This is a genomic window from Clostridium aquiflavi (assembly GCF_031344075.1).
Lineage (GTDB): Bacteria > Bacillota > Clostridia > Clostridiales > Clostridiaceae > Clostridium > Clostridium aquiflavi.
Window position 1 is genome coordinate 1 of sequence record NZ_JAVJAN010000023.1, and the last position, 57,671, is coordinate 57,671.

Consider the following 57,671-nt stretch of genomic DNA (forward strand, 5'->3'; position numbering starts at 1 on the left):
GTGGAGGAAGATGGATTCGAACCATCGAAACGTAACGTAACAGATTTACAGTCTGCCCCCTTTGGCCACTCGGGAATTCCTCCAAAATATTCTTTTTTTGTTTTGTTGCGTTGTTGCCAATCAACAATGACTAGTATATATTCAATCCAATTATATTTCAAGTCTTATATATACTCATGTACTTAAATTATATTTATATTACTTTATTTTACTTTATAATACTTCTGTTTAGTATATAACTTTAATTATTTTTTCAAATTTAAATCTAATACTTCTATATCTATAAATTTAGAAAAAATTCCTCTTAACTTTATATAATCCTGTGTTGATAATCTTGTTTGAAAAACTTTAAAAGCTCTCATCAAACCTTCATTTTCATCTTCTAAATTAAATGCTTCTTCAACTTTTCCTATATCACTTGTTGATAATTTATATACTATTCTTGTTAAATTCTTTTTATCATCTTCAGATAATATCGTCATTACAGTGTTTTTATTAACTGTATACATAGATCTTGAATATGACATTACACTTACACTATCATTATTGCTAGTAATTATTGCTTTAGCATCTTTAGGCTGCCAATAAAATATTAAATAAATATTCATTAATAATGCAAAAGTCATAAATATGATAGTTAAAATTCTCTTCATTATTGCTCACCTCTCATTCTAATATTTTCCACTTTGTTTTTTTTTATACTTTAAACCACATTTTTTATTAAATCCCATCATATATATATGTTAAGAGGGGAGGGTATTGCATTTGACTAAACACAAAGTAAATTATAAATCAACAGATGCTTGTTTTGAGATATCTGAAGCAATTAAGGATTATCTTAATAATAAAACAATAATAGTCTGTATCGGTACTGATAAATGTATTGGTGATTGTTTAGGTCCTTTAGTAGGCTCAATTTTAAAAGATAGCTCATTTGAATTACCTGTATACGGTACACTTTCAAGTCCTATACACGCTTTAAACATAGATGATCGACTAGAAGAAATATACGAAAAACATCCTGATTCTCCAATAATAGGAGTAGATGCATGCCTTGGTAATAAAGATGCTATTGGAGAAATTCATACTAGAGATTATGCTATACATCCCGGAAAAGGTGTTGGTAAAGAGTTACCTGAAGTTGGTATAGCTTCAATAATCGGTATAGTTGATACTGTTAATAATTCAGAAGTATTTTCTTCTTACAGCATAAGACTTTCTTTAGTTATGGACATGGCTAAATTAATATCAAAAGCTTTAATCGATGCATATAATCTAAAAAAATAAAATCATCCCAAAACTTAAAAGTTTTGGGATGATTTTATTCTTTTTATTCAATAAGAACTATTTCTTGAGAATTTAATTCATTGTCTAACTTATCTAATTGTCCTAAAACTGCTCCTGTTCCTTCAGCAACGCACTCAATAGCATTTTCAGCTATAGTTACTTCCACACCAGTTCTAAACTCTATGAGCTTATCAAGCCCATATAATAATGCACCGCCACCAGTCATTAATATGCCTTTTTCTATTATATCTGCAGCTAATTCAGGTGGAGTTCTTTCTAAGACTGTCTTAACTACATCAACTATAGATTCAACAGATTCTTCTAATGCTTCTCTAATTTCTTCTGTGCCTATTTCTAACTCATCTGGCAATCCTGTTACTAGGTTTCTTCCCTTCATCTTAGCAGTTAAACTTCTAGAACCTTTAAACGCTGAACCTATACCTATTTTTAAATCTTCAGCCGTTTTTTCTCCAATCATTATTTTGTATTTATTTCTTACATATTTTATGATTGCTTCAGTAAATTTGTCTCCTGCAATCTTAATTGAAGATCTCTCAACTATTCCACCTAATGAAATAACAGCTATATCACAAGTTCCTCCACCTATATCTATAACCATGTTTCCATTAGGCTTTGTTATATCAATGCCTGCACCAATTGCTGCTGCCAATGGTTCTTCAATTAAATGAACTGTTTTCGCTCCAGAATTTCTTGCTGCATCAATAACAGCTCTTTTTTCAACTTCTGTAGCTTGAGAAGGTACACAGACCATAACCTTAGGCGCTGTAATATTTCTCTTTCCGCACGCTTTTCTTATAAATTCTTTTAACATTCTTTCTGTTATATCATAATTTGAAATAACCCCATCTCTCAATGGACGAACAGCAACTATATTTCCAGGCGTACGACCTATCATTCTTCTTGCTTCTTCACCCACAGCCAATAATTTATTATTATTTTTATTTATGGCTACTACAGATGGTTCTTTTAATATTACACCTTTGCCTTTTACATAAACTAGCACAGTAGCTGTACCTAAATCAATTCCAAGGTCTGTCCCAGTTCTCCAAAACCACATTCATCATTCACTCCTAAATCGCATATTCTTACCATTAATAACATTTTTCTACTAATTCTATATTATAAACCTATTATGTTTATCGTTCAATAGCTTTATACTTCATTTTTGTAGCTTTTCCACCTCTAATATGACGTTCAGCTTTATTTAATTCTAATATTGTATGGGTTTCTTCTGCTATTATAGGATTTATTTTAGGCAATCTTTCTGTCATGTCTTTGTGAATAGTACTTTTACTAACCCCAAAAACTTTTGCAGTCTTTCTTATTGTGGCTTTTGAATCTATAATATATTTAGCAACTTCTAACACTCTTTCCTCTATATAATCCTTCAAACTATACAACCTCCTTAAAATAATATTTTAAGAATAACTCAATAATAATTATTGAGTTATTCATTTAGTAAGAATTTTTTCCTTAAACTTTTATTTAAGTTTAATATATTTTTCTGGATTTACTTGTTCTCCATTTGGATTAATTACTTGTAAATTCAAATATTCACCAAATGTTTCTTTATCATATAATTTAGCTGTATCTCCAATTTTAGCGATTACTTGATTGGCTGTAACTTTATCTCCAGCTTTTACAGAAACATTTTTATCAAGATTTCCATACCTTGTCTTTAATCCATTGGCATGTTTAATTTCTACTACTGTACCCTCTTCAACGCCTGCATTTTCTACAACATCAACAATTCCATCTGCAGCTGCTTTAACTTCTGTTCCAATTTTAGAACTTATATTTACACCTCTTATAGTTCTGTATAAATTATCTTCTACTTTTACTGGTGCTGGATAAGTATATCCTCTACTTATTTTTCCCTCTATTGGATTTGATAAGTTAACTGTTGTTGAAGCAACACTTTTAGCAGTTTCCTTAGAAGCAGTTTCTTTATTTACCTTAGGTTCATCTTTTGCAGTATTCTCTACTCTCTCCGCATTTGGAATTTCATTTGTAACGCTTTTATCATTAATATTTAAAGTTAGCTCTTTTTCTGGTTGTTGAACCTTTGCAACTTCATGTTGGTTACTTATTCTTTTATAAGAAACAGTTCCTACAGCAGCCATAACGCAAAGGCATAGAAATAAAGCAATATAAAAGCTCTCCTTTCTTAATAAGTCTCTAAACTTTCCTTTAAAATTTTTGTCCATATTAACACCTCCTTTTTTCATTATTTCCCTTTTGTAGAAATTAATACACTAATACTGTTTTTTTATATATAAATTAAAAAATAAAAAAACAAGCCATATTATTTATTTTTAATAATATAGCTTGTTTTCTTATAATTTAATTTTGAATTTATATATTTCCAATAAATTCAAATTATTTATAAGTTATATTTTTTATTCCAACCCCATCATAATAATGAGTTAATATTTCATTATATTTTTTACCATCTTTAGCCATAGCATTAGCCCCCCACTGACTCATTCCAACTCCATGACCATATCCAGTACAATCTATTTTTATAATATTATCTTTTATTGTCCAATTAAAATTTGTGGAATTTAAATTAAATAATTTTCTAAATTCAGTTCCCTTTATAATTTGATCACCTATCTTTAATTCTTTTACTGCTCCCCCCTCTGTATATGAATCTATATTCATACTAGAACCTATATTATTTTTTAATAAATTTAAATTAGAATAATTTTTATTTATTTTATCTATGAAATCATCTAAATTAACTTCTATAAAGCTTTTGTATTTAGGAGCAATTTCTTCACCTGTACTATCTGTAGATTTTAAATATGGTATATCATTTGAAAATACATCTTTAGCACTTTCTGTTTTTCCTGAACTAATTGCAAAAAATTGTGGATATTCCAACACTTTTCCATCATAAACAAGTACTTGTCCTTCTGTATCTTTAACTGCTTTTTTTATCTTATCCCAATTTTTATTACCATCTTTTTCACTCCACTTTTTCATTCTCTCATTCTTGTCCATATATACTTGACAATGAGTCGTATCACATATTTCACCTTCACTCTCGCTGGCTTCTTTACAAGGATTGTTGAGTTTGTTTATATAATAAGTTCTTGCAGCTACAGCTTGTGCTTTTAATGCATCTTCATCAAAATTAGCTGGCATTTCACTTGCCACTACTCCAATAATATATTCTTCTATATCTATTTCATCAAGCTTGTCTTTATCTTTTCTATATAATTTAACCTTTTTATTTTTAGGCAGCTCTATTTTATATGTTTCTTTCACTACACTGTTATTAATTTCAAATGGTTTAAATATGTTAAAATCAGAATTTAAAAAAACTATTGGGGATAATATTAATATTATAAGTATTATTAATGTTATTAGTATTATTAACTTTATATCTTTATTAAATTTGTTACTCCTCATAACTCTTTCCTCCCATACCCTACATCTAAATATATGCTCAAAATCAAGAATTATGTTAAGCCATTAAATATATAAAATATAATTTTAAAGGGTAAGAATTTACTCTCACCCTTTATTTATACATCTATTCTATAGATTTCAGCACCAAGCTTCCTAAATTTTTCTTCTACATTAACATATCCTCTATCTATATGATATATATCTCCTATTTCTGTTTCTCCTTCTGCAGCTAATCCTGCTAATATCATTGCTGCTCCTGCTCTTAAATCTGTTGCTTTTACTTTAGCTCCAGTTAGCTTAGGTGCACCATCAATTATAGCAGTTCTCCCATCAATTTTTATATTAGCTCCCATTCTTAATAATTCTGTAACATGCATAAATCTATTTTCAAATATAGTTTCAGTTATAATACTTGTTCCTTTAGTTAAACATAATAAACTCATCATTTGAGCTTGCATATCAGTTGGAAAGCCTGGATATGGTAATGTTTTTATATCAACTGGTCTTTTTTCTCCTGTACCATCTACTATAATTGAATCATTCTTTAATCTATTAAATTCAATTCCACATTCTTTTAGTTTTTCTATGACAGGCCTTAAGTGATCTTCATTTACTCCATTAATTTTTATAATACTATTTGTTATTCCTGCTGCTATCATAAATGTTCCTGCTTCAATTCTATCGTATATAGGGGTATAACTTATTCCTTTTAATTCTTTTACTCCATGTATAGTTATCTTTCCTCTTCCTGCACCTTCTATATTAGCTCCCATACTATTTAAAAATCTTGCTAAATCTTCGATTTCAGGTTCTTCTGCTGCATTTTCTATTATCGTTGTTCCATTTGCTAATATTGATGCTGTTAAAATGTTTTCAGTTGCACCTACTGATGGAAAGTCTAAATATATTCTATTTCCCACTAAATTTTTAGCTTTAACTTCAACAAAGCCATGACCAATATTAATATCAGCCCCAAGAGCTTTGAATCCTTTTAGATGTAAATCTATAGGTCTACTTCCAATATTACATCCACCAGGTAGTGATAATTTACAATATCCAAATCTTGATAGCATAGGACCCATTATCAAAAATGATGCTCTCATTTTTCTAATAAGATCAGTATTAGCATCAACAGGATTTAAATTTTTAGTATTAATTTTTAATTTATTATTTATTTTTGAAAAACTAATATTACAATTTAATTGAGATAACAATTGACAAATAACTTCTACATCTTCCAACATAGGTGTGTTGTTTATAGTAATATCTTCTGGACATAATATAGTAGCTGCAATTATAGGTAAAACTGAGTTTTTAGCACAACTTATATCAACTTCACCTTCTAGTTTTTTTACACCTTTAACTATTATTTTTTCCATATTATCCTCCATAATTAATTGTTAAACAACCAAAATAAATTGTATATTTATTTTGGTTGTACTAGTATGTTGTAAATATTATAGGTGTTCCAATAATTATATAAGATTTGTCATTATAGCTAACTAGTGCAAAATTCATCTTTTCACCTAATTTTGAAATCCCAGTTCCTGTATAACCATTGCTAATACTCAACATATTTAAATTCACAAGAGATATTAATTCACTAAAATCATTTAATGATTTATCATTATCTATTCTTCCTTTATAATATAAAAATATTTGCACATCTTCCACGTTGGTTTTTTTTATGTTCTCTACTAATTCCTCTAAATGTTTTGTATCATATTTAGAATTTGTATTTATTAAAGTTACTTCAACATATGTGTAGCTATCTTTTTCCCACAAATTAACACAAGCTTTAATATTTTCATTAGAAACATCAAAACTTCTATCATCAGCTTTAGTATATTTTCCTTTTAATTCATTAATTAAATATTTTTTTAAAAATATTTGTTCTACATTAATATTTTTTTTAGTTTTAAATTGTACTTTTAATCCGTTTTCTTCAAAATAACTTTCATTAACTATGCTATTTTCTAAAGTATAAAAAGATTCACTATTAATGTCCTTAGCTGAAATAGCTGCCATATTAAAAAATAAAAATAATATGAGCAAAAATAAACTATATTTAAACTTCATATTTATACCCCCTATTCATTTTTTAATTATGAACAGCTATTTAATTTTTTATTCCATTTATTTAGTTAAGTTTATAATATCAATATATAAATTTTTCGCTAATTTGTGCCAAATAAAAGCTAAAAAAAAGCTTAAGAGGATATTCCTCTCAAGCTTTTTAATTCATTTTTTTTAAGTTTATTCTCTCAATAGATTTTAATAATGCTAATTCTGCTCTTTCTTTATCGTATTTATTTCCTTCAAGTAATCTTTTTTCAGCTCTTTCTTTTGCTTTTTCTGCTCTATTTAAATCAATATCGTCAGAAAATTCAGCAGAATCACTAAAAATTGTCATTTCATTATTAAACATACTTGCGATTCCTTTAGAAACAAATAGCTTTTTATCTTTTCCTTCAGCATCTGTAAATTCTACAATAGATGATATCGTACTTGTTACCATATTAGCATGATTTGCTAATATCTCTAATCTTCCTATACTATTTCTTAAAAATATTCTTTTTATATTACCATTAAATACGTCTTTATCAGGGGTAACAATCTTTAATAAAAAGGTATCAGCCATACTAATCATCTCCCTATGCTAAACTTTTAGCTTTTTGTACAGCTTCATCAACTGAACCAATGAATAAGAATGCTGATTCTGGTAAATCATCATATTTACCTTCTAAAATTTCTTTAAACCCTCTTATTGTTTCTTTTACAGAAACATATTTTCCAGGCATTCCTGTAAATTGTTCACCTACTGTAAATGGTTGTGATAAAAATCTTTGTACTTTTCTTGCTCTAGAAACTACTGCCTTATCTTCATCAGATAATTCATCTACACCTAATATAGCTATGATATCTTGTAATTCCTTATATCTTTCAAGTATGTTCTTAATTTTTGTAGCCACATTATAATGTTCTTCACCAACAATTCTAGGATCTAATATTCTAGATGAAGATTCTAGTGGATCTACTGCTGGATATATTCCTAATTCAACTATACTTCTTGATAGAACTGTTGTTGCATCTAGATGTGAGAATGTTGTTGCTGGTGCTGGGTCTGTTAAGTCATCAGCAGGAACATAAACTGCTTGAACAGATGTTATAGAACCACTCTTAGTTGATGTAATTCTTTCTTGAAGTGCACCCATTTCAGTTGCTAATGTTGGTTGATAACCAACAGCTGATGGTATTCTTCCAAGTAATGCTGAAACTTCTGATCCAGCTTGAGTAAATCTAAATATGTTATCTATAAATAATAATACATCTTGACCTTTATCTCTAAAATATTCAGCCATAGTTAAACCTGTTAATGCAACTCTCATTCTAGCACCAGGTGGCTCATTCATTTGACCAAATACTAAGGCTGTTTTATTTATAACGCCTGAATCTTTCATTTCATGGTAAAGATCATTACCTTCTCTTGATCTTTCTCCAACTCCAGTAAATACTGATAATCCACCATGTTCTTTAGCTATATTGTTTATTAATTCTTGAATTAATACTGTTTTTCCAACTCCGGCTCCACCAAAAAGACCTATTTTTCCACCTCTTTGATATGGTGCAAGCAAATCTATAACCTTGATACCTGTTTCAAACATTTCTGGTTCAACGGCTTGATCTTTAAAGCTTGGTGCTGGTCTATGAATTTGATAAATCTCTTCAGCATCTACATCTCCTGCATTGTCAATAGGCTTTCCTAATACATTAAAAAGTCTTCCTAATACAGCTTCTCCTACTGGTACAGAAATAGCTTTTTCCGTATCAATTGCATCCATTCCTCTTTTTAATCCTTCAGTTGCTTCCATAGCAATTGTTCTTACTATATCATCACCAACATGTTGCTCAACTTCAGCAATTAGCGTTCTTTCTCCCATATCGATACTAATTGCATTGTATAAATTTGGAAGAGAATCTGAATCAAACTTTATATCAACTACTGGTCCAATTACTTGAACTACTTTTCCAATTTTACCAGGCATAAAAATACCTCCTTACTATTTTTGAGCTTCTGCTCCTCCAACTATTTCTGATATTTCTTGGGTAATAATTTGTTGTCTTATTCTGTTGTATTTTAGATTTAAATTATCTAATATATCATTTGCATTTTGAGTAGCTCCGTCCATTGCTGTCATTCTTGAACTTTGTTCACTACATTTAGCACTTAATAAAATATTTCTAAACTTACCTTTTAAATGAATATTTAATGCATTAATTAAAACTTCTTCATTATTAGGTTCAGTTATAAATTCTTCTGATACACTAGTAATTTTTTCTATTGGTAAAAGTTTTTCTGCTTTTGGTTCTTGTTTTACTGGAGAAACAAAATCTAAGTATGCAACATTAATTTCTGAAACTTCTCCATCTTTATACATTTTAAGAGCATTTTCAAAAACAATTTTAACTTCCTTTACTGTTGGTATATCTGGTATATCAACATAATCGGCTACTGTATCAAGACCTATTCTTTTTATATAACTTAAGCCTTTACTTCCAACAGTAATTACTTTTATGTTTTCTTTTTCATCTCTAATTAAACTATCTAAGTAAGATACTACAGTGTTATTATAACTACCACATAAGCCTGTATCTGATGATACTAAAATGTATAATTTATACTTACTTTTGTTAGATTTAAAATAAATATTATCATCATCTCCTGAAATAGTTGATGCAAGCTTTTCTATAATTTTTTCAGTTTCTTCAAAAAACTTTTTATTTGTTAATAATTCTTTTCTAGTTTTTCTTAACTTAGAAGTGGCAACAAGTCCCATAGCATTAGTTATTTTTCTTGTACTTTCTACTGACTTTATTCTTCGTTTAATTTCTATAAGTCCAGCTGAACCCATACTTTCTACCTCCTAAAGAAGGGCATAGCTTAAAACTAAGCTATGCTTCTTGTAAAAATATCTTTTTAAACTCAACTATCGCTACTTCTAATTTAGCTTTTATTTCATCTGTTAAAACTTTTTCTTCAGCAATTTGTTTTCCTAATTCTCTATAATGAGTATCTACATATTCTAACAATTCTTTTTCAAATTTCTTTATATGTTCTACTTTTATATCAGATAAGAAATCATTAACTGCTGTATATAATATAACAATTTGTTTTTCAACTTCTAAAGGTTTGTATTGATCTTGTTTTAATATTTCTACCAATCTCTTACCTTTTTCAAGTCTCTTTTTAGAATCTTTATCTAAATCTGATCCAAATTGAGCAAATGCTGCTAATTCTCTATATTGTGCAAGTTCTAGTCTTAATGTACCTGTTACTTGCTTCATTGCTTTAATTTGAGCATTACCACCAACTCTTGATACTGATATACCAGCATTAACAGCAGGTCTTTGCCCAGAATTGAATAAATCAGATTCTAAGAATATTTGACCATCTGTAATTGATATAACATTTGTTGGTATATATGCTGTTATGTCTCCAGCTAGAGTTTCTATTATAGGAAGAGCTGTTAGTGATCCTCCACCTTTTTCATCTGATAATTTAGCTGCTCTTTCAAGCAATCTTGAATGAATATAGAAAACATCTCCTGGATAAGCTTCTCTGCCTGGCGGTCTTCTAAGAAGTAATGACATTGTTCTATAAGCTACTGCGTGCTTAGATAAATCATCATAAACTATCAATACATCTTTTCCTTGATTCATGAAGTATTCACCAATACTACATCCTGCATATGGAGCAAGATATTGTAATGGAGCAGAATCTGCTGCTGTTGAACTTACTATTATACTATAATCCATAGCACCCATTTCAGTTAATGTATTAACTATATGTGCAACTGTAGATTGTTTTTGTCCAATAGCTACATAAATACATATTACATCTTTTCCTTTTTGATTTAATATAGTATCTATAACAAGTGCTGTTTTTCCTGTTTGTCTATCGCCTATTATAAGTTCTCTTTGACCTTTACCTATTGGTATCATTGAGTCAATAGCTTTAATTCCTGTTTGTAATGGTTCATTAACAGAACTTCTATCTATGATGCTAGGTGCTTTAACTTCTATAGGTCTAGTTTGATTTGTGTTTATTGGGCCTTTTCCATCAAGTTCTTCACCTAATGAATTAACAACTCTACCTATTAACGCTTCACCTACTGGAACTTCAACTATTTTTCCTGAACCCTTAACAATATCTCCTTCTTTTATACCTTCTTCATTTCCTAAAAGAACACATCCGACATTGTCTTGTTCTAGATTTAAAGCCATTCCATATACATCATTTGGAAATTCTAGTAATTCGCCTTCCATACAGTTATCTAATCCATAAACTCTTGAAACTCCATCTCCGACTTGAATTATAGTACCAGAATCTACTGTTTTTATTTGTTTTTCATATTTTTCTATCTCTTTTTTGATAATAGAAGTTATTTCTTCTGGCTTAATATTCATGGATTCACCTCTATTTCTGTTTAAGCATTAAATCTTTCATTTCTTCTATTTTAGATTTGACAGTATCATCTATTACATCATTACCAACTCTTACATAAACTCCACCTAATAAATTACGATCTACTTCAGTTTCAAATAAAATATTTTTATCATATTTCTTTTGAAAAATATTTCTTAAGTTATCAAGTTCATTTGATAAAAGTGGTATAGCTGTTTTTATAATACCTTTTAATGTATTTTTTCTTTCAAGATCTATCTTTTCCATCTCATTTAATTTTTCTCTAAGATAAAGTATTCTATCTTTTTCAATTAATATAAGAAGAAAAGAAAGTAACTCTTCATCAATCTTGTTTTTAAAAATACTAATAAATGTTTTCTTTTTTTTCTTTGTACTTATTTGAGGATGTTTTATTACTTCATGAAATTCATGATTATTTTCAATAATCTCACAAATTTCTCTTAAATCTTGTAAGTATTCATCCACTTTTCCTTTTTTTTCAGCAACTTGGTAAAGTGCTAATGCATATCGCCTATCTAAGTATTCATACATAGCTACATACCTACCTTAGTAATAAAATCGCTTATAAGTTCTCTATGTTTACTTTCGTCTATGTTTTCTTCTAAAGCCTTAATTGAAAGTTCTATAGCTAAATCTACTGCTTGTTTTTTTATTTCATACTCAGCTTTTTCTTTTTCGCGTTGTATATCAGTTTTAGCTCTTTCTAATAACGATTTAGCTTCTTCATTAGCATCTTCAACTATTTCATCATATACTTTATTAGCTTTTTCTTTTTGACTTTCGGTAATTTTTTTACCTTCTTCTTTAGCTGTTTGCAATATTCTTTGATTTTCTAGTAGATACATTCTTGCTTTTTCTGAGTCTTCATCAACTTTTAATAATTGTTCATCAACAAAATCTTGTCTTTCATTAATTATACCTTTTATTTTATCCCAGAAAAAATGCTTTAAAATAGCAACTAGAATACAAAAGTTAATTATTGTCATAAAAATTACTGAATAATTAGTTTCCATATACTTATCTATATCCTCCCTTCGGAGTCAATATAATCAACTCATAAATATTATTTTGTTAATATCATAAATGCAATTATTAATCCATAAATAGCTGTTGCTTCTGCAAGTCCAGCTCCTATGATTAATGCAGTTTGAATTTTACTTGCTGCTTCTGGTTGTCTTGCAATTGCTTCTGTAGCCCTTCCTGTAGCTATACCAATTCCAATACCTGCCCCTAATCCTGTTAATACAGCAATACCTGCTCCGATAACTGCTAAATCCATCGTAATTCCTCCTTAAAATAAATAATTTTTCACTAATGTTCTGCTGTTGTTTTAATATTAATTATAGTTAACATAGTAAATACTAGCATTTGGATTGTTCCATCAAACAAATCAAAATATCCATGGACTATTATTGGTAAACCAATTTGAGCTACCATGCCTATATGTCCTAATGCTTTGTATACTAAATCAACTAAAATTGTCGCTGCTAACATGTTACCAAAAAGTCTGAGTGCTAAAGATACAGGTAACATAACTCTTTCCATAATATTTATAGGTAACATACCTATAAATGGATGTCCAAAACCTTTTAAATATTTGCCTAAGCCATTTCTCTTAATTGCAGTAAAATTAATAACTACAAATGTTGTAATTGCAAGACCAACAGTTACACTTAAGTTTTGTGTTGGCGGTTTTATACCAACTAATCCTGTAAAATTTAATAATAGTAAGTAAATTATCAATGTACCTACATAGGGTACAAACCCTACATAACTTTCTCCCATAGTATTACTAACAAGTGAAGTTACTGTTTCATAAAACTTTTCTAATGCAGCTTGTTTCTTATCTGGCTTTTGTTTTAAATTCCTTGTTAGTAAATATGCCGTTATTGCTACAGCTAGAATTATTATCCATTGAACTATTACTTCTGGAATAATATCTACTGGGAAATCTCCAATTTTAAAGGAAAATACAACCTTACTGGGTTCCACTTTAAACACTTCCTTTCTTACTGTTTATACAGTTAAATGTTAAAAATACATAATGTGAGATAAAGCCACACATATAACAAGAAATGTATTCTACATTTTTTATAAAAGGTAATGATGCTAAAATTACAATACCTATTTTTAATGGTACACTCATAGTTATGTATTTATTTTTATTACTATATCCTAAAAAACTTCTGGTAATATACACATTTATCGTAAAGTTAATTAAAGATACTATAATACCTGCTAAATATATACTTGCATCCTTAAAAGAAAAAAGGATACTTATAATTAAAGATACTAAAAGTCCACCCCTTAAATCTAATTTAATCATATCTTTAAGAAGTTTAATCGGCTCTCTATTCATAACTCTCTCCTCTTGACTTCAATATGAGATATTATATAACCATATCAATGTTTAATAAAATACTATTTATAGTAATAAATTGCTTTTTATTCTCGTAATATGTGTTTATCTTCTATTTCCTTTGGTATATGCAGGTAAATTTCTCATTTAATCAGATTATCTTTAAAAATAAAATAATCAACATCAGTTCTTGCAATTATCAGAATATTCATTTTTTTGAATATTTTCTTTTTTTTTATGGTATCGTTTTCTGATGTTATTTTACATGAATATACAAGTTTTATTAAACTTTATTCAATTTTTTTGTTGGATTTTTTTGTAATTTTGTAAAACGTTGTCGTTTTTGTTTTTGTACTAATGAATATAAAAAATTTGCTTTATTCAATTTTTTTTTTTAATATTCATTGATAAACCCAGTTACAGGCTTATAATCACTTTATTAAGTAGTATTTATAATTATTTAATTCAATATTGTTCTTTACATCTTGCATATATTCTTATTACATATACCATTAAATAGAGCAAAATTTGAAATTTGTAGGAATTCATTCATAACTATTATATTTATGTTATGTAATTTTATTACCTTTTATTATAATAAATTATAATAATTTATTATTACTGTATAAAAAAAACTACACTTATAAATTAACTTTTTATTTGTAAATTACAATCTTTAAATCTTATTTATTAATTTAATTAAAAATTAATAACTAGAATTTTAAAATTATGATTAAAATCCTTAATCTTTCTAAGATAATATGCTTTAAAATACTTATTAAGAACCTTTCATTTAACTTTCCAGTCTCAATTTTCAACTAAACATTTACCTTAACCTAGATTTTATAAACCTTTTAAACTTTAAAAAACGGTATTCTAAAAGTTATCCACAAATTCTTTAATAATATAAATTCCTAAAGAGTAAAAAAATTGCTATGATTAATAATCATAGCAATTTTCTTAAGAGTAATTAGTACTACTAATTATAGTCTTTCAACTATAAGAGCAGTTCCCATTCCTCCACCTATACAAAGTGTTGCTAAACCTTTTTTAGCATCTCTTTTTTCCATTTCATGAAGTAATGTAACAAGAATTCTACCACCAGATGCTCCAACTGGATGTCCTAATGCGATAGCTCCTCCGTTAACATTAACTTTTTCCATATCGAATTTTAAATCTCTAGCAACTGCTAAACTTTGAGCTGCAAAAGCTTCATTAGCTTCGATTAAATCCATATCATCTATTGTTAAGTTAGCTTCTTCTAAAGCTTTCTTAGTTGCATGGAATGGTCCATATCCCATTATAGATGGATCTAATCCTTTTGATCCGTAAGAAAGTATTTTAGCTAATGGCTTAACTCCTAATTCTGCTGCTTTTTCAGCACTCATAACAACGAAAGCTGCTGCTCCATCATTTATTCCTGAAGCATTACCTGCTGTTACTGTTCCTTCTTTAATGAAGGCTGGTTTTAATTTAGCTAAAGATTCTTTAGTTGTTCCAAATCTTGGGAATTCATCAGTATCAAATACTTTTGGTTCTCCCTTTCTTTGTGGAATCATAACTGGAACTATTTCATCTTTAAATCTTCCAGTTTCAATTGCTTTTTGAGCTTTTTGTTGAGATGAAGCTGAGAAAGCATCTTGTTCTTCTCTAGTTAATCCCCATTGTTTTGCGATATTTTCAGCAGTAACACCCATATGATAGTTGTTAAATGCATCCCATAATCCATCTTTTATCATAGTATCTGTCATTTTAGCGTCGCCCATTCTTTGGCCCCATCTAGCACCTGGTAATACATATGGTGCTGCTGACATGTTTTCCATACCACCAGCAACTATAACATCAGCATCTCCTGCTTTTATCATTTGAGCTGCTAAACTAACTGCTCTTAATCCTGAACCACAAACTTTGTTGATTGTCATTGATGGAATTTCTACTGGTAATCCTGCTTTAACAGATGATTGTCTAGCTGGATTTTGTCCTAAACCAGCTTGTATAACATTACCCATTATAACTTCTTCAACAGCTTCTGGTTTAATACCAGCTCTGTTTACAGCTTCTTTAATTACAGTTGCTCCTAATTCTACTGCTGGAACAGTTTTTAATGATCCACCAAAGCTTCCAAGAGCTGTTCTTACTGCACTTACAATAACTACTTCTTTCATGTGTAAATCCTCCTAAAAATTATATATGTTTAATATCCTTATCGTTAAATTATTAACATAACATAATTATACATTTATTTTTTTTATTAATCAAGACTTTATTGTTAAATTTTAGACAAAGTTTATATTTATATTTTAAATTCTTCAACTTCTTTTTCACTTAACTCAAAATATCTCAATATAGAATCTACTATTCTAATTGAAGCAACACCATCTCCGTATGGATTTACTGCTTTACTCATACTACTATATGCATCAACATCATTTAATAATTTATTTGCTTCACTAACTATTTTTTCTACATCAGTACCAACTAGTTTAACTGTTCCATATTGTACTGCTTCTGGTCTTTCTGTAACATCTCTTAATACTAATACTGGTTTTCCTAAATGTGGTGCTTCTTCTTGTAATCCACCTGAATCAGTCATAACTAAATATGATTTATTCATTAAATTATGAGTTTCTTTAGTATCTAATGGTGGTAATAAATGAACTCTGTCTAAATTGCCTAATTTTTCAAACACTACATCTTTAACAATTGGATTCAAATGAACTAAATATACTAATTCAACATCTTCATTATTTAAAACGATTTGCTTTAATGAATCACAAATATTATTTATTCCTTCACCCCAATTTTCTCTTCTATGAGCCGTTACCATTATAACTTTTTTATTAAAATCTATTTTCTTTAATTCATCATTTTCAAATTCATAATTTTCCTCTACTGTATACTTCATAGCATCTATAACAGTGTTTCCAGTTATATAAATAATATCTTCTGAAACACCCTCTTTTAATAAATTCTCTTTAGAACTTTTTGTCGGTGCAAAATGTAAATCAGACAAGTTTCCTGTTAGCCTTCTATTCATTTCTTCAGGAAATGGGAAATATTTATTAAACGTTCTAAGTCCAGCTTCTACATGACCAACTTTTATTTGCTTATAAAATGCTGCTAATGCTCCTGCAAAAGTTGTTGTAGTATCTCCATGTACTAATATCATATCCGGCTTTTCTTGTTCAAATATTTCTTCTAATCCCTCTAATACTTTATTTGTTATTCCAGTTAAAGTTTGTCTTGTTTTCATTATATTTAAATCAAAGTCTGGTTTTATATTAAATAACTCTAAAACTTGATCCAACATTTCTCTGTGTTGAGCTGTAACGCACACCTTAGATTCTATTTCTTCTCTTTTTTTTAGCTCTTGAACTAATGGAGCCATTTTTATTGCTTCAGGTCTCGTTCCAAATATAGTTATAACTTTCTTTTTACTCATAGTATTTCCTCCAATCTGCGATAATAGATCTTACATACTTATTTTTTATATATAAAAATCTATTAATTCTTGTTAATATTTTTTGCATTATGTTTGTATATATTCTAAATTTAATCTATATAATTTTTTAATAACCAAAGTCCTCATTTATGTTTAATGAATCATCATTTTTTACCCAATCTTCTACATCTATTTTAATGTAATCTTCTTTATCCTTTCTTATAACAACATAAGAAATTCCGGCATTAATTATAAGTCTTTTACACATAGAACAAGAATTAGCATTTTCCACATATGCTCTTGTCTTAACATCTCTTCCTACTAGATATAATGTTGCTCCAATCATATCTCTTCGTGATGCACTAATTATAGCATTAGCTTCACTATGTACACTTCTACAAAGTTCATAATGTGTTCCTCTAGGGACTTGTAATTTTTCTCTTATGCAACTATTAATATCTATACAGTTCTTTCTTCCTCTTGGAGCTCCGGTATATCCTGTTGATATTATTTCATCATTTTTAACTATTATTGAGCCATAATTTCTTCTTAGGCATGTACCTCTTTCCAATACAGTTTCAGCAATATCTAAATAATAATTCTCTTTGATTGTTCTTTCCATTTTTAATTCTCCTAAAAATAACATTATTTATGTTAATTATAACAGATAAATTTAAAAGGAGTATCTTTAAAATTTTTATTTAAGATACTCCTTTTGTAATAATATAAAATATTATTTAGTTCCGAATAATCTGTCTCCGGCATCGCCTAATCCAGGAACTATATAACCTTTTTCATTTAATTTTTCATCTACAGAAGCTACATATATATCTACATCAGGATGTTTTTGTTGTACTAATTCTATTCCTTCTGGAGCTGAAATTAAACACATTAGTTTTAAATTCTTAGCCCCTTTTTCTTTTAACATAGTTAATGCATCTGCTGCTGAACCACCTGTAGCAAGCATTGGATCTACAACTATAACATCTCTTTCTTCTATATCTTTTGGAAGCTTACAAAAATATTCTACTGGTTGTAATGTTTCTTCATCTCTATATAATCCTATATGACCGATTTTAGCAGCTGGTATTAAACTAAGAACACCATCAACCATTCCAAGACCTGCTCTTAAAATAGGCACTATAGCCATTTTCTTTCCAGAAACAACTCTACATTTTGTTTTACAAACAGGAGTCTCAATTTCTACTTCATCCATATTTATATCTCTTGTTGCTTCATAAGTTAGTAACATTGAGATTTCTTTTACTAATTCCTTAAAATCCTTTGATCCTGTATCCTTACTTCTTACCATCGAAAGCTTATGTAGCACTAATGGATGATTAACTTCAATTACTTTACTCATATTTATCCCTCCAAAATTAAATGTTTAAATATATTAAATTTAATATTATTTACTGTGTTTAGCTTCTATTTCACTAATCTTATCTATTCTCTTTTGATGTCTATCACCTTCAAACTTAGATGATATAAAAGTTTTTACTATGTCTAAAGCAAGACCAGTTCCAACAACCCTTTGACCTAATGTTAATATATTTGCATTATTATGTTGTCTTGTTGCATGTGCACTAAAAGTATCTGAACATAATGCAGCTCTTATACCTGCAACCTTATTAGCAGCAATTCCTATACCTATTCCTGTACCACAAACTAATATTCCAAGTTCGAATTCCTTAGCTACAACAGCTTCTGCTACTGGTAATGCTATATCTGGATAATCGCAAGATTCTGTTGAATGTGTACCAAAATCTTTAACTTCATGTCCTTCACTTTCTAGAAATTTTATAATTTCTTGTTTTAATTCAAATCCACCATGATCGCATCCGATTGCTAATTTCATAATCAAAACCTCCATACTATAATATATCTATTCATAAAAAAAGAAGAAAAAGCAGATTATTAAACTTTATCTTCCTCTTATTTTAAGCAATAATCAAAATCTTATTTATATATTCTTGTAAAATTATACTTCTATAATATCAAATCCAGCGGCTTTATTTAGTCTATTCATAATAGCTATTCCTACACCTTTTTCTTCATAAGCCTCTGCTAATATTACATCTGCACCTAAATCATCGCATTTTCTTAATGATTCAAATAAATTTTGTGCAACCATAAGTAAATTTTCTCTACTGCCTAGTACTACTTTGATTCCTTTATTATATTCTTTTTCATTTTCTTGTATTGTAAGTATACACACCTTTTTATTATTATCTATATAATAATCTACCATTTCTTTCATTTTTTCAATAGTTTTTTTTCTTTCACCTGAAATTATCTTAACTTTAGCTTTAGGTGCATAGTGTCTATATTTCATTCCTGGTGCTTTTGGTTTTAAATCACCAGTACTCTTTTTCATTATAGCTCCATCTATTTCTATTTTATTATCTATCTGTTTTAACATTTCTAAAGTTATTCCACCTGGTCTTAATACTAATGGTGGATTAACTGTACAATCTAATATTGTTGATTCTAATCCTATATCACTTTTATTTCCACCGACTATACAGTCTACTCTACCTGACAAATCTTCTATGCATCTTTCTACATCTGTCGGGCTAGGTCTTCCACTTATATTAGCAGATGGTGCTGCAATAACCGTATTAGACATCTCTATTAATTTTAATGCTATTTCATTATTAGGCATTCTTATTCCTATAGTATCTAAATTTGCACTAGTCATATTAGGAATTATAGACTTCTTCTTTAAAATTAATGTTAATGGACCTGGCCAATATTTGTCTATTAATTTTTGAGCTATTTCTGGTATATCTTCAACTAAATTTTCTATATTTTTTGATGCAACATGAACAATTAAAGGATTATCTTGAGGTCTTCCTTTAGCTATAAAAATTTTTTTAACAGCATCTTCATTTAACGCATCAGAACCTAATCCATATACAGTTTCTGTTGGAAAAGCAACTATGCCACCATTTTTTATTATTTGTGCTGCTTCTTTCATTTTTTCTTCATCATCAATAATATTATTAATTTTTATAATATTGGTATTCAAAATATGTGCCTTCTTTCTTTAAACTATTGTTTGTCCTCGTGCAATCTTTATATTTTGTATACTATAATCAGTATATATAGCTTTAACACAATTTCTATATATGCAGTCTAATAATAAATACTTCTTTAATCCGCCTTTTCTTACTATTTGAAAATAATAGGTTTTATTTGGATTTTTCTCCTGTATCTTATCATATTCCTTTTTTATTTTAGGATGTCTTTTAAGAAAATTAGCATCTACAGTTCTCAATAGACTATTTTTAAATGAGACACTTGTAATAATAATTATTTCCATATCATAATCCGATTTATTAGTATGTACTAAAACAACTTTGTCACATAATATTAACGATGTTGTTGTTAATATTCCTGTTTTAAACGTTAGACGATTATTATTACATCTGTATTCTACCTTATATCCATTTAATTTAATAAGTATAGAAATTACTATTAAAAATTCAATAAAGGTTAAATATATTAAATAAAATACATTTAAAAGATTAGTTATTAATAAAACTGCCGGTAGTGTAGTTGCTAATATTATCATAAATATTATAAATCTTTTTAAAGATGATTTTTCTTTCTTTATAGCAGTATAAATATCTATAACATCACCCCCTATTATTTAAAAGCCTCACATTCTAAAATGTAAGGCTATTAAATAATGTCTGACATTTAAAGCAATGTCTTACATTTCACTATTTCCCATTTTTTGCATTTTTTCTGCTTGATCTGCAGTTATTAATGCATTTATCATTTCTTGAACATCCCCATCTAAGAATGAATCTAATTTATATAATGTTAATCCTATTCTATGGTCAGTAATTCTTCCTTGTGGATAGTTATATGTTCTTATTCTTTCACTTCTATCACCAGTTCCTACTTGGCTCTTTCTATCTGCAGCTATTCCATCTGCTCTTTCTTGTTCTGCTTTTTCAAATAATCTTGATCTAAGAACTTTCATAGCTTTTTCTTTGTTTTTTAATTGAGATTTTTCATCTTGACATGATACAACAAGACCACTAGGTAAATGTGTTATTCTTACAGCTGAGTCTGTAGTATTAACGCATTGTCCACCATGACCAGAAGCTCTAAATACATCTATTCTAACATCTTTGTCTGCTATTTCTATTTCAACATCATCAACTTCTGGTAATACTGCTACTGTTACAGTTGAAGTATGTATTCTTCCACTAGATTCTGTATCTGGAACTCTTTGAACTCTATGTACTCCACTTTCATACTTTAATTTTGAGTATGCTCCATTTCCTTTAATCATAAAGACAACTTCTTTAAAACCACCAATATCAGTTTCATTTAAACTCATTATTTCTGTAGACCATCTTTGTCTTTCAGCGTATCTTGTATACATTCTAAATAAATTGTATGCAAATAAAGCAGCTTCTTCTCCACCTGCTCCACCTCTTATTTCAACAAAAACGTTCTTATCGTCATTTGGATCTTTAGGAAGTAATAATATTTGAATTTCTTTTTCTAATTCTACTTCTCTTTGAGATAAAGATGATATTTCTTCATTAAGCATTTCTTTCATTTCTTTATCGCTTTCTTCGTTTAGCATATCTTTATTAACTTCTAAATCTTCAATTACTTGTTTGTATTCTTTATATGCATTAACAATGATTTCTAGGTCAGATTGTTCTTTGCATAATTTTCTCCATTCATTTTGATTTTGCATAATTGATGGATCACTAATTTTAACTGATAGTTCATCATACTTATTTTCTATAAAGGCTAATTTATCTAATAACATTTAATCACTCCGTAATTCATTTTTACACATATCATATATAAAATATTTTTAATAATATATTTTAATTTCACTTCAAAAATTTCGTTAAATATGGTCTTATTAAATGAAATATTATTTCCTTAAATTCAAGACCACTTAGTATTATAGCATATTTTTAAACTCTTAATCAATAATCAGGTATATATAGAATGTATTCTTTAGTTAATTAAATTTATTATACCCTCTTATATAAAAATAAATTTATAATAATTTTACATTTAAGTTCTTATTTATAATATTTTCCTAGTACTACTCTATCTAATCCTGCTAAATCTTTTATTATTTTTACTTCAATAAAATTCTTTTCTTCCATTAATCCTTTTACATCAGTACCTTGATTATAACCTATTTCAAATGCTAATATTCCGCTTTTATTTAAAACACTTATACTTTCATTTATTATTCTTTTATAAAAATCTAATCCATCTTTTCCACCACTCAAAGCTGTGTGTGGTTCATAATTTTTAACATCTTCCATTAAATCATTTATTTCGCATTCTTCTATATATGGGGGATTACAAACTATAATATCATATATCTTTGCTTCATTTATGCTTTTATTCAGTAGGTCACTCTTTATAAAACTTGCTCTATCTGAAACATTAAATTTTTCTATATTAATTAATGTAACTTTTTCTGGACTTTCATAATAATCAATTAAATCTACATTAATATCTTTTCTTAAATTAGCTAAAGCTACTCCTATCGCACCTGAACCACAGCATAAATCACATATATTTTTGCTATTATTTTCATCTATATATTTTAAAACTTCCTCAACCAATATTTCTGTATCTGCTCTTGGAATAAGTACTCCTGGTTCTACATAAAAATTCATATTCATAAATTCACATTCATTTAATATATATTTAACTGGCATTTTTTCTTTTCTCTTATTAACAAGTTCCATATATATTTTTTCATTTGTTTCATCTATTTTTTCTTCTCTATGCGTTATTAAATATATCTTTTCTTTATTTAATACTTTACCTAATAATAATTCTGCATCTAATCTTGAAGTACTAATTCCACATTCCTTCAAAATAGCAGTTCCTACATTTAATAACTCACCTATATTTTTATTATTCATCATCTTCAATACCTTCCGCTGCTTTAAGTGATGCAATTGCAACTTCTATCTGAGAATCATCTGGCTCCTTTGTAGTTAAGTATTGTAATTTTAATCCTGGCCATGCAATTGCTTTTGCCAAAGAATTGTTATTCTTTCCTAACCATTTTATCAATTCATAAGTAATACCTGTAATTACAGGTATTAATACAATTCTTAATATCAATCTTTCGGTGATACTTCCCCATCCTGTAAAAGAAAATACAATTATACTAACAAACATTATTAAAAATAAAAAATTTGTTCCACATCTAGGATGAAATCTACTACACTTTTTAACATTTTCCACAGTTAACTTATCCTCATGTTCATAACAAAATATAGTTTTATGCTCTGCTCCATGATATTCTAGAACTCTATATATATCGTCTAATTTACTTATAATAAACATATAGCCTATAAGTATAATTATTCTAATAATAGCTTCTATAAAATTTAACAAAACATGAGATATAGTAAAATTTTTAAACAAAGCTGCTATACTAGTTGGCAATAATACAAAAAGAGCTATAGATATCATAAATGAAAATATTAAAGTCATAGCCATGATTAAATCATTTGATTTATCTCCTAATTTTTTATTAATCCATTTTTCAAATTTTGAAGGTTCCTCATCTTCATCAAAAAACGATGCAGAGTAATTTAATGAATTCATTCCAACTTTTAATGAATCAATTAATACAAAAAAACCTCTTAAAAAAGGAATATTTAAAAATTTATATTTTTTAGTTATTGATTCTGTTTTATCCATCTTTATTTCTATATTTCCTCTTGAAGTTCTAACAGCTGTAGCTAAACCTCTGGTACCTCTCATCATGACACCTTCAATAACTGCTTGACCTCCGACATCGCATCTTTTCATATCTCTTCTCCCCAATTATCATTTATTTTTCAATTAATCTTTTTATATTTGTAATAACATTCACCACATAAAGATTCATAATGAACATCATTTTCTTCATCTATTGCCACTTGTTGTCCTTGAAATACAAATTTATCATTAATTTTTCTACCATTTAATATAGCTTTTTTTCCACACGCACATATTGTCTTCATTTCTTCAATGCTATGTGCTAATAATAATAATCTTGTACTACCTTCAAATCCATTCATTTTAAAATCCGTTCTTAATCCATAACATATAATAGGAATATCTAATGTAACAGCAATCTTAAATAACTGATCTATTTGATTTGATTTCATAAATTGTACTTCGTCAACTAATAGACAATCAATTTTTGATTTTTGATTTATATATTCTGATACTAAATCAAAAATATTATCTTTTTCTGAAATCATAATATCTACTTTTTTTTCCACACCAAGTCTAGATACTATTTTATCTCCACCTTTATTATCAACAGATGGCTTTATAATAACTACATTCATTCCCCGTTCTTCATAATTATACGCCACTTGCATTAAATGAGTAGATTTTCCAGAATTCATTGCTCCATACCTAAAATATAATTTGCTCATGCTTAAATACTCCTCTTCTTTTAATTATCTTAATCGATTATAACATTTAATACATATGTAAAAAAGAGCTTTTTACTACCATAAATTTGTATTGACCGTCATATTACGCTATGATATAATTTAATAGCTATTTAATAATAGTAATAATAAGTTAACTTATTGGAAGAGGTGAAAAATATGAAACAAGGCATACATCCAGAATACCACACAGACGCAGTGGTTAAGTGTGCATGTGGAAACACTTTTACAACTGGTTCTGTTAAAGAAGAACTTAAAGTTGAAATATGCTCTAAATGCCACCCATTCTTCACTGGTAAGCAAAAGATCGTTGACGTTGGCGGTAGAGTTGAAAAATTCAACAAAAGATTCAATCTTGATACTAAATAGAACGTTGAGGGAAAGACTTAGTCTTTCCCATTTTCTTTTTATGCATATATAATTAAAAGCTCTATAAAATAATATTTAAAAATTATGTTAAACATGATAAACTACTTGTATGTAATTTAGTAGAAATGAGTGGAATTTAATGAAAAAAGTTTTAATTTTAACAACTTCTACGGGGCAAGGTCATAATCAAGCTGCTGATTCTATATCAGCAACATTTAAAAGCTCTGGATATGAAACTGTTAAATATGATTTCTTATATAAAGGTAGTAAATTTTTAAGTGATTTAATTGTAAAAGGATATGAAATTCTAGCTTGTAAGCTTCCATATTTTTATGGATTATTTTATAAGTTAACAGACACCAAATTTACTAATAAATTATTAAAAATAGTTTTTTTCTTTACTAAAAAGAAGTTATTTAAATTAATAAATGATACTAAACCAGACATAATAGTGGCTACTCATGCATTATCTATAAATATAGTAACAGCATTTAAAAAACAAGGATTGAATATTCCTTATATATTAATAGTTACAGATTTTAAGGCACACTATACTTATATAAGTGATTCTGTAGATGCTTATATTACTGGAAGCAACTACACAAAACACTCTTTAATAAATAAAGGAATAAATCCAGATATAATATATCCTATTGGTATTCCTATTAAGAAGATTTTTTATAATAAAAATAATTCTCTTAAAAATTTAAATGATGAATATTTTAATTTATTATTAATGAGCGGAAGTCTTGGATTAAATACAATTTCATTAGTTTTAAAAGAATTATTAAAAAATCCTCATAAATTAAGAATAACAGTAGTTTGTGGAAAAAATAAAAAATTAGAAAAATCATTATATGATTATTGTTCTAATAATTCTTATAACAATAAAAAACTACATATTTTAGGATTTACAAAAGATATTCCTACATTAATGGATTATTGCGATATAATAATTTCAAAACCTGGCGGATTAACCGTAACTGAATCTATTGTGAAAAATATTCCTTTAATAATTCCTTTTGCAATTCCTGGTCAAGAGATGGAAAATACAGATTTTTTAGTTAAATCCGGTTACTCTCTTTACGTAAAAGATTTAACTCAATTAAATAATACTGTAAATCATTTAATTGATAATCCTATAGAATTGCAAAATTTAAAAAATAAATTAATGCTACAGTCATCTAACTATAGTGTAGATGAAATTGTAAATATAGCTGAAAATTTAACAAATAAAAAATAAGTAGAATTTTAAAACTTCTACTTATTTTTTTACTTAATACATTATTTTTTATCTGTTATTCTGCTTTCTTTTTTCAAACTCTACTTTCTTAAATACATTTATAAACTCTTTATTATCTGCAGTTTTAGATAACATACCTATAAGATTTTCTGTTACATCTTCTATGTTTCCATCTCTATACATAACTTTTCTTATTGTATATGCTACTTCTTGTTCTTCTTTAGAGAATATTAGATCTTCTTTTCTAGTTCCTGATTTATAAATATCAATTGCAGGGAATATTCTTCTCTCTTGTAATTTTCTATCAAGATGAACTTCCATATTTCCTGTTCCCTTGAATTCTTCAAATATCATATCATCCATTCTAGATCCTGTATCTACAAGAGCTGTTGCTAAAATGGTTAAACTTCCACCCTCTTCAATATTTCTTGCAGCTCCAAAGAACTTTTTAGGCATTATTAATGCTCCTGGATCTAATCCACCTGATAAAGTTCTGCCTGTTGGTGTTATAGTTAGGTTGTACGCTCTTGATAATCTAGTTATACTATCCATAAGTATCACAACATCTTTACCTTGTTCAACCATTCTTTTAGCTCTTTCTAATACTATTCTTGACACTTTAGCATGATTTTGAGGCTCTTCATCAAATGTTGAATATATTACTTCTCCATTTATAGATCTCTTCATATCTGTAACTTCTTCCGGTCTTTCATCGATAAGAAGAACTATTAGCTTTATATCAGGATAATTTGTAGATATATTTTGTGCTACTTTTTTTAATAAAGTTGTTTTTCCCGCTTTAGGTGGGGCCACTATAATTCCTCTTTGCCCTTTACCTATAGGGCAGATTATATCCATAAGCCTTGATGATAAATCCTTTTCATCAGAAGTCTCAAGTCTTAATCTTTCTTTAGGGTAAATTGGTGTTAATGTTTCAAAATATTTTCTTCCTATTGCCTTTTCAGGATGTTCACCATTTACCTTTTCAACAAATAAAAGAGCTTTAAATTTTTCTCCTTCTTTTGCTTCTCTTACTTTACCTTGTACTTCATCACCTGTTCTTAAATTAAATCTTCTAATTTGAGAAGGTGAAACATAAATATCTTCACTACTAGTTAAATAATTTTTACATCTTAAAAAACCAAAATTATTATTTTCTAGTATCTCTAAAATCCCCTTAGCACTGTTAGATTCGCTTATCATGTTATTTAATTTTTCTTGTTTTAATGCTGGATTTTCCTCATTACTTTTGATACCAGTCTTATTATCTGTATTATTATTAAAACTATTACTATTATTATTAAAATTACTATTATTACTACTATTATTTGAAGCATTATTAGTAAAAGTAGTGTTATTATTAGTAAAAGTAGTGTTATTATTAGTAACATTATTACTAATAAACTTATTATCATTTCTTACTTTTGAAGATATTTTTTCTCTTAAAATAACACCTTCTTTTTCTACTGTATTAGGTGATTTTTTTAATATTTCATCTATCAGTTCATTCTTTTTATATTTTGATATATTCTTTATTTCTAATTTTTTTGCAACATCCTTTAATTCAACTAAAGTCATGCTTTCATATACTTGCTTTGTCAAGCCAGCACCTCCAATTTTAAATTAACAAATAAATTATTGCGATAAAAATCATAATAATTTTATTCATTAGCTTCTTATAAACTAATTTAAATTTCTCATTAATAAAAATGCATACTTAAAATTTTATTATTTATATTTCAATTAACATCAGCTTAGGGAATTCTTTTAAGATTCTAAATCAAGATATGTATAAAATAACACTTTTAAATTCTCTTATAACTTATTATATCCAAATAAATATTGCATTAAACATATTTATATCGCATTTATATATTTAAAGTATTACTAATATTATAATTACTTTTAAGATATTAGTAAATATATAATTATTTTAACATAAAAAAGAGTTTTCTTTTTCAAAAAAGAAAACTCTTTTTTATCTTATCTTTGCTTTATAGCTGCTTCAATAAATCCTGTAAATAAAGGATGTGGTTTATTAGGTCTAGATTTTAATTCCGGATGAAATTGTACAGCTACATACCATGGGTGATTTGTAACTTCAACAATTTCAACTAATCTTCCATCAGGACTAGTTCCAGCTATTTTCATTCCTGATTCAGATATTTGTTGTCTAAATTTATTATTAAATTCATATCTATGTCTATGTCTTTCACTTATAAGTTCAGAATTATAAACTTTATATGAATTACTTTCTATATCTAATTTACAAGGATATTGACCTAATCTCATAGTTCCACCAAGATTTTCAATATCTTTTTGATCATTCATAAGATCTATTACTGGATATTTAGTACATGGATTTATTTCTGAACTATTTGCTCCATCATATCCTAACACATTTCTAGCGTATTCTATAACAGCACATTGCATTCCTAAACAGATTCCAAGAAAAGGTATATTATTTTCTCTAGCATATTTTATAGCTGATATTTTACCTTCTATTCCTCTATCACCAAATCCACCTGGAACTAATATTCCGTCAACACCGCCTAAAACTGCACTTACATCTCCTTGTTCTAGTTCTTCTGCATTAACCCATCTAATTTCTACTTTTGTATTATTCGCATATCCACCATGATTTAATGATTCAACTACTGATATGTATGCATCATGTAATTCTACATATTTACCAACTAATGCAATTTCTATTTTTTCTTTAAGACCTTTAATCTTTTCAACCATTTTAGTCCATTCATAATTGTCTATGTCTCTACATCCTAAATGAAGTTTTTCACAAACTAAATTATCTAATCCTTCTTCATGTAACATTAATGGTACTTCATAAAGATTATCCGCATCTAAGTTTTGAATCACTGAATTTCCATCTATATTACAAAATAATCCTATTTTAGCTTTTATATCATCACTAAGTTCTTTTTCTGTTCTGCAAACTATAATATCAGGTTGTATACCTATAGTTCTCAATTCTTTTACTGAATGTTGAGTAGGTTTTGTTTTTAATTCTCCAGCTTTTCCCAAGTATGGTACTAATGTAACATGAATATAACAAACATTTTCGGCTCCTACTTCACTCTTTATTTGTCTAATAGATTCCAAGAATGGTTGGGATTCAATATCTCCAACTGTTCCGCCTATTTCTGTAATTACTACATCTATGTTTCTTTCTTTTGCTACTTGATATACTTTATCTTTTATAGCATTTGTTATATGAGGAATAACTTGAACTGTTCCACCTAAGTATTCTCCTCTTCTTTCTTTTTCTATAACAGAACTATATATCTTACCAGTTGTAACATTTGAATTTTGAGTTAAACTTTCATCAACGAATCTTTCATAATGACCTAAATCTAAGTCTGTTTCTGCTCCATCATCTGTTACGAAAACTTCCCCATGTTGGTAAGGACTCATTGTTCCTGGGTCTACATTTAAATATGGATCAAATTTTTGAATTGATATATTTAGACCTCTGTTTTTTAATAATCTACCTAATGATGCAGCTGTTATTCCTTTACCTAATGCAGATACAACTCCACCTGTAACAAAAACGTATTTAGTGCTCATATTTATCCTCCCTATGAGAAATTTATTATTTTTTCATTTTTCCTATTGATTATATAATTAATTAGTGATATAATTGAAATTACCCCACTAATTACATAATGGGGTTATTTGTGCTGTAATAATTGCATTGCAACAACATAGATATTATAATAACACACAATTAAATTCATGACTAGACTTTTTTTTATATTTTTTCTATTCTATCTATATTGTCTTGAATTTCAAAATATTTTTTTCTAAAATCTCTATTAATCAATAACTTTTCCTCAGCTGACTTCAAATTATTATTAACACTTTGGGAGGATTTTACTCTTAATATCTCTTTAGCATTTTCTTGTTCTAAGCAACTGTAATTTTTCAAAAGCAATAATAATAAGTATTTATTTTCTCTTTCTTTTAATAATTCTATTAAGTCTTGTTCTCCAATACCGTAGTATTCACAAAGTCCATTAAGTATATTTATATATTTCATTTTACTTATCACAAATATCACCTCCTTATTTAAATTGTTTCCATAAATTTCATATTAATTCAATATATAGATTTTAAAACAATAAAAAATAAAAAAGATAACCCTTGTATAGATTATCTTTTTTTATAAAAACATTTAATATTTATTTATCATTTACCTTTATATCAACTACCAAATTAGTATTCATAGCTACTTGACCTTCTATCCCCATAGAATACTTAACATCAATAGTTCCACCATTTTCATTCACATCTATATCTAAATTTTTAGTATCTACATTCAATTTAAGAATTCCATATGGTGTTTTATATAAAGATGTTGATTTCATTCTTTTTTTAAAGTCCATCTTAGTTGTAGTTGATCCTTTTCTTTCTAATATGAATGAATTATCTCTAATAAAAATTATTGTTTTGGTTCCTTCCATTCCTGATATCTCAGTTTCATCATATTCAACTCTAAATTCATTATCATCTATATAAAATTCGCCAGGTGATATAACTTCTATTAGCTTATTATCATCCATAGAAGCATTGCTTTTAACCGTTATAATAGCCTTCTTTTTCATACTCGTCTCCCTCTTAATATGATATGATATTCAATCATACTATTATGTAAATAACTTTATATTATTATTTGTTTAAATTATAATCTTCTAATTCTTTTTGAGTAACAGAATCTACATTTTTAAATTTATTAAATTCAGTAGATACATTTCCATATTTAACTTCTACAGATTTTTCATCTTTTCCTTTACTATATCTAACTGCAAATCTACAAGCCAAAGTCAAATCTTCTTCCGTTGGATTATTACCTTCTGGAATTATAACCATTGCACCATTAAATTTAGATGTAAGAAATACTAAATCTTCTTTTATTAATAATTTCTTAAACTCTTCCCCTTCCTCTGCTGTTCTAGAAACTATAATTTTAACATTATTAGGAGTAACAAAATGTCTTCCATATTTTAAAAGATTAATTTCTCTTTGTGTAACATCAAATTTTCTATTTACTAATTCTCTAAGTCTAATAGAATAATTAGGTTCTGTTAATTTACATCCACCTGCTGGTGATGGATAATCCTTTATACCCCAACTTTCAGCTAATTCCATTTGAATAGCTCTACTTCTACCAGATATTTTTAGTAATTTTTCTCTATCTACTAAACCATCAATTTCCATTTGAGTAGGATTTAAATTTTGAGCACATAAAGGACGTAGTATTTTATCTGAATACCCAGATTCTTTCTTTACTATATTCAGAGCTTGTCTATTTTGAGACATTGGGCGCTGATTTAAAACTTCACCTGTAATTATGAAGTCAGCATTAAACTTTTCTAATAACTTTCCTGAATAATTCATCATCATTGAGTGACAATCAATACATGGGTTCATATTTTTTCCCCAACCATGTTTAGGATTTCGTACCAAATCAAAATGCTCTTCTGAAAAATCTATAACTTCTAGCTTTATACCTATTTGCTCTGTCATTCTCTTCGCATTTTCTTCATTAAAGAAATATGATTTAAAACAAATCCCTATAACTTCTATACCTTGTTCTTTTATTAACTTTGCTGCTAATATGCTATCAAGTCCTCCTGATATCATAGCTAATGCTTTTGCCATATATTAATCCTCCTATTTATAAAGTAATGTTTATTGCTATTTGAATAAATTATCTATTACTTCCACTACTTTAAATTTAATTTTTATATTATCTTTTGAATCCTTTTTGTTAATTTCTTCTTTTATTTTATTTTGAGTTTTTTCGTATTCAATTTTTGCTTTTGACTCATCTACAAAACATAATGGTGGGAACATAACACACCACCAATTTCTTCCTTGTCCACTTCCTATTATAATTCTAAAAGCTTCATAATTTCCTTGTGGCAATACTATATTTCCATAAGATTTTTCCGGAAAATTTTCTCTAGATAATTCAATATTTACATCATAAGCATAATTATTTTCTTTAATTACTTTTTTTGCAATTGATCTTACTTCTTCAACATTATTTTTTATTATTTCTCTAGACTCTTCAAGAGAATCAGATTTATTTAAATAAGGGTATAAGTAATTTATAACCTCATCTCTAACTTTTAATTTTAAACTTTGATCTTCATTTGTATCACTGTTTGCTATAACATGAAATCTTATTAAAGAATTCTTTACTTCTTCATAATTTAACTCTTCAGAACCATTATTATTTACCTTATTAGAACTTGTACATCCTACAATTAATGTAGAAAAAATAATTATAATCACTAAGCAACTTAATACTCTTTTCATAATTTCACACTCCTATACTTGAAATATTTTCCAAATATAGGGATTTTTATTCAATTTATTTTTAAATTGTTCTAGTTATAAATACATCTACATATTTTTCTTTCATCTTTTCATAACACTTTTGGGCTTTTAACATGTCATCAAAGAAACCAAATACAGTTGGACCACTTCCACTCATCATGCTTCCTAAAGCTCCACATGTATTGATTTCCTCTTTTATTGTAGAGATAATCTTATATCTACCCAAAGTAACATTTTCAAGTAAATTTTTCATATTATTTGCTATAAAATCAATATTATTTTTTTTAATATTTGATATTAATTCATTTGTTTTAGGGTGAAAAATAACCTTTGATAAATCAAAAGCCTTATAAACCTCTTTAGTTGATACTCCAAATGGAGGTTTTACCACAACTAAAATTTTATTTCTAAATGGTTTTAATTTAGTAACTTTTTCTCCAATTCCTTCACATAATGCAGTACCACCACAAATACAATACGGTACATCTGCACCCAAATTTAATCCTAAATTCATTAATTCCTGCTGAGATGCATTTATATTAAACATTTTATTCATAATTTTCAAAACCGCAGCTGCATCAGTACTTCCACCTGCCAATCCTGCTGAAACAGGTATATTTTTTTCTATATTTATACAAATCCCACTTTTTATATTATAAGTTTCTTTAAATAAATTAGCCGCTTTATATGCTAAATTTCTTTCATCTGTAGGCACATAAGACTTATTACATTTCAGGCTTATTCCACTCGGAATCTTTTCAACTTGAACTATATCATATAAATCTATGTTTTGCATTATCATTTTTAATAAATGATACCCATCTTCTCTCTTGCCAATTACATCTAAGGAAATATTTATTTTTGCATAAGCCTTAATATTCATTTTTCTTTGCCCCTTCTAAGTACTTTAGGCACTTTAAAGAAAATAATTTCTATTCAGTTATTTAAGTAAAATAAAAAAAATATCAAACTAAAATTTCTGAATACTTATGTTCTTTCAAATGCCTTAGTAACATTCTAACATAGGGAAAAAATCCTGTCTAATTAAGAATAAAATATTTCTTTTATAAATTAGATAACTTTAAATCCAAGGAATTATTGGAATTTTTATTATTTATATATTTTACAATTGATTCTAAATCTTCAAAAAACACTACTATTGTATCGCCTTTTTTACTTATCATTAATGCCTTTTCTAAAGCTTTTGTTTCATCTAAACATACATGTATTTTAGCATTTCTATTTTTCCTTAACACACCATTTTTTATTAGTGAAGCAATTTCTCCTTCACTTCTTCCTCTTCTATCTTTATCTTCTTTTATTATTATTTTATCTAAAATTTCAGAACATATTTCGCCTATTTCTATAGCTATATCATCACATCTATCACCAGGAATTCCTATTACCCCAATTAAATCTTTATCTCCTTTGATTTTAGATAAAGATGATAGTACCGCTTTATATCCTTCTATATTGTGACCATAATCTAATATTATTTTTCTATCTTCTATTTCATAAATATTAAATCTTCCATTATTACTATTTAAATCAAAGTTCATTATACCTTTTGAAATCATACAATAATCTACATTAAGGCCTACTAAAGCTCCACATGCAGCCATTATATTTTCTAAATTATATTTTAATAAACCATTATAAGAAAGCGGTACGTCATTTATAGAACATATTAAATATCTTTTATGATTATTTACTACAACTATATTATCATTTTCTATAAAGACAGATATTCCACCATAACTTATATTTTTTTGTATTAATTCATTATCAGCATACTTTGAGAAAAATATTTTATTGGCTTTAATTCTATCAATTATAGTTTTGCTCCATTCATCATCAGCATTTAATATAGTGAATCCATCTTCTTTTACTGCTTCTCCAACTAATGATTTAACAAAGCTTAACTCTTCCATAGAATTAATACCATCTAAACCTAAGTGATCATTAGTTATATTAGTTATCACAGAAATATCTGCAATATCATAAGCTAATCCTTTTCTAATTAATCCGCCTCTTGCGGTTTCTAATACAGCTATATCAACATCCCTATTTAATAATATTGTTTTTGCACTGTTAAACCCTGAATCATCACCTTTATGGATACATCTATTATTAACATATATTCCTTCAGTAGATGTCATTCCTACACTATATCCCATTTGACTTAATACATGGTTTATTAATCTAGTAGTTGTTGTTTTACCATTTGTTCCTGTTACAGATACTATTGGTATATTCTTAGGATCTTCACCATACATCATATTAATTATTGCTTTACCAACATTCCTTTCAATTCCTTTAGACGGAAAATGATGCATTCTTATTCCTGGTGCTGCATTAACCTCCATAATAACACCATTACTTTTAGCTATATCACAAGATATATTATCTACACATAAATCTATTCCACATATATCTAGACCCAATGCTTTGGCTGCATTTATACAATGATTTATATTTTCTTCACATATATCATCTGTACAATCAATAGCTATGCCCCCTGTAGAAATATTAGCATTTTCTCTTAAAAATACTCTTTCATTATCTTTAGGTATATAGCTAAGTGATACATTATTTTTATTTATATATGAAATTAATTGATCATCTATTTTTATTTTAGTTAAAGGTTTTTCATGATCCTCACCTCTTAAAGGATCTTTATTAATATTTTCTATAAGTTCTTTTAAAGTGTCCTTTCCATTTCCTATTACAAAAGGTGGTATTCTTAATGATACTGCCACAACTTTATAATCAACTACACAAACTCTATAATCATTTCCTTTAACATATTTTTCAATTAATATATCTTTGAACTTATTTTTCAAATTATTATATGATTTAATTAATTCATTTTCATTTTTTATGTTTAAATATATTCCATTTCCTTTACTACCATATTGAGGCTTTAGAACTACCGGGTATCCAATTTTTTCAGCACATTTTAATAAATCAATTATATTATAAACTTTTCCACCTAATGCTACTGGTATATTTTGATTTTCTAGTAATTGTTTTGTTAAAAGCTTATCACAAGAAATATCTACTGCAACACAGGTTGTTTTTTCAGATATAGCAGCTTCTATTACTTTTCCTTTTTTTCCATATCCAATTTGATAAAAACCACTATTGCCTAACTGAGTTATAGGCATATTATATTGTTTTGCAGCTTTGCAAATAGCATTTGTACTAGGCCCTATTTCCTCTGAATTTAATATTTCTTTTATTGAATTTATTCTCTCTTCAAAATTTATCGGAGATTGAATTATAAGAGCATTTATTAAATCAACAGATAATCTAAGGCATTCCATAGCTGTTTTAGCATATTCATATTGAAAAATTATATAATATCTATCTCCTTGTATTTCTCTAGCTTTTCCATAAGCTACTTCTATTCCTAATCTATTTTGTAATGCAATTGTTATATGTTCACATATATGTGCTAAGTAAGTGCCTTCTTTAAGTCTTGTAACAAACCCACCATCTTCATCTATACCACATCTATGTGTATGCAATTCTGGTACAAGCTTTAACAAATTAAAATTAAAATTAGGTATATCTTTACTTGGAGTTTCACAATATCCCTGTAAATCTACATCTATTCTTATGCATTTTTTATGAGAATATATGTTTTTTCCTTCATATATCCTTTCCTGTACTACTTTCATTACTTAACTTATCCTCCTCAAAAGGTAACTTTTTTATAAGATCAAATTTTTTACTATTAGTTAAAATATGTAATTTAACATTATACATGCTTAAAATGTCTTCTCCATAAAGTTCTGAGACATTTGTATATGTGATTTCACTTCCATCAATAAAATATACAGCACCTTCACCTATTACTTCTATTTTTCCTTCTTGATTAACTATTATTGCTGTATTTTCATCTATTCCTATACCTAATACTTCTGGATTTTCTGCTATACCAGTTAATAATCTACCAATTCTTCCTCTTTGAGCAAAATGTTGGTCAATTATAACATCCTTTATAAGTCCTAGACCGGGAGCCATTTTTAAAGTACATTTCCTTGGAGATTGTTCATCTGATCCTTCAACTATCATTGTATCGCTCATAACTGATGCTCCAGCTGATGTTCCCACAATAAATATTCCTTTTTTAAAGGCTTCTTTTAAAGCTGAATATATAGGACTTCCTCCAATTAAGCTGGTTATCCTTAATTGATCTCCACCTGTAAAAAATATTAAAGATGAATTTTTAATAAGTTCTACATTTTCCTCATTAAAAGAATCCATTCTTTCACTAATATCTAATACTCTTATATTTTTAACTTTTAATTCTCCAAAAGCTTTTTTATATTTAATCGCTGCTTCTTTAGGAAATTCTGTAGCAATGGTTGCAATTAATAAAACATCCTTATCTTTATCTATTGAAGCACATACTCTTTTTAAAATTTCTTTCTTCCCTTCTTTGTCTTCTCCTCCTCCAATTATTATCAGATTTCCATTTAAATTTTCATTCAAACTTTATCACCTCATATCATGTGCATTAGATATTGTTTCCATCAAAAAAATAATTATTCAAAAAAAAAGAAAAAGGCTCCATTATGCACAATAATGAAGCCTTTTTCTATTATTTCAATCTACATTTCAATATATTGTTTATATTTCAATATATTGTTTATATTTCAATATATTGATAAACATAAGTTTAATTTTATTTACTTCTATCTCATAAACTTTATATTATAATATGAATATTATTTTTAGAATATAGCTCTTCCAGGAATTATAAGTTTTTTACCACATTCGATATCATCTTGATCTTCTATATCATTTATTTTTATTAAATCGTCTACTGTAGTATTATACTTTTTAGCAAGATCCCATAAAGTATCATCTTCACCTACAACATATATAGTGACACTAGATTTTTTCTCTGGAACTTCCCCTTCTTGCTCTATAACATCACATATAAATTGTTTTTTAACTTCATAGCATATCTTAGCATACAACATTGCAGAAGCCTTTATTGCTATTGTATTTGCTTCTATAGTTGCTTCTAAACTCTCAAGATTGCATTTTATTATTGCCTTCATTCCTTTTTTAGCACCTTGAATGTCTATTATTGAATTAAATGGTATATCTGCTTTTACATTAGCTAAATACTTATCTTGGTCACTTGTTTTATACAACACATCAACTTTTAGAACACCTTCTACAATAATCTTATCATTTTCAACTTGTTTGTCATATATTAACAATGTTCCATTAGAACAGATTATTTGCTCTGGTATTAAATTATTCTCATTTAATGCTATATTATCCTTAATAATAATTTCTGAACTATTTGTCCCTTGTATAGCACCTAATTCATACTCTTCTTTTTTCAATTCTATTGGAAAATTAGGACAATATGCATCTTTTATTACATCAACATTTTCTTTTGAAAATACCTTTATATTTGCTTTCACTATAAATTCATTATTTATTATTCTTACTTCTCCTAAGTCGTCTTCTTCTAGCATCAAATCATTATTTTGAATATTATATGACACAGAATACATCATATCTGAATTAACGCCTTTTACTTCCTCTTCTTTTGATAAATAAACATCATCTTCAATAGATATTATTTCTTTAGATTCATCGCCTCTATAAAGAATGTTTAATTTACAATAGCAACTTAGATATACTTTATCTTCCAATATTTTTATTTCTTTTTTATGAAGTAATAATGAACATTTTAAGATTTTACTTATTTGAGGTTTGTCCATTCCCACTCTAATATTAGATTTTCCAACTAATTCAACTTCTTCATTTGCACTAATTCTATTAATTTTTTCAGTCTTTTTTAAAATTTCTATATCATCTGTTCCTTCTATATCTTTAACAAATTCAAATTCACTACTCTTATACATCTCCCAATATATTTCAAAAACACCTTGGATAGATATTTTTCTTTCATTCATTATAGTAGCTTCAATATGTTCCACTTTACATTCTAATTCACAAACGATTTTATGTTCTTCTTGGTTCAAATCAATATTGCTACTAAATTTTTCTGTATAGCTAACAGAGTTTACAACCATCCCCTCTTCTCTAGCTAAATACAAAACTGTATATTCAACCATTCCTTCTAAAGCAATTTTATCACCAACAAATTCCTTACTAACTATTACAGGTCTAGCTTCAACAGTTAATATTTCTTGAACATCTGGATGAGTATCTGGAATTAAATATTCTTCTTTTAAAACACAATCTGAATTACTCTCTTTTATTAGTTGTTCAAAACCTATACTTTCTTTTATTGCATCTATTTGTGACATAACATATCCCTCCTATAGAATTTCTACTATTATTTATATAATCATTACTACGATTTTATGAATAAATAATATACTTTTTTCTAAATTATATTTACCAATTAATTTCAGAATTTTTAAATTATTTGTCGTAAAAAATTTTTTTGTGATTTTTATCGATAAATATGTTGACATATATTATATTTTGTCGTATTATTGTAATTGGTTATTGACCATATAACCTCTCATAAATTCTCAATACCCTTTTATACCATAGTTGAAAGATGGAAACCCACCATCTTTCTTTTTTTATGCCTTTAAATAAATTTATTACCTTTTTTATATGAAAAATGCTTTTTCTATAATGCATCACAGTTCAAAAATTCTGTAATTTTAAATGAAAAAAACTTCGATTAAATCGAAGTTTATATTGATTGCGGAAATACCAATTGTACAGTCTTTGTTAATACATCTGAGTAACTATATGTCACAGTCCTTGGGGTGTCAGTCTTTAGTTTTATTACAAATATGCTATCATATACGCTGTCAATTACTCCATCATTAACTAGAATCTTTTTTCTTCCTCCATTAGCTCTTAAGGTTACTTTATCACCTACATGCTTTTCTATGTCTTTTTTTATTGAGGAAATTGTTTTTATTGTTTCCATTTAAACACCCTCTTTCTAATTCAAAATTATACACTGAAAAGAGGTTTTTGTCAAGTAAAATTTATATTTTATCATTTATCTATAGGTTTTGTCAATGTAAATATATTGAATTCTACATTTAAATTTTCTCTTCTTGGTCTTATTATTCAGGTTTAGGTCTTATTTTATTCATTTTTTATAAATTATTTCTAAACAAATGGTGATTTAGGATAACCTTCTCTATATTTACCTCTTGTTTGTAGTCCTCCTATCCCCTTTATACCTGTTATTGTATTCTCTATAACATCTTTAATAGAAACTATTTCATCTATTCTTGTATAGGCTATTTTTTCACAAACAAAAACCGGATCTAAGCAATGAATTAAAACTCTACTTGGAGATGATGCAAAATTAGCTCCTGCATCAAGCATACATTCATAACAGCTCTGACATGCCCCTGCAAATATAACCAATTCATCATAACTAGAATTGTAGTCTCTTAATGCCTTAATAGATTCTAAGTAATATTTAGAATTTCTATAATTATTTAAATCTAAATAATTTCTAGAATTTTTTAACACTCCATCATGACCTGTTAAAACTACTATATCTGGTTTTATCTCCCTTACTAAGTCAACTATAATACTAGGTTGCTTACTCTCAGGAATGCATCTTCCAATTGCATCTAATGATAATTGCTTATATACTTTTAAACACGTCTCCATATAATCACTATCACCATCTACATGAAGTATTTTTCCTGGTCTACCAAACATCAATTCATTATCAGGCTTTATCTTTGGTGCTTTATTTGCTTTTTCCCTAAAATCAGTTCTTACAGATAATGCTTTTTTTATTGCATCATTTACTCTTGTATTTAAAATTTTATCTTGTGAAGCCATGAATTTATCATTAACTTCTTCTAAGTCTTCTTCTGAAGAGTCAGCTATAATTCTTATACTTATTCCCTTTAAAATAAATACATTTTTCCCATTTTCATCTCTAATATCTATTATTTTAAATGTAACATCTTTATCATAAGACTTTCTTACCACAATATCTCCTATATCCATTTTTTCTCCTAAATATATTAGTATAATTTATATTATGATGGTAAAATTAAAAGTTTCTTATGTGGTAAAATTAAAGAAAGTACCTACTCACGCTTCAATAGGCAATTGACAATAAAATAAGTCCTATTAATATAAGAACAACTTATACTAATAGGACTTTTTCCTATCACATTCATTACTCAATAGTATACTCTTTTTTAAATTCATTTAAGAATGATAAGAATTTATCTTTTTCTTCTATTATTGAACTTAGCTTATTAGTAAATGTATTTTGCCCCCAATTAACTTCATTGTAATAATACCTATTTGCCAATCTCCAATATCTTTGTGGAAATTGTAAGTATGCATATAAGACTTTATATTCATCATCTCTAAGTTTAGACACTGAATTATATGATTCAATAATAGCTTTAGCAAAATCAATATTCCAATCTACTCTTTTTAAAACTTTTATCATAAAATTACTTATATCAAAAGTTCTAACTTCTCTCTTGCAATAGTCAAAATCTATTATATGTGACTTTTCATTACTATCTATAATTATATTATGATAAGTAAAATCATGATGACAGAATGTCTTTTCTTGTTCTGCAACCATACACAATTCATAGTAATTTGATTCCTTTAATGTTTGCAAGGCTTGTTTGCCTAATTCCCTGTAGAATTCTACTGATTTTAGATATATCATATCAAAATCATTTTTTATATTTCTTTTTCTTATAATATCTTTCATTTTGTCTAAAGATTTTGTTCTCTTTTCCATTAAATGAGGCCATCTTCCTAAATCACTCTTTAATTTTGAATTTTCTGGTGGATCATATCCCTTAGATGCTTCATGCATATATGCAAGAGTTTGCGCTGCTATTTTCACCTCATCAATATTTCTAAAATCGCACTCTCTGCCTTCTAACCATTCAGATAAAGTATATAAATCCTCATTTACTAGTGCATATGGTTCATCATTAACATTTAAATAATATCTATCTAAATAACCAAAACCATTCTTTATTAAATGTTCTTTTGCACCATATACAAATAATAATTTTTGAGGCCCATAATTTATCCTCTTTAAACATCGTTCTCCCTTGTTAGTCTTAAGATAGTAAACACCCTTATTAGCCTTAATTGTTTCTATCTTAATATCGAACTGTCTTTCTATTTCAAATTCCCTCATCATAGTGCTCACCTCCTTTATAATTTATATGTGCATATTACTTCTTTTATTAACATTTTTTATATTCTTTTAATATAATAAATTAATATAAATTCTTTGAAAGGATTAAATAATGCGAATAGGAATAGATGGCAGAGCTGCGAAATGGTATAGAGGCACTGGTATTGGCACATATACTCATGAATTAATTAGAAGCTTAAATACTATCGATAACACTAATGATTATTTAATATTTATGCCAAAGTGTGATTCTCTAAATAATCTAAACGCTAACTTTTCAATACAAAATGTAGAATCAAGCGATGATTATGATAACTTCTGGGATGAAATTAAAGTTCCTAATATTTTAAATAACTCAGATATGGAAATTTATCATGTACCTCAAAATGGAATTGGAATTTCTAAAAATATTAATTGTAAAAAAGTAATTACATTACATGATATTATTCCACTTAGAATGCCAGAAACAGTTAGTGATAGATATCTTAGAATTTTTAATGATGAATTACCTAGTATATTAGAAAATTGCCAAGGTATAATTACGGTCTCTGAGTTTTCTAAAAACGATATAGCTAACGAATTTAATTTTCCAAAAGAAAATATATATGTTACTCCTCTTGCAGCGGAAGAAATTTATAGACCATTAAGTAAATGTCAATGCAAAAAAATAATTAGTGAAAAATACAATATAGATGATAATTTTATTCTTTATGTAGGTGGATTTAGTCCACGAAAAAACATATTAGGATTAATTGATGCATACTCTAAACTTCCTTATAGCACAATGGAAAAAACTAAGCTTGTTATTGTAGGAAAGAAAGGTCAATCATATTTTAGATATAAAGAACGTGCTGAAAAATTAGGAGTATCATCTAATGTAATATTCACTGGTTTTATTCCTCTTGAAGATATGCCTGTATTTTACAATGCAACTGAAGTTTTAGTTTATCCATCATTTTATGAAGGATTTGGACTTCCTCCGTTAGAGTGTATGGCTTGTGGTACACCTGTTATAGTATCTAATGTTACATCTCTTCCAGAGGTATGTTATGAGTCTGCTCTATTAATAGATCCTCATAATATAGATGAATTGTCTTATGACATCCAAAGAGTGCTAGAAAACAGTGTTTTAAAATTAACTATGGTTAATAAAAGTTTAAAGAGAAGTTCTAAATTCTCATGGAATAAAACTGCTTATGAAACTATAAATGCTTATAAATCAATATTATTTGAAAATAAAATTTCACGAAAGTAAATTGGCATGTCTAATAAAGGTTGATATTGTAATTAAGTTTATGTAATATTCATTTCTTAACTTTGAATTTATATTACATAAAAACTTTCTTACAATATCAATAATATTTTTAAACATATGCACTTAAAAAGCTGTCTCAAGTAATTTTGAGGCAGCTTTTAGTTGTTTTTATTTTAATTGCTCCGTCCACTATGATTGTACATATATCAACATTCTGATAAAACATAACTTTTATATTCTTCTATAAAATCTTTTCTAAATTGCTCATTATTTAATTTTGAATTAAATCTATTTAAATAAACTTCATAATCCCATTTCTTTCTCTTGTAATAATAATCTCTTGATATATTATAAAAATCTCTAGGAAAATATAATAGTATATATAATATTTCCTTTTCTTCTTCCATCAAAGGTAAAACTTCTTCATAAGAATTTATTGCTAATAACATCTTATCAATATCAAATGCAGAATTTTTTATAGATTTTAATATAAAATCTGCTATATCCATTATTCTTAAATCTATAGTTAAAAAATCAAAGTCTATTATACTTACATCCTCTTTTTTTATTAAGAAGTTATGATATGCCAAATCATTATGACATAATGATATGGTTTGTCCATTTTTTCTCAAATCAGTATAATTGCTTTTTGAAAGCAATTCTTTAACAACTATAATATCTTGCAAATATTTATCAACATTATTAATAAATAAATTATCAAATTCGTTCTTATATTTATATTTACTTACTAGTTCTTTTAAAAAGCTAAGTTCATCATATGCCTTCTCAAATTTCCACTCCAATGATTCATCTAAAAAATCTTCATTTAACTTTTTTATTAATTCTTCTCTAATACCACTAGAAGCCTTATGCATTAATGCAATATTCTTAGCACATAATTTTATCTCTAAAGGGTTTGTAAAACATGCTTCTCTTCCGTCTAATAAGTCCATTACAACATAAGTTTTATCTTTCCACTTCTTATATATTGAACCATTTTCAAACTCACTATAAGTTATTATATTATTATACTTATCTTTTATATAATTTAACGATTCATTAATTAAAGTTAATTTTTTTTCATTACAGTCTACTTTTTTTAAAATTTTATTACCATTATCGGTGTATATTATAAATACATTTCTTACTGGACTTATATCGTTTATGTTAATTCCTAATTCATTAAAAAATTCAAAACTCAAATCGTAATCACATAGAGAATTCCTCTCAGCATATCTAATCCTATTCATTTACATCCTCCCTACAAATAAAGAAACAACTCCATTATTGTATCTTCTAGCATTCTTGCTTAGTAAAAATAAAAATATTGTATATATTCACTATCAGATAAATATTTTACTTTCATAATCTATACTATTTTTAAATTGTTTTGAAAATTCTTCATATGTTTTTAATTTTTTATTGACTCTATACTTTTCCCATATTTTTAAAGTATCTCTTGGAAAACTACACAATGCTCTCAAATAATTTATACTGTAATTAGATAAATGTGATTCATATACAAAAACTTTTATCAATTTTTCTTCATCTATACAATTATTTTTTCTTTTAATTCTTTTTATATATTTATATAAATCTTCTTCTACTAAGTTATATGACATATACTTCAGACTTCCTATTTGAATATTTCCATTAAATCTTAAATTTCCTTGATCACTCCTTCCAATACATAATTCTTCTCTATTCATGCTTCTTTCTATAATTCCAAAATAATTATGAGAGTATATATAATTTATTACATCATTTGCTTGGTTTAATAATCTTCTACCATCTGAAATAATTAATTTTTCAAAATCATTCTCTATTCCTCTATTCATTATATTCTCATAATCTCTTTGTAATCTTCTTATTTGAACCTTATAACTCTCAATTTCTTTTCCTATAGTACTCTTAATTCTAATCAAAGATTCATTATTATATCCTAATAAAATTTTTTGGAGATTAACCATTGTTTTTACTTGATCTATAGCTTTTTTATTGGTTATATTTTTATCATATTCAAAATACTTCCCCGCAACATCTATTCCCTTACTATTTAAATATTGCATTATATCTAATTCTTCTATTTTAATCTCCTCCTTTGAAGTAATCCTCTATAAATGCTTCTCTTTCATAACAATCGTCTAAGTATTTATTTAATTTATTAATAAAAAATTCTTCTCCCCAAGATTGTTGTTCCCAATATACTTGTATTCCTAACTGCCAGAAGCATTGTGGAAATCTAATAAATTCTCTCATTAATGGAATTTCTTCTTTTTTCAATTCAATTATATCCTCATAATTTTTTAATATTAAATCTGCTTTTTTATCTTCCCATTTTCCATATTTCATACTTCTTATACAAAGAGATGATAAATCATGTAAATGAGAATCTAGTATACAATAATCAAAATCAATTATATTAATTTCATTATTGTTATCAATTAAAATATTGTGATTTGCATAATCATGATGACAAAATCCTGATTTAAATACTTCTTTCTTCATTATCTCCATATAATTATTTCTTTTTAAACCTTCAATACTTTTTTCTGCTCTTTTTAATTCTTTATCTATATTTTTTAAATATAATAAATCAAAATCTGACTTATTAGCCTTTTGACTTATCCTATTTTTAAAATCTAATATTTCATTAGATCTTGTTTTAAATACATCTTCCCAAGAAAACCAACCTATCCTAGGTTGCATCTTATCATTTATTGTGAAATTCTTACTACACTCATGTAATTCTGCTAATTTATTAGACACCTTAGCCAGTTCAAATGGATTGTCATAATTGCTTACTCTAGATGGTATCCATTCTGTTAAATATGCATATTTTCCATCTAAACTAATATATTCTTTACCATTTTTAGTCCTAATAAATTCAGGAATCTTACTAAATTTATTTTGCTGTAGATGTTTAATTGCAGACAAAATAAAATAAAAGTGTTCAAAATTATACTTTATAATTTTTATAGAATAACCTTTATCTTTTGATATTACCTTATAACTATTTTTAACTTTTTCTAAATTATCTACTTCTATTTCATAATTTTCTTCAATATAATCCTTTATTTTTAATACCATATCATTATTTTTCATAAAATTCCCCAAAAATATTATTCTTTTTATTGTATGTTATTTAATAATTTATTGTGATTTAGTAGATATAAAACAACTAATTTTGTATTCACAAAAACCAAGTTAATTTAATATCTTAGTTATATATGTATGTTAAGAGGTGTTTTATGGAAATTGCTATAGATGCTCGTAGTTCTACATTACATCAGGGGACAGGTATAGGAACTTACACTAACAATCTTATATCTAATATGTTATCTGTAAATTTTGAAGATAATTTCACTTTATTTTGTTCTGGAAAATTTAATAAAGACTTTATTAATAAAAACACAGATATTATATATTCTTCAGGAAAACATTCTAGTTTTTATGAAAAATATTATATTCCAAATATATTAAAAGAAAAGAAGATAGATCTTTATCATATTCCTCAAAATGGAATTGGGTTGGAATATTCTAATGCATATAAAAATGTGGTTACTATACATGACCTAATTCCTTATATAATGCCTGAAACAGTTGGAAAAGGATATTTGGAACGCTTTCTTAAAGATATGCCTGAAATCATTTATAATTCAGATGGTATACTTACAGTTTCTGAATATTCAAAGAAAGATATATTAAAGTTTTTTAATGGTTATCCTGAAGATAAAATATTTGTAACTCCACTTGCAGCTAACTCTAAGTTTAAACTTTTAAATAAAATAAATTGTAAAAATTATTTAAATACAAAATTTAATATAAATCAGCCATTTGCTTTGTATATAGGTGGATTTAGTTCAAGAAAAAATGTTTTAGGAGTTATCAAAGCATATATGAAAACATATAAAGATTTTAAAAAGCCCTATAAATTAGTTTTAGTTGGTGGATTAAAAGATGAGGGTGAAAAATTATTAGATTTTGTTAAAACCAATAATTTAGAAGATAATATTATTTTCCCTGGATATGTAAGCGATGATTTATTGCCTATTTTTTACAATGCATGTGACGTGTTTTTATATCCTTCTTTTTATGAAGGTTTTGGACTGCCTCCATTAGAAGCGATGAGTTGTGGAGCTCCCGTAATATCCTCCATTCTCTCTTCAATTCCTGAGGTAACTTCCAATGATGCAATACTTATTAACCCTTATGATGAAGAATCTTTAAAAAATTCATTGGTTGAAGTCCTGAATAATGATAGTTTGAAAGCTGAATTATCAAAAAAAGGATATAATAGAAGCCTCCAATTTACATGGAGGCAAACAGCAATAAAAACATTAGATGCTTATAAAAAAATTATACAATCTTAAGCTTAATCTAAAAGTTCATTTTTTATTTTAATATATTTATCATATTGTTTCATAATTGGAGCTCTCTCTTCTATGTTGCTCATTACAACGAGAGGGCTTTTTCCTGTGAAATTTTTAATTGTATCTTCTGTTTTTATATTTTTATAAGTATAAAGAAAACTAGAAAAAAACTTTCCTTCTTGAATATAATCCATTGACACTTTCGTATTAGTTATTAAATATGTTATGAATTTTTCTACTAATTCAGCATTTTCTTGCTCATCATCTAAAACTATTAAATTATCTCCTTCTTCACAATAAAATCTATTAGTTCCTAGACTTATGCTTGGGGGATTGATTGCAGTCCATTCGCACTCTACATCCAATGCTTTAAGCTCTCTCATTGCATCAATTGAAGATATCCTAGCCAAGAATTTTCCATCACTATTTAAATTTAATATATTATTATTTCTAAGAGTATCTATTCTTTCTTTAACTTCATTTTTTATAACATCTTCTGTCTTGTCCTCATCTATATATTGCATAATAATCAAGCTAACCAAGTCCTCATAATCACTTCCTGTAGCATTTAGAATCTGAACAGTGCCATTGCTTTTGTTATATATATCAACACCTAATTTTATAAAATCATCCCAAGTGTTAATATCATCACTACTATAGCCATACTCTCTTAACATATCAGTTCTTATATATAATACCATTGGTTTGGAGTTTAATGGAACTCCCATTAATTTATCATCTATTCTAACTTGATTTATTCTGGACTTTGAAAAATTTTTAGAATATGTATCTAAAATTTTTTTCATATCCTTATATTTAATATTATTATTTTCATTTAAATTTTCAAATTCTAATCTATTTAATAATAATATATCAGTAGATTTATACTTATTATATTTTTCCTTGTTTAATGTTTCACTATAATCATCAATACTATTAATCTCTATATGAACTTTATTATTATCTTCCATGAATTTATCACTGCATTGCTTTAAGTATTCATATGAATCTTCTTTTACAAAAACATTTATGTACCCCTTAACTTTTGGAGTATTATCATCTTGGATGTAAAGTACACAAGATATAATGATAATTACAGTTACAAAAAAAGTTAAGCAATATTTAAGTATATTTCTCATTATTCACACCTCTAAATATTTAACATTATTTTTTATACTTTTGCTCATATTTTAAATAAGTTAAAGCAAAAAGTACTGCTAATATACCACAAAGTAATTTTATAAAAATATATATAGACAATAACTTTGGAGCTACACTTGATACATACCCCATTTGACCTCCAAGTACATACGCACCTCCAACTGAAAATGCTGTACAAATAATTTTACCTCTATCATCTAGTTTATCGAAATTTGAAAATATAACAATTGCTGAAGCTAAACTTCCAATAAGTGCAGCAATAGAATTCAAATTGATATTAAAAAGTTTACTTATTCTACTTAAAGGTTTGCTTAATGATCTTTTTATTACTTCTAACATCACATATGCACCGCCTAAAAACAGAGCTATTCTTCCAACAATAGTAATTACTTCTTCAATAGGCATAATATTATTTAAAAGCTTTATTCCTGAAATAGAATATACCCCTTGTATGATTAATCCTATTATACTTATAAACATTATCATTTTTCCTAAATATTTAAAAATTATTATTAGTTTTTTGGGTCTAAAAATTATACCTAATGTTAAAATTATTGAGAGTAATATTACAGGAAGTAAGTTATAAATTAAAGTGTACACTTGTACCCTTAACATTATTCCTCCAATAAATAAACCTAAAGGCATTGTTATAATTCCACATAAAATCCCCTTAAATACTATTTCCATCATTTCTTGTTTCACTAAACCTACAGCTAATGGTAAAGTAAAGCTAATAGTACAGCCTAAAATTGATGACATTAATATCCCTGAGAAATTCCCCATAGAATTAGATAATGCTAATTCATTAGATAAATTAAAACCACCCATATCAATTGCTATTAGACTTGCTGGAAATATAGATGCATCTAAAGATAGTTTTTGTGCTATTGGTGTTAAAAAGTTAGTTAAAACCTCAGCTAAAAATGGTGTTAAAGACAATATACCAACCATAGATATAGCAAGCGATCCCATTGTTTTTATGCCTTCTTCAAAGTAACTAGATACTTTTAATTTATCTCCTTCTATATAGTCAATAGCACCAATTAAAAAGAAAAATGCTATAATACTTAATACTATATTATTCATGTTTTTCCTCCATATTTAAATTAAATAACTAAAATCCATAATACTCCTTATTTTATAAATTATTGCTAAGAGTATTTAAATTCTAAACATCTAAGCTTTGTCCCAGTTAATGGTATAAATATTTCAAATTTAGACGTAATAAAAAGTCTATCTAATACTAACAATTCTTTTATATGGAATCAATATTAAGTATAACATAAAAAGTCTCCTTTATTATAAAAGAAGACTTTTTATAAACAAAACTCAACTATATTAATCTATTTTCCTAGCATAATTAATTCTAAGTTAGTTTCTTAATTACAATTAGAAATTATCTATCTGCAATGATGACTATGATTGCTTCCACAGCCACTTGAATTATCTTCTGAATCATCACTTGTACCATTTACGCCTATACAAGATCCTTCATAACAATCAACATCTAGTGGAGCGTATCTAATTGAAACATTATCTTTGTATACTTTTAACATATATCTTTTACCTGGACATAAAGGTCCAAGTAAAAATTGACCGTATTTATCAGTAAAAGTGTGAGTTAATGGAACTGGGGTTTTTTGTCCACATCCAGTAACTTGTAATAATTTAACTACTGCATCAGCTACAGCAGCGCCATTTTCATCTATTACTGTTCCATAAATACAACTTCTTCTATCTTTTGATAATCTAATTACCGCATCAATCTGTTCATTTTCTCTAGGACAAATAGAACATACACTTATTCTTCCGCTCATTATTTTTACCTCCAAAAGTTTATTTATGATAATAAAATATGACTAAAGCTTCCATTTTGTGAATATTTTATACAGTATTTATTTTTTTCTCTTATAAAATAAGTATATATATTAAAAAATGCCATGCTTAATTAAAAAATTAAACATAGCATTTGGAATAAACTAATTAGATTTTTCTTCTAATATAATTTCTAAATCAACATTTTTTCCGTCTCTTACAACCTGAATTTTAACTTTATCTCCTACTTCTTTTCCTGACTTTAATTCTTTTAATTCATTAAATTTTGTAATGTTTTTTCCATCAAATTTAGTTATTACATCTCCAACTTTTACTCCTGATTTTTCTGCTGGTGAAAATTCTTCAACACCTGCTACATATATTCCTTCTGGTAAATCATATCTTTTAGCAAGATTATTATCAATCTCTCTTACTTGTATTCCTAAATTTAATATAGGCTTAGATAATGAATCCATCTTTTCTTTTACTTCATTTATTGGAATTGCAAATCCCATACCTTCAACACTAGTTCCACTTAATTGAGTACCTATTTTCATTGAATTTATTCCTATAACTTGACCTTTAGAATTAACTAATGGTCCACCACTATTACCTGGGTTTATAGCTGCATCTGTTTGTATAAGATTAACACTAGTTCCACTTTCACTTGCTACATTTCTATTTACAGCACTTATAACACCTTGTGTAAGTGTTTGTGCAAACTCCTTTGAAAGAGGTGTTCCAATTGCTATAACTTGATCTCCAGGGAATAAAGCATCAGAATCTCCTAGTTCAGCAACTGCTGGAACCTTAGTTCCATCTTCGACTTTAATCATTGCAACATCTTTTGCTTCATCATAATTTACTACTGTTGCATTAACTTCTTTTCCATCACTTAACGTAACTTTTACCTCATTTGCACCTTTTATAACATGATTATTAGTTAATATATAACCATCCTCATTTATAATAAATCCAGATCCAATTCCCTCAACTTCTTGTGGAAAAAATCCAGAATTTGATAATCCTTTTGTAGATACAATTACAACTGCAGGTGCTACTTTATTAAATGCTTCCGTTGTAGAAAGTGTCCCTGAAGATGTTTCTTGAGTAAATATTGATGGGGAATAATTTTTATATTGTGCAGCAGAAATATTATCTTTAACTAATAAGTACGTTATTCCACTACCGAAAATTCCACCAACTAATGCAATTACTAATGAAGTTGCTACACTGGCAATTGTTTTTTTTCTTTTTTTCTTTTTTTTCTGTATATTATTGTCTATAAAACTCTCATCTGTATATTTAATTTCATTTTCATTTACATCTATAAAATTCTCTTTATTATCCATAATAAATTCCTCCTAAAATTTTTATATTTATCTTACACTCTTAGTATAAAGTTATTTTGTGTCAGAAAAATGTCAATATAAGAATATGGGACATTAATATATGTACTACATATTAATATCCCATATTTTTCATTTATTATTTAATAATCTTAATATTAGTTTTATGAATTAACTTTTTCTATTTTTTTTGCCTTTTTTATTATATTATTAACGCCATCCACAATACTTTGTTGATCATGTAATGCATATGGACTGCTCAATATTGAAGACTTATATACTGTTAATAAAGAATTCTCTATAACTTCATCTGATTCAGAAGTAATGTTATTGCTTATTATATATGTTGGTTTAATTTTTATTATGTTATCAATCTTTGTATTAATATCTTTTTTACATAAGTTTCCTATCTCATCATATATTGCCTTAGTATAATTTTTTTTATTTTTATGTATATTAATTTCTTCTTTTGCTCCATTAGGTAAATCTTCTATATCAATATTGCTTTTTATTAATCCTAATTTGTCACTTAACTCTGTAATATAAAAATAACTTCCTATAAATCTTAATTTAGATTTATAATACTGCCACTTTATAGATTCTGAATATTCTTTACTGTTCACTAAATCATAAGATAATGGATTTATCAAGACAAGACCTGCTACTAGTTCTGGATATTTTTCTGTAAAATTCATAGAAATTAAACTTCCATATTCTTCACTAACAAATACATATGGTTCGCTAGCACCAGATTTTTTTAATAAATTTTTCAAATCTTCTGCTTGTTCCTCTGGTGTTCTTCGTTCACCAGAATCACTAAATCCATATCCTTTTCTGTTATATACAAATGTTTTAACATCAGCATCACGTTCTAGTTTTTTACAAACTTCATCCCATTGATATATGTTACTCCCAATTCCTCCATCAAAGACTATAGTATATGATCCTGTTCCCTTAATTTTATATTCTAATTTCTTAGTCTCTACTCTAACATATTTTAAACTTGCCTTTAATTTTTCATTTGCAATAAAATTGCTTATGGATTGCACTAAAAAGCCAGTTATAAGAAAAACAATTATGATAATTAATGCTCTTCTTAAAAAATCTAATAAATTAAATTTAGGTGATTTAATTCTTTGAAATCCATTCGAATGAGGCAATAAATTCATATTTAACGTTCTCCCAACTTCAAATTAGGCTTTGCATTTATATCAAAAGAAGAAACATAATTTTTTTCATAATTAAAATATGCTGCACTTCCTATCATAGCTGCATTATCTGTGCATAATACTGGCTCTGGAAATAAAATTTCAATATTTTTTAATGCACCCTCTTTTTTTAGAGTTTCCCTTAAACAAGAATTAGATGCAACACCACCTGCTATAGCTATTTTATTAACATTTTTTTTCTTACAAGTTAAAAATACATTATCTTTTAAAACATCTATAACGGCTTTTTGAAATGAAGCAGCTACATCAGCATTGTTAACTTCAATCCCCTTCATCTTAGCTTTATTCAAATAATTTAATACAGCAGATTTTACTCCACTAAACGAAAAATCTAATGTGTCTTCATGGAACTTAGCTCTTGGGAAAGAAATAGCATTAGGATCTCCTTCTTTTGCTAATTTATCAATTTTAGGACCTCCTGGATATCCAAGTCCTAAAGATCTTGCTACCTTATCGTATGCTTCTCCTACTGCATCATCTCTAGTTTTTCCTATAACTTCAAAATCACAAAAATCATTAACAGAAACTATAAAAGTATGTCCTCCTGATACAACTAAAGATATAAATGGTGGCTCTAAGTCCTTATATTGTATGAAGTTTGCACACATATGACCTTCTATATGATTTACTCCAATTAATGGTTTTTTAGCTGCAAAAGCCAATCCTTTAGCATATTGAAGTCCAACTAAAAGTGCCCCTATTAAGCCTGGTCCATAAGTGACACCTATGGCATCAATATCATCTAAAGAAACACATGCATCCTCTAAAGCTTTTTTCACTACATAATCTACTATTTCAATATGCATTCTAGATGCAACCTCTGGTACCACTCCACCAAATTTTTTATGAGTATCTATTTGTGTAGATATAACGTTAGATAAAACTTCTCTTCCATTAACAACAACTGCTGCTGAAGTTTCATCACAACTTGATTCTATTGCTAAAATTAATTTTTTATCCATAATTAAATACCTCTTTTATTTAATTCAATTACTAAATCTATATTTATTAGTTATATTTTATAAGAGTGTGATATATACATAAGCAAAATAAACTGAGTAATTAAGCTAATATCAATTTTCTTATTGTATATATCAACACATACTTAAAACATATTCTATTATTAAAACATTATGTTCAAATACAGATTAACACAAATATTATACTGTATCTAACATATATTATCAATTTTTGATTATTGTATAAGTTACCATTATACTATATATTTTTATATAGTATAATTATATTTTAATGAAATTTATATAAATATTAAGGAGTTTTTATGACAACCTATGCTAAAGTAATTGTTAATGGTTCACCAATAACAAAATCAAATTTTAAATTACATAATACTAATGGACGTGCTATCTTACCTAGTAATTCTGGTAAATATCATGATAGATATGCTATATATGAGCAAGAAATTGCTCTTATTGCTAGAAGTCAAAATCCAGATATTATATTAGAAGAAAGTTTAATAGCTATACTAAAAGTTTATTATAAAAGTGAAAAACGTCATCCAGACACAATAAATATAACAAAAAGTATATTTGATGGAATAGAAAAAAGTGGTCTTATCATAAATGATGCTCAGATTACTAGAATAATCGTCGAGGAATATTATGATAAAGAAAATCCTCGCTTTGAATTAGAACTATTTGCCGAAAGTGAATATGAAATTAATTACTCCATAAATAAAAAATCAGTTTTAGGTAATCCTAAATTATACTCTCCAATAAAGAAAAACGTATTAAATCCAAATACTAACAAGAATAAAGATATAGAAACTAACAAAAATCTTTGTACAATTTGTAATACTATACTAAAAACAAATGATTACATAAAAGCAGATGGTGGAAAAACACTGATATGTAAAAAATGTTTCAATAAATTATTTTAAAGGTGGGTTTGTTTTATGAATAAACATATAGATATAATATTTTTAGGTGATAGTTTAACTTTTGGATATGGTATTCCTAAAAAAGATTCTTGGGTTTATAAAATTCAAAACAGCCTAAACTTAACCTCACTAAACAAGGGCTGTAATGGTGATACAAGTACAGGAATGCTTACTAGATATTATGAAGATGTAATAAAATATACTCCTAATAAAATATTTATTATGTGTGGTAGCAATGATTTACTTTTAGGAAGAACTGTAAAATCAATAATTGAAAATATAGAATTAATGATACAAGAAGCTTTAGAAATCAACTCTAATGTTATCATAGGCATTCCACCTTCAATCATAGGAAATATGGCAAATGAATTATTTTCATATTCACCTTTTTATAGCTATGCAGAAAAAAATTTAATTAATTTAAAAGAGGAAATAATTAATTTAACTATTAACTATAACCTCTCTTTTATAGATTTCTATTCAATTACTTTAAATAATAGTGATATATATTTAGATGGAATACATCTTAATTCTTTAGGAAATGACCTTATGTATAAAAATGCTATTTGCTATTTCTAATTTATTTTTTTAATATATTCTGCTGATTTTATTCCACAATTAATACCATCTGTTTCTTCCATTATAAGAGCTAGCTTTCCATAAATTAAATTACCACAAGCAAAAATTCCTTCTTTAGAAGTCTCAAACTCTTTTGTTTCTGGAACAAATGTACTTTTATTAATATCTATTTTTAAATTTTGAGCAAGTTTATTTTCTGGTCTAAATCCAACTGATAAAATTAAAGAATCACATTCTATTTTAGAAGTTACATCTTCTTTTAAATTTAGTACTTTAATTTTATTTATTCTTTTATTACCGTAAATTTCTACAACTCTAGAATTTTCTATAATTTCTATGGAAAATCCATCTATTAAGTTTTCAATTTCTTCATCTATTAATTCTTTGATTTCATCTTCAATTATTATTGCTTCTACACTGCCACCTTCAATTAAAATACGTCTAGCTACTAAAAATCCCCATTTATTTTTAGCAATTATCACTGTTTTCTTGCCTGGAAGATACCCTTCTAAATTAATTAATCTATGTGCAGATCCTAAAGTAAATATTCCTGTTAATCCATGAGTTGGAACCATAACACTTCCTGTATATACTTCTCTTGATCCAGTTGCTAGTATTATTGCTTTTGCATATACTTCTTTACTTCCTTCTATTGAATTAACATAAGTTATTTTTTTATCATCTACTATGTCTATAACATTTGTGTTAAGCTTAATATCTATATTAAATTTTTTTAATTTTTCTTCAATAAAATATACATATTCAGGTCCAGTTACTTTTTCTCCTAAGAGTTTTTCACCAAATGCATTATGAATACATTGATTTAATATTCCTCCTAAGCTATGTTCTCTCTCAAATATTAATATATTTTTTATTCCATTTCTCGCTGCACCTAAAGCAGCAGTCATACCAGCTATTCCTCCACCAATTACAATTAAGTCATATTCTAACATTATATTTCCTCCAAATATACAAATCACATATTATAATTTTACTAAGTTATTAGATTCATTTATTATATCTACTATATCAATCATATCGATAATTTCCGAAAAATTATTAGATATATTTAACTTATAATACTCTAAAGATTTATCATGTACAAATACACTTACACCTTCTTGATATAATAATTTTATATTTTCTAACCATCCAGTATTCTCTGGTAATTCTTCAAACACTTTTACACCTTCATTTAAAAATATAATATTTTTAGGAAGTTTTATAGCATCACTTAATGCATTTAAATAATCATTTAATAGAATTTTTCCTAATTTAGAATCTCCTGTTCCAAACTTATCTGATGTTATTAAAACTGAAAATACAGTTTCATCTATTGCCTCTAAACATCCTCTTTTTTCTATAAATACCTGAACATTTTCATCATTTTCTTCTACATCTACATGATATCCTAAATTCATAGCAAAATTAACTATATTAGAATTATCAGATTGTTTTTCTATAATAACTATTGCTTCACCTTCTCCTATAGAATTGAAATATTTTTTTACCATTCTTATAGTTTTAGGAAAAGACAAACCTCTGCAATCTATTTCTTTCATAAAATTTCTCCCCCTTAGTTTATATTAAGTATAAAATTAAGATAAGATAATTATATCATGTTTAATTTTATATGGGTTGTTTGATTTATGTATTTATGTATAATATAAGATGTTAACTCTTTGATAATAATTATTGTATTAATTTTATCATTTTTTTATTAATTCGTAGATTGAGGTGAATTTATGCATTCTTACAAAAATAAAATTATTAATGTACTTAATAAAAATACACTAAACCAATTAATATTATTTTTATTTCCATTAGTTGCTATAGTACTTAAATGTATATTCTTTCAAGGATTCATTACAGGAATCAATCCTTATAGTTTTGATTATAATGTTGGTTATGAATATGCTAGACCATTCTTAAATTATTATCTAGCTTTCGTCTTAATATTCATAAGTTTTTCACTTTTATTTAAAGGAAAAGCAAGGATAGTATATATTTTCATAATAAACATTTTATTAACTGCAGTTATTGTCTTAGATGTTTGTTATTTCAGAGGATTTTTAACAGTTCCTTCTGTTCTTATTGCTACTCAAACAGCAAATTTAGATAATTTATCTGGTGCAATATATTCTATGTTTAGTCATTTAGACTTTATCTTTATAATAGATTTATTTGTACTAGGAATTTATGTTTACTTTACTAGAAAATATGTATCTGAAATAAATAAAAGAGCAATTAAAACTTTCCTTGTAACTTTTATTATGCCAATATTATTTATAGCTTATGTTCCTTTTAATATACATATTCTAAATAATAAAGATGTTAAGGACGCTTATTTATATGATAATTACGATCCAACAAATACAGCT

General features: G+C 26.9%; 57 protein-coding genes, 1 tRNA gene and 1 pseudogene (1 of these 59 running past the window's edge). 8 read left to right on the forward strand and 51 right to left on the reverse strand.

Features of this window, described 5'->3' with window-relative positions:
• Position 1 precedes the first annotated feature (1 nt).
• Both RGC78_RS09475 and RGC78_RS09480 read right to left on the reverse strand, forming a co-directional pair.
• Positions 2 to 83: transfer RNA gene (locus RGC78_RS09475), tRNA-Tyr, on the reverse strand.
• A gap of 162 nt (positions 84 to 245) precedes the next feature.
• Complete coding sequence (locus tag RGC78_RS09480) at positions 246 to 653, reverse strand: hypothetical protein (RefSeq protein WP_252224412.1); 408 nt, start codon at positions 651 to 653, stop codon at positions 246 to 248.
• Between the two features lie 112 nt (positions 654 to 765).
• Between RGC78_RS09480 and yyaC the strand changes: the two genes are divergently transcribed.
• Positions 766 to 1,287: a spore protease YyaC gene (gene yyaC, locus RGC78_RS09485; RefSeq protein ID WP_252216376.1), complete on the forward strand. Its 522-nt coding sequence runs from the start codon at positions 766 to 768 to the stop codon at positions 1,285 to 1,287.
• A 43-nt stretch (positions 1,288 to 1,330) separates the two neighbouring features.
• On the opposite strand, the gene RGC78_RS09490 is transcribed toward yyaC, so the two are convergent.
• The 25 genes and pseudogenes from RGC78_RS09490 to RGC78_RS09610 all read right to left on the reverse strand — a co-directional run bounded on the left by RGC78_RS09490 (position 1,331) and on the right by RGC78_RS09610 (position 24,461).
• Entirely contained in the window at positions 1,331 to 2,365 is a 1,035-nt protein-coding gene (locus RGC78_RS09490) for a rod shape-determining protein (RefSeq protein ID WP_252216373.1), read from the reverse strand.
• Positions 2,366 to 2,444: 79 nt separating this feature from the next.
• A complete protein-coding gene (gene spoIIID / locus RGC78_RS09495) occupies positions 2,445 to 2,699 on the reverse strand; it encodes a sporulation transcriptional regulator SpoIIID (RefSeq protein ID WP_012423010.1) in 255 nt (84 codons plus the stop codon).
• Between the two features lie 90 nt (positions 2,700 to 2,789).
• Positions 2,790 to 3,515 (reverse strand): M23 family metallopeptidase, encoded by a 726-nt coding sequence (locus tag RGC78_RS09500; protein ID WP_252216370.1) that lies wholly within the window; start codon positions 3,513 to 3,515, stop codon positions 2,790 to 2,792.
• Positions 3,516 to 3,687: 172 nt separating this feature from the next.
• Positions 3,688 to 4,725 carry a stage II sporulation protein D gene (gene spoIID, locus RGC78_RS09505; RefSeq protein ID WP_309556539.1) on the reverse strand — a complete coding sequence of 346 codons (1,038 nt, stop codon included), beginning with the start codon at positions 4,723 to 4,725 and terminating at the stop codon, positions 3,688 to 3,690.
• 116 nt (positions 4,726 to 4,841) lie between these two features.
• A complete protein-coding gene (murA, locus tag RGC78_RS09510; protein ID WP_252216359.1) occupies positions 4,842 to 6,104 on the reverse strand; it encodes a UDP-N-acetylglucosamine 1-carboxyvinyltransferase in 1,263 nt (420 codons plus the stop codon).
• Between the two features lie 61 nt (positions 6,105 to 6,165).
• A complete protein-coding gene (locus tag RGC78_RS09515; protein ID WP_252216358.1) occupies positions 6,166 to 6,804 on the reverse strand; it encodes a YwmB family TATA-box binding protein in 639 nt (212 codons plus the stop codon).
• Positions 6,805 to 6,961: 157 nt separating this feature from the next.
• Positions 6,962 to 7,366, reverse strand: coding sequence for an ATP synthase F1 subunit epsilon (atpC, locus tag RGC78_RS09520; RefSeq protein WP_252216357.1), 405 nt, complete (start codon positions 7,364 to 7,366; stop codon positions 6,962 to 6,964).
• 13 nt (positions 7,367 to 7,379) lie between these two features.
• The gene (atpD, locus tag RGC78_RS09525) at positions 7,380 to 8,771 is read right to left on the reverse strand and encodes a F0F1 ATP synthase subunit beta (RefSeq protein ID WP_252216356.1); all 1,392 of its coding nucleotides are present in this window, start codon (positions 8,769 to 8,771) and stop codon (positions 7,380 to 7,382) included.
• Between the two features lie 15 nt (positions 8,772 to 8,786).
• Entirely contained in the window at positions 8,787 to 9,638 is an 852-nt protein-coding gene (gene atpG, locus RGC78_RS09530; protein WP_252224396.1) for an ATP synthase F1 subunit gamma, read from the reverse strand.
• A 40-nt stretch (positions 9,639 to 9,678) separates the two neighbouring features.
• Entirely contained in the window at positions 9,679 to 11,193 is a 1,515-nt protein-coding gene (gene atpA, locus RGC78_RS09535; RefSeq protein WP_252216350.1) for a F0F1 ATP synthase subunit alpha, read from the reverse strand.
• Between the two features lie 10 nt (positions 11,194 to 11,203).
• A complete protein-coding gene (locus tag RGC78_RS09540) occupies positions 11,204 to 11,743 on the reverse strand; it encodes a F0F1 ATP synthase subunit delta (RefSeq protein WP_252216347.1) in 540 nt (179 codons plus the stop codon).
• A 2-nt stretch (positions 11,744 to 11,745) separates the two neighbouring features.
• Positions 11,746 to 12,225, reverse strand: a complete 480-nt coding sequence (locus RGC78_RS09545; protein ID WP_003374056.1) for a F0F1 ATP synthase subunit B — start codon at positions 12,223 to 12,225, stop codon at positions 11,746 to 11,748.
• A 50-nt stretch (positions 12,226 to 12,275) separates the two neighbouring features.
• The gene (gene atpE, locus RGC78_RS09550; protein ID WP_017353571.1) at positions 12,276 to 12,491 is read right to left on the reverse strand and encodes an ATP synthase F0 subunit C; all 216 of its coding nucleotides are present in this window, start codon (positions 12,489 to 12,491) and stop codon (positions 12,276 to 12,278) included.
• 32 nt (positions 12,492 to 12,523) lie between these two features.
• Positions 12,524 to 13,204, reverse strand: a complete 681-nt coding sequence (locus tag RGC78_RS09555) for a F0F1 ATP synthase subunit A (RefSeq protein ID WP_252216342.1) — start codon at positions 13,202 to 13,204, stop codon at positions 12,524 to 12,526.
• 1 nt (position 13,205) lies between these two features.
• A complete protein-coding gene (locus RGC78_RS09560) occupies positions 13,206 to 13,571 on the reverse strand; it encodes a hypothetical protein (protein ID WP_252216340.1) in 366 nt (121 codons plus the stop codon).
• A 983-nt stretch (positions 13,572 to 14,554) separates the two neighbouring features.
• The gene (locus RGC78_RS09565) at positions 14,555 to 15,736 is read right to left on the reverse strand and encodes an acetyl-CoA C-acetyltransferase (protein WP_252216336.1); all 1,182 of its coding nucleotides are present in this window, start codon (positions 15,734 to 15,736) and stop codon (positions 14,555 to 14,557) included.
• 128 nt (positions 15,737 to 15,864) lie between these two features.
• A complete protein-coding gene (gene wecB, locus RGC78_RS09570) occupies positions 15,865 to 17,013 on the reverse strand; it encodes a non-hydrolyzing UDP-N-acetylglucosamine 2-epimerase (protein WP_252216334.1) in 1,149 nt (382 codons plus the stop codon).
• Between the two features lie 127 nt (positions 17,014 to 17,140).
• Entirely contained in the window at positions 17,141 to 17,635 is a 495-nt protein-coding gene (locus RGC78_RS09575) for a dCMP deaminase family protein (RefSeq protein ID WP_252216331.1), read from the reverse strand.
• 111 nt (positions 17,636 to 17,746) lie between these two features.
• Positions 17,747 to 18,376 (reverse strand): uracil phosphoribosyltransferase, encoded by a 630-nt coding sequence (upp, locus tag RGC78_RS09580; RefSeq protein ID WP_252216329.1) that lies wholly within the window; start codon positions 18,374 to 18,376, stop codon positions 17,747 to 17,749.
• A 45-nt stretch (positions 18,377 to 18,421) separates the two neighbouring features.
• Positions 18,422 to 18,871, reverse strand: a complete 450-nt coding sequence (rpiB, locus tag RGC78_RS09585; protein ID WP_252216325.1) for a ribose 5-phosphate isomerase B — start codon at positions 18,869 to 18,871, stop codon at positions 18,422 to 18,424.
• Between the two features lie 123 nt (positions 18,872 to 18,994).
• Entirely contained in the window at positions 18,995 to 20,044 is a 1,050-nt protein-coding gene (locus tag RGC78_RS09590; RefSeq protein WP_252216324.1) for an L-threonylcarbamoyladenylate synthase, read from the reverse strand.
• 18 nt (positions 20,045 to 20,062) lie between these two features.
• A complete protein-coding gene (locus RGC78_RS09595) occupies positions 20,063 to 20,650 on the reverse strand; it encodes a hypothetical protein (protein ID WP_252216388.1) in 588 nt (195 codons plus the stop codon).
• An 81-nt stretch (positions 20,651 to 20,731) separates the two neighbouring features.
• Positions 20,732 to 21,814: a peptide chain release factor 1 gene (prfA, locus tag RGC78_RS09600; RefSeq protein WP_252216321.1), complete on the reverse strand. Its 1,083-nt coding sequence runs from the start codon at positions 21,812 to 21,814 to the stop codon at positions 20,732 to 20,734.
• Between the two features lie 265 nt (positions 21,815 to 22,079).
• Positions 22,080 to 23,844: pseudogene (gene prmC / locus RGC78_RS09605) on the reverse strand (peptide chain release factor N(5)-glutamine methyltransferase).
• Positions 23,845 to 23,873: 29 nt separating this feature from the next.
• Positions 23,874 to 24,461 (reverse strand): thymidine kinase, encoded by a 588-nt coding sequence (locus RGC78_RS09610; protein WP_252216319.1) that lies wholly within the window; start codon positions 24,459 to 24,461, stop codon positions 23,874 to 23,876.
• 177 nt (positions 24,462 to 24,638) lie between these two features.
• Between RGC78_RS09610 and rpmE the strand changes: the two genes are divergently transcribed.
• Together rpmE and RGC78_RS09620 are read left to right on the forward strand one after the other, a co-directional pair.
• A complete protein-coding gene (gene rpmE, locus RGC78_RS09615; RefSeq protein WP_252216317.1) occupies positions 24,639 to 24,848 on the forward strand; it encodes a 50S ribosomal protein L31 in 210 nt (69 codons plus the stop codon).
• Positions 24,849 to 24,987: 139 nt separating this feature from the next.
• On the forward strand, positions 24,988 to 26,091 hold the full coding sequence (locus tag RGC78_RS09620; RefSeq protein ID WP_309556540.1) for an MGDG synthase family glycosyltransferase: 1,104 nt from the start codon (positions 24,988 to 24,990) through the stop codon (positions 26,089 to 26,091).
• A 48-nt stretch (positions 26,092 to 26,139) separates the two neighbouring features.
• Here RGC78_RS09620 and rho read toward each other — a convergent pair whose 3' ends face one another.
• The 13 genes from rho to RGC78_RS09685 all read right to left on the reverse strand — a co-directional run bounded on the left by rho (position 26,140) and on the right by RGC78_RS09685 (position 41,632).
• Entirely contained in the window at positions 26,140 to 27,693 is a 1,554-nt protein-coding gene (gene rho, locus RGC78_RS09625; RefSeq protein WP_309556541.1) for a transcription termination factor Rho, read from the reverse strand.
• 381 nt (positions 27,694 to 28,074) lie between these two features.
• Complete coding sequence (gene pyrG, locus RGC78_RS09630; protein WP_252216314.1) at positions 28,075 to 29,676, reverse strand: CTP synthase; 1,602 nt, start codon at positions 29,674 to 29,676, stop codon at positions 28,075 to 28,077.
• Positions 29,677 to 29,860: 184 nt separating this feature from the next.
• The gene (locus RGC78_RS09635; protein WP_252216313.1) at positions 29,861 to 30,160 is read right to left on the reverse strand and encodes a hypothetical protein; all 300 of its coding nucleotides are present in this window, start codon (positions 30,158 to 30,160) and stop codon (positions 29,861 to 29,863) included.
• A 130-nt stretch (positions 30,161 to 30,290) separates the two neighbouring features.
• A complete protein-coding gene (locus tag RGC78_RS09640) occupies positions 30,291 to 30,713 on the reverse strand; it encodes a YwiB family protein (protein WP_252216311.1) in 423 nt (140 codons plus the stop codon).
• A 64-nt stretch (positions 30,714 to 30,777) separates the two neighbouring features.
• Positions 30,778 to 31,770 carry a tRNA 4-thiouridine(8) synthase ThiI gene (locus RGC78_RS09645; RefSeq protein WP_252216310.1) on the reverse strand — a complete coding sequence of 331 codons (993 nt, stop codon included), beginning with the start codon at positions 31,768 to 31,770 and terminating at the stop codon, positions 30,778 to 30,780.
• A 36-nt stretch (positions 31,771 to 31,806) separates the two neighbouring features.
• On the reverse strand, positions 31,807 to 32,433 hold the full coding sequence (spoIIR, locus tag RGC78_RS09650; RefSeq protein WP_309556542.1) for a stage II sporulation protein R: 627 nt from the start codon (positions 32,431 to 32,433) through the stop codon (positions 31,807 to 31,809).
• Between the two features lie 61 nt (positions 32,434 to 32,494).
• The gene (ispE, locus tag RGC78_RS09655; protein ID WP_252216295.1) at positions 32,495 to 33,337 is read right to left on the reverse strand and encodes a 4-(cytidine 5'-diphospho)-2-C-methyl-D-erythritol kinase; all 843 of its coding nucleotides are present in this window, start codon (positions 33,335 to 33,337) and stop codon (positions 32,495 to 32,497) included.
• A gap of 181 nt (positions 33,338 to 33,518) precedes the next feature.
• Positions 33,519 to 36,137 (reverse strand): cyanophycin synthetase, encoded by a 2,619-nt coding sequence (gene cphA / locus RGC78_RS09660; protein ID WP_309556543.1) that lies wholly within the window; start codon positions 36,135 to 36,137, stop codon positions 33,519 to 33,521.
• Positions 36,109 to 36,954, reverse strand: coding sequence for a cyanophycinase (locus RGC78_RS09665; RefSeq protein ID WP_252216279.1), 846 nt, complete (start codon positions 36,952 to 36,954; stop codon positions 36,109 to 36,111). The genes cphA and RGC78_RS09665 overlap by 29 nt, the downstream gene beginning before the upstream one ends.
• Positions 36,955 to 37,196: 242 nt before the next feature.
• Complete coding sequence (locus RGC78_RS09670) at positions 37,197 to 38,759, reverse strand: DUF3794 and LysM peptidoglycan-binding domain-containing protein (RefSeq protein WP_309556544.1); 1,563 nt, start codon at positions 38,757 to 38,759, stop codon at positions 37,197 to 37,199.
• A gap of 401 nt (positions 38,760 to 39,160) precedes the next feature.
• Positions 39,161 to 39,403, reverse strand: coding sequence for a Veg family protein (locus tag RGC78_RS09675; RefSeq protein WP_003369318.1), 243 nt, complete (start codon positions 39,401 to 39,403; stop codon positions 39,161 to 39,163).
• 188 nt (positions 39,404 to 39,591) lie between these two features.
• A complete protein-coding gene (gene yabG / locus RGC78_RS09680; RefSeq protein WP_309556545.1) occupies positions 39,592 to 40,455 on the reverse strand; it encodes a sporulation peptidase YabG in 864 nt (287 codons plus the stop codon).
• A gap of 175 nt (positions 40,456 to 40,630) precedes the next feature.
• Entirely contained in the window at positions 40,631 to 41,632 is a 1,002-nt protein-coding gene (locus tag RGC78_RS09685) for a CotS family spore coat protein (protein WP_252216266.1), read from the reverse strand.
• A 109-nt stretch (positions 41,633 to 41,741) separates the two neighbouring features.
• Here RGC78_RS09685 and RGC78_RS09690 point away from each other — a divergent pair, with 109 nt between their 5' ends.
• On the forward strand, positions 41,742 to 42,884 hold the full coding sequence (locus RGC78_RS09690) for a glycosyltransferase family 4 protein (protein ID WP_252216264.1): 1,143 nt from the start codon (positions 41,742 to 41,744) through the stop codon (positions 42,882 to 42,884).
• A 206-nt stretch (positions 42,885 to 43,090) separates the two neighbouring features.
• Here the strand turns inward: RGC78_RS09690 and RGC78_RS09695 are convergent, their stop codons facing one another.
• The 3 genes from RGC78_RS09695 to RGC78_RS09705 all read right to left on the reverse strand — a co-directional run bounded on the left by RGC78_RS09695 (position 43,091) and on the right by RGC78_RS09705 (position 45,989).
• Positions 43,091 to 44,134, reverse strand: a complete 1,044-nt coding sequence (locus RGC78_RS09695) for a CotS family spore coat protein (RefSeq protein ID WP_309556546.1) — start codon at positions 44,132 to 44,134, stop codon at positions 43,091 to 43,093.
• A gap of 93 nt (positions 44,135 to 44,227) precedes the next feature.
• Positions 44,228 to 44,953: a spore coat protein gene (locus RGC78_RS09700; protein WP_252216258.1), complete on the reverse strand. Its 726-nt coding sequence runs from the start codon at positions 44,951 to 44,953 to the stop codon at positions 44,228 to 44,230.
• Between the two features lie 19 nt (positions 44,954 to 44,972).
• Entirely contained in the window at positions 44,973 to 45,989 is a 1,017-nt protein-coding gene (locus RGC78_RS09705; RefSeq protein ID WP_252216255.1) for a CotS family spore coat protein, read from the reverse strand.
• Between the two features lie 146 nt (positions 45,990 to 46,135).
• Between RGC78_RS09705 and RGC78_RS09710 the strand changes: the two genes are divergently transcribed.
• Positions 46,136 to 47,257 (forward strand): glycosyltransferase family 4 protein, encoded by a 1,122-nt coding sequence (locus RGC78_RS09710; RefSeq protein ID WP_252216252.1) that lies wholly within the window; start codon positions 46,136 to 46,138, stop codon positions 47,255 to 47,257.
• Between the two features lie 2 nt (positions 47,258 to 47,259).
• Here RGC78_RS09710 and RGC78_RS09715 read toward each other — a convergent pair whose 3' ends face one another.
• The 6 genes from RGC78_RS09715 to tsaD all read right to left on the reverse strand — a co-directional run bounded on the left by RGC78_RS09715 (position 47,260) and on the right by tsaD (position 53,773).
• Positions 47,260 to 48,396 (reverse strand): ABC transporter substrate-binding protein, encoded by a 1,137-nt coding sequence (locus RGC78_RS09715; RefSeq protein ID WP_252216249.1) that lies wholly within the window; start codon positions 48,394 to 48,396, stop codon positions 47,260 to 47,262.
• 25 nt (positions 48,397 to 48,421) lie between these two features.
• Entirely contained in the window at positions 48,422 to 49,504 is a 1,083-nt protein-coding gene (eutH, locus tag RGC78_RS09720; RefSeq protein WP_252216246.1) for an ethanolamine utilization protein EutH, read from the reverse strand.
• 314 nt (positions 49,505 to 49,818) lie between these two features.
• Positions 49,819 to 50,235, reverse strand: coding sequence for a carboxypeptidase-like regulatory domain-containing protein (locus RGC78_RS09725; RefSeq protein WP_252216243.1), 417 nt, complete (start codon positions 50,233 to 50,235; stop codon positions 49,819 to 49,821).
• Positions 50,236 to 50,397: 162 nt separating this feature from the next.
• Complete coding sequence (locus RGC78_RS09730) at positions 50,398 to 51,585, reverse strand: S1C family serine protease (RefSeq protein ID WP_252216240.1); 1,188 nt, start codon at positions 51,583 to 51,585, stop codon at positions 50,398 to 50,400.
• A 161-nt stretch (positions 51,586 to 51,746) separates the two neighbouring features.
• Positions 51,747 to 52,751: an alpha/beta fold hydrolase gene (locus tag RGC78_RS09735; protein ID WP_252216237.1), complete on the reverse strand. Its 1,005-nt coding sequence runs from the start codon at positions 52,749 to 52,751 to the stop codon at positions 51,747 to 51,749.
• 2 nt (positions 52,752 to 52,753) lie between these two features.
• Positions 52,754 to 53,773: a tRNA (adenosine(37)-N6)-threonylcarbamoyltransferase complex transferase subunit TsaD gene (gene tsaD, locus RGC78_RS09740; RefSeq protein WP_252216234.1), complete on the reverse strand. Its 1,020-nt coding sequence runs from the start codon at positions 53,771 to 53,773 to the stop codon at positions 52,754 to 52,756.
• Positions 53,774 to 54,093: 320 nt separating this feature from the next.
• Here tsaD and RGC78_RS09745 point away from each other — a divergent pair, with 320 nt between their 5' ends.
• Both RGC78_RS09745 and RGC78_RS09750 read left to right on the forward strand, forming a co-directional pair.
• The gene (locus RGC78_RS09745) at positions 54,094 to 54,711 is read left to right on the forward strand and encodes a RusA family crossover junction endodeoxyribonuclease (RefSeq protein WP_309556547.1); all 618 of its coding nucleotides are present in this window, start codon (positions 54,094 to 54,096) and stop codon (positions 54,709 to 54,711) included.
• Positions 54,712 to 54,726: 15 nt separating this feature from the next.
• Complete coding sequence (locus RGC78_RS09750) at positions 54,727 to 55,290, forward strand: GDSL-type esterase/lipase family protein (protein ID WP_252216226.1); 564 nt, start codon at positions 54,727 to 54,729, stop codon at positions 55,288 to 55,290.
• On the opposite strand, the gene RGC78_RS09755 is transcribed toward RGC78_RS09750, so the two are convergent.
• Together RGC78_RS09755 and yedF are read right to left on the reverse strand one after the other, a co-directional pair.
• Positions 55,287 to 56,243 carry an NAD(P)/FAD-dependent oxidoreductase gene (locus tag RGC78_RS09755; RefSeq protein WP_252216223.1) on the reverse strand — a complete coding sequence of 319 codons (957 nt, stop codon included), beginning with the start codon at positions 56,241 to 56,243 and terminating at the stop codon, positions 55,287 to 55,289. The two genes, RGC78_RS09750 and RGC78_RS09755, sit on opposite strands and share 4 nt — an antisense overlap.
• A gap of 30 nt (positions 56,244 to 56,273) precedes the next feature.
• Positions 56,274 to 56,852: a sulfurtransferase-like selenium metabolism protein YedF gene (yedF, locus tag RGC78_RS09760; protein WP_252216221.1), complete on the reverse strand. Its 579-nt coding sequence runs from the start codon at positions 56,850 to 56,852 to the stop codon at positions 56,274 to 56,276.
• 183 nt (positions 56,853 to 57,035) lie between these two features.
• Between yedF and RGC78_RS09765 the strand changes: the two genes are divergently transcribed.
• Positions 57,036 to 57,671: the beginning of an LTA synthase family protein gene (locus RGC78_RS09765; RefSeq protein WP_252216219.1), read on the forward strand. 1,215 nt of this gene lie beyond the right edge of the window; 636 of the gene's 1,851 nt are visible here — the first part of the coding sequence; its start codon is at positions 57,036 to 57,038; its stop codon lies beyond the right edge, outside the window.

Excerpts from the sequence above, each read along its gene's own strand:
- RGC78_RS09480 (WP_252224412.1), bottom strand. The coding sequence starts at position 653 with ATGAAGAGAATTTTAACTATCATATTTATGACTTTTGCATTATTAATG.
- RGC78_RS09490 (WP_252216373.1), bottom strand. The coding sequence starts at position 2,365 with ATGTGGTTTTGGAGAACTGGGACAGACCTTGGAATTGATTTAGGTACA.
- RGC78_RS09500 (WP_252216370.1), bottom strand. The coding sequence starts at position 3,515 with ATGGACAAAAATTTTAAAGGAAAGTTTAGAGACTTATTAAGAAAGGAG.
- spoIID (WP_309556539.1), bottom strand. The coding sequence starts at position 4,725 with ATGAGGAGTAACAAATTTAATAAAGATATAAAGTTAATAATACTAATA.
- murA (WP_252216359.1), bottom strand. The coding sequence starts at position 6,104 with ATGGAAAAAATAATAGTTAAAGGTGTAAAAAAACTAGAAGGTGAAGTT.
- RGC78_RS09515 (WP_252216358.1), bottom strand. The coding sequence starts at position 6,804 with ATGAAGTTTAAATATAGTTTATTTTTGCTCATATTATTTTTATTTTTT.
- atpC (WP_252216357.1), bottom strand. The coding sequence starts at position 7,366 with ATGGCTGATACCTTTTTATTAAAGATTGTTACCCCTGATAAAGACGTA.
- atpD (WP_252216356.1), bottom strand. The coding sequence starts at position 8,771 with ATGCCTGGTAAAATTGGAAAAGTAGTTCAAGTAATTGGACCAGTAGTT.
- atpG (WP_252224396.1), bottom strand. The coding sequence starts at position 9,638 with ATGGGTTCAGCTGGACTTATAGAAATTAAACGAAGAATAAAGTCAGTA.
- atpA (WP_252216350.1), bottom strand. The coding sequence starts at position 11,193 with ATGAATATTAAGCCAGAAGAAATAACTTCTATTATCAAAAAAGAGATA.
- RGC78_RS09540 (WP_252216347.1), bottom strand. The coding sequence starts at position 11,743 with ATGTATGAATACTTAGATAGGCGATATGCATTAGCACTTTACCAAGTT.
- RGC78_RS09545 (WP_003374056.1), bottom strand. The coding sequence starts at position 12,225 with ATGGAAACTAATTATTCAGTAATTTTTATGACAATAATTAACTTTTGT.
- atpE (WP_017353571.1), bottom strand. The coding sequence starts at position 12,491 with ATGGATTTAGCAGTTATCGGAGCAGGTATTGCTGTATTAACAGGATTA.
- RGC78_RS09560 (WP_252216340.1), bottom strand. The coding sequence starts at position 13,571 with ATGAATAGAGAGCCGATTAAACTTCTTAAAGATATGATTAAATTAGAT.
- RGC78_RS09565 (WP_252216336.1), bottom strand. The coding sequence starts at position 15,736 with ATGAAAGAAGTAGTTATTGTAAGTGCAGTAAGAACAGCTCTTGGAAGC.
- wecB (WP_252216334.1), bottom strand. The coding sequence starts at position 17,013 with ATGAGTAAAAAGAAAGTTATAACTATATTTGGAACGAGACCTGAAGCA.
- RGC78_RS09575 (WP_252216331.1), bottom strand. The coding sequence starts at position 17,635 with ATGGAAAGAACAATCAAAGAGAATTATTATTTAGATATTGCTGAAACT.
- upp (WP_252216329.1), bottom strand. The coding sequence starts at position 18,376 with ATGAGTAAAGTAATTGAAGTTAATCATCCATTAGTGCTACATAAGCTT.
- rpiB (WP_252216325.1), bottom strand. The coding sequence starts at position 18,871 with ATGAAATTAGCAATCGGATGCGATCATGGTGGATTTGAATTAAAACAA.
- prfA (WP_252216321.1), bottom strand. The coding sequence starts at position 21,814 with ATGTTATTAGATAAATTAGCCTTTATAGAAAATAAGTATGATGAACTA.
- RGC78_RS09610 (WP_252216319.1), bottom strand. The coding sequence starts at position 24,461 with ATGAGCAAATTATATTTTAGGTATGGAGCAATGAATTCTGGAAAATCT.
- rpmE (WP_252216317.1), top strand. The coding sequence starts at position 24,639 with ATGAAACAAGGCATACATCCAGAATACCACACAGACGCAGTGGTTAAG.
- RGC78_RS09620 (WP_309556540.1), top strand. The coding sequence starts at position 24,988 with ATGAAAAAAGTTTTAATTTTAACAACTTCTACGGGGCAAGGTCATAAT.
- pyrG (WP_252216314.1), bottom strand. The coding sequence starts at position 29,676 with ATGAGCACTAAATACGTTTTTGTTACAGGTGGAGTTGTATCTGCATTA.
- RGC78_RS09640 (WP_252216311.1), bottom strand. The coding sequence starts at position 30,713 with ATGAAAAAGAAGGCTATTATAACGGTTAAAAGCAATGCTTCTATGGAT.
- RGC78_RS09645 (WP_252216310.1), bottom strand. The coding sequence starts at position 31,770 with ATGGCAAAAGCATTAGCTATGATATCAGGAGGACTTGATAGCATATTA.
- spoIIR (WP_309556542.1), bottom strand. The coding sequence starts at position 32,433 with ATGAAAAGAGTATTAAGTTGCTTAGTGATTATAATTATTTTTTCTACA.
- ispE (WP_252216295.1), bottom strand. The coding sequence starts at position 33,337 with ATGAATATTAAGGCTTATGCAAAAATAAATATTTCCTTAGATGTAATT.
- cphA (WP_309556543.1), bottom strand. The coding sequence starts at position 36,137 with ATGAAAGTAGTACAGGAAAGGATATATGAAGGAAAAAACATATATTCT.
- RGC78_RS09670 (WP_309556544.1), bottom strand. The coding sequence starts at position 38,759 with ATGTCACAAATAGATGCAATAAAAGAAAGTATAGGTTTTGAACAACTA.
- RGC78_RS09675 (WP_003369318.1), bottom strand. The coding sequence starts at position 39,403 with ATGGAAACAATAAAAACAATTTCCTCAATAAAAAAAGACATAGAAAAG.
- yabG (WP_309556545.1), bottom strand. The coding sequence starts at position 40,455 with ATGGATATAGGAGATATTGTGGTAAGAAAGTCTTATGATAAAGATGTT.
- RGC78_RS09685 (WP_252216266.1), bottom strand. The coding sequence starts at position 41,632 with ATGATGAGGGAATTTGAAATAGAAAGACAGTTCGATATTAAGATAGAA.
- RGC78_RS09690 (WP_252216264.1), top strand. The coding sequence starts at position 41,742 with ATGCGAATAGGAATAGATGGCAGAGCTGCGAAATGGTATAGAGGCACT.
- RGC78_RS09695 (WP_309556546.1), bottom strand. The coding sequence starts at position 44,134 with ATGAATAGGATTAGATATGCTGAGAGGAATTCTCTATGTGATTACGAT.
- RGC78_RS09700 (WP_252216258.1), bottom strand. The coding sequence starts at position 44,953 with ATGCAATATTTAAATAGTAAGGGAATAGATGTTGCGGGGAAGTATTTT.
- RGC78_RS09705 (WP_252216255.1), bottom strand. The coding sequence starts at position 45,989 with ATGAAAAATAATGATATGGTATTAAAAATAAAGGATTATATTGAAGAA.
- RGC78_RS09710 (WP_252216252.1), top strand. The coding sequence starts at position 46,136 with ATGGAAATTGCTATAGATGCTCGTAGTTCTACATTACATCAGGGGACA.
- RGC78_RS09715 (WP_252216249.1), bottom strand. The coding sequence starts at position 48,396 with ATGAGAAATATACTTAAATATTGCTTAACTTTTTTTGTAACTGTAATT.
- eutH (WP_252216246.1), bottom strand. The coding sequence starts at position 49,504 with ATGAATAATATAGTATTAAGTATTATAGCATTTTTCTTTTTAATTGGT.
- RGC78_RS09725 (WP_252216243.1), bottom strand. The coding sequence starts at position 50,235 with ATGAGCGGAAGAATAAGTGTATGTTCTATTTGTCCTAGAGAAAATGAA.
- RGC78_RS09730 (WP_252216240.1), bottom strand. The coding sequence starts at position 51,585 with ATGGATAATAAAGAGAATTTTATAGATGTAAATGAAAATGAAATTAAA.
- RGC78_RS09735 (WP_252216237.1), bottom strand. The coding sequence starts at position 52,751 with ATGAATTTATTGCCTCATTCGAATGGATTTCAAAGAATTAAATCACCT.
- tsaD (WP_252216234.1), bottom strand. The coding sequence starts at position 53,773 with ATGGATAAAAAATTAATTTTAGCAATAGAATCAAGTTGTGATGAAACT.
- RGC78_RS09745 (WP_309556547.1), top strand. The coding sequence starts at position 54,094 with ATGACAACCTATGCTAAAGTAATTGTTAATGGTTCACCAATAACAAAA.
- RGC78_RS09750 (WP_252216226.1), top strand. The coding sequence starts at position 54,727 with ATGAATAAACATATAGATATAATATTTTTAGGTGATAGTTTAACTTTT.
- RGC78_RS09755 (WP_252216223.1), bottom strand. The coding sequence starts at position 56,243 with ATGTTAGAATATGACTTAATTGTAATTGGTGGAGGAATAGCTGGTATG.
- yedF (WP_252216221.1), bottom strand. The coding sequence starts at position 56,852 with ATGAAAGAAATAGATTGCAGAGGTTTGTCTTTTCCTAAAACTATAAGA.